The following is a 49,481-nucleotide window of genomic DNA, read 5'->3' on the forward strand; positions in this document are numbered from 1 at the left end:
AGATTTAAATCTTTGGTTTTGAGTTTATATTTTCTTAGTCATCTAATTTTAATACAGACATGAATGCCTTTTGAGGAACTTCAACAGATCCTACTTGTCTCATACGTTTCTTACCTTCTTTTTGCTTTTCAAGAAGTTTCTTCTTACGAGATATATCTCCACCGTAGCACTTAGCTAGTACATCTTTTCTAAGTGCACTTATAGTTTCTCTAGCCACTACCTTATTTCCAACAGCTGCTTGTATTGGTATCGGGAATTGATGTCTTGGTATTTCATTTTTTAATTTTTCACACATAGATTTACCTCTTGGATAAGCTCTAGTTTCATGTACTATAAAACTAAGTGCATCTACTTGTTCTTTATTTATTAATACATCAAGTTTAACAAGAGTAGAAGGAACATATCCTTTTATCTCGTAGTCTAGTGATCCATATCCTCTAGTTCTAGATTTTAAAGCATCAAAGAAATCATATACAACTTCGTTAAGAGGAAGGTCATAATGAAGCATAACTCTCTTTTCATCTATATACTCCATATTTATCATATTTCCACGTCTTTCCTGACAAAGTTCCATAACTATACCTACATAATCTTTAGGAACTATTATATCCCCTTTAACTATAGGTTCTTCTATCATTTTGATTTCAGATACCTCTGGTAGATTAGCAGGGTTTTGTATCATAACAACTTCCCCATCAGTTTTTGTAACTCTGTATATAACAGACGGTGCAGTTGTTATAATATCAAGATTAAATTCTCTTTCTAATCTTTCTTGAATTATTTCCATGTGTAAAAGACCTAAGAAACCACATCTAAATCCAAACCCTAATGCTGCTGAAGTTTCAGCTTCAAACTCAAGCGCTGCATCATTTACTTGTAGCTTTTCAAGTGCATCTCTTACATTTTCATACTTTTCACCTTCACCTGGGTATATACCACAGTAAACCATTGGTGTCGCCTTTTTATATCCTGGCATAGGAATATCAGTAGGGTATTCTGCATTAGTTATTGTATCCCCTACCTGACAACTTCTTATATCTTTAATACTTGCTGCGATATAACCAACATCTCCAGCACAAAGTTCATCAAGCTCTGTTTGACCCGGAGCCATAACTCCAACTTCAGTTACTTCGAACTTTTTATTAGTATTCATCATTTTTATTGTCATACCTTTTTTTACAGTTCCTTCGTATACTCTAACATAAGCTACTACACCTTTATACGCATCATAGTATGAATCAAATATTAAAGCTTTTAATGGAGCTTCTTTATCTCCTGTAGGAGCTGGTACATTTTTTACTATAGTTTCTAATACATCTTCTATATTTAGACCGCTTTTAGCTGATATAAGCGGTGCTTCACTTGCATCAAGCCCTATTATATCTTCTATTTCTTGCTTTATTTCATCTGGTCTAGCACTTGGTAAATCTATTTTATTTATAACTGGTAATATCTCTAAATCTTGGTCTAGAGCTAAATAAACGTTAGCTAATGTTTGAGCTTCAACTCCCTGTGCTGCATCTACTACTAATAAGGCCCCTTCACATGCTGCTAAACTTCTTGAAACTTCATAAGTAAAGTCTACATGTCCTGGCGTATCTATAAGATTTAAAAAATATTCATTTCCATCCTTAGCTTTATATACTAATCTTATATTTTGAAGCTTTATAGTGATTCCTCTTTCTCTTTCAAGATCCATGTTGTCTAATAATTGAGCTTTCATGTCTCTGTCACTAACAAGTCCAGTCTTTTGTATTAATCTATCCGCTAAGGTAGACTTACCGTGGTCTATATGAGCTATTATACTAAAATTCCTAGTTCTACTTTGTTTATTGTCCACCTTGTTTCCTCCTTTATTATTTATCATAACTTTTATTTTATAATATATCCTCTTTTATGTAAATAACAGTTATATAAAAATAAGACTTATTATGATATAAGTCTTATTTTTATTATTATTTATTAAAATTTTTAATTATATTATCCTTAATTTCTTCAATATTATTAAAATCTATGTTTTCTTTTATATTACTTATTATAGAACTCATTGTAAATGTTTTTTCTCCTAACATTTGTTTAGCACTATTATCTACTATAATTATACAAATCATTAGATTTATAGCCATACATAACATAAATACTATTTTACTTATAAATCTAATTTTTCTATTTTTATGTTTTTTCTGTATAGTCTTTTCTAATCTACTCATTTGATTCTCCTATTATAATAGACTAATTCTTTTGTTTAAAATATTCATCTAGTATTTGAGCTACATATTTAGCACTTGCTTTTGCCTCATCAGCGCTTGTACCATTACTTCCAACTTCTATTAACATATGGTTTTTAGCAACAAATTGATTATACTTTCCATATGGTTTCTCTACTACTGGAAGAATTAATTCTGGATATTTACTTTGTGCAAACTTTGTTATGTCTTGTGCTAATGATCTAACATGCTCTACATTTGGATTTTTTTCTCCTACTACAAAGAAGAATTTTGCTACTTTTTCTCCATTAATAGTTGTAGTCATTCTTTTTTCTTCTGCCTTTTTAAGTGCATCATTAGTTAAATCTCTTGCATCTCTATGTAAGTCTATAGCAATATCTATACTATTATATTTAGGTAAAATAGATTGTATTGTTTTTAAACTGTTTGCATAAGCATGATTGAATGAAGGATAATCATTGTATTTAGTTGTATGAACTACACCCCATCCTTTTTTATTTAACTCTTCTGTAACTAAGCTACCTACAGCCATTACTGAGTTTTCTTTATCCTTTGAATGGAAATTTCCTCCTGGTGAGTTTGAATATGTTTCTCCAGAGTGTGTATGGTATATTAATATTCTTGGACTTTCTTTAGTTACTCTAATGTCATTTTTATATTCTGATGTATTTACTGTAGTTTTTGTAACTTCGTTATTGCTATTATTTTCATTACTTTTTATTTTTGGTATATTTTCTTCCCCTACATGAAATTTAATATAATCTTTTCCTTGTTTATCCTCTGTGTTTTTATTTTCATTTTTAGTATTTTTACTTACTTCCTTATTATCATCTTTAGCCTCTGGGTATGATGAGTTTACTAAAAACTTTAAAAACTCATCTTTATCCATTGAATAAGATGCTATTGGTAAAATACAAACTAACACACAGGCTATAGAAAGTGCCTTTATGCGTTTTCTTAACATTTTTACTCCTCCTTAATTAATGATCCTACCTGGGTGAAGAGATCTATTTAATCCTTCGCTTATTATTACTGATAAATTTTCAATAGTTTCGTCTATATCCTTAGGTGTTACTATTAAGTTTTTATCATATGGATCTAGTGAATCTTTTATTAAATTATATTTTTCTTCTTCTTTAAGTTGCTTTAACATACTATAAAAATTTTCTATTCCTTCTGATTGATTCATTAAATTGTCAATTGCTAAATCTAATACATCACTTGTTAAAGTTGCAGCGTCTACAACAGTAGGAACACCTATTGCTATAACATCTACTCCTAAATAGTCTTTATTTAGGGCTTTTCTCTTGTTTCCTACCCCTCCTCCAGGTGCTATACCTGCGGTTGATATTTGTATTGTAGTGTTTACCCTTTCCATTTTTCTAGAGGCAAGCGCATCTATGGCTATAACTCTATCTGGTTTAATTTTATCTACAACTGATTTTACAATTTCACTTGTCTCTATCCCTGTAAGTCCCATAACCCCAGGACTTAACCCTGCTACTTCAGTAAAATCATCATCGTAATCTTTGTTATAATTTTTAAAAATATGCCTTGTTACTAGTGTTTTAGATACAGTCTTTGGTCCTAAGGCATCTGATGTTATATTCCAGTTTCCAAGTCCTATTACTAATGTTTTTTTAGTTTTATCTGTACCTAATATTTCTGCTAATTCATTTCTTAAGTAACCTATTACTTCTTCTCTAGATTCATCATCATCAAATTTCATAAGATTACTTTCTAAAGTTATATATTTTCCGATTCCTTTATTCATTATTTGAGAGCCTTGTTCATCTATAACTTCAACTTTTGTTACTATACAATTTTCTAATTCTTTTTTTTCAAGTTTAACCCCTGGTATCTCACTAGATGATTGTCCATCTTCACACATCTCTCTAGCTTCTAAGGCTAAGTCTGTTCTTATACTAATCATTTTAACCCTCCTAGTACAAATTAAATGCTAGTTATAAGTGTTAACAAATTTTAGTATTTTATAACAAAAATTATAATTTTATAAATCCATGAATATTTAATTTCTGTGTTGTAAATTATTTTTATATGGGTTATAATCTAAAAAGTCAAAAGAAAAAGATATTATATAAAACTAATAAATAATTATCCTTGATTTTTAGATTTATTTCTGTTAAAATCTAATATGTTGACGATGAATATAATAAAAAAAACACGAGGGGGTGAACACGGTGGCAAACATAAAATCAGCTAAAAAGAGAATAAAAGTTATCGAAAAGAAAACTGCTTTAAATAGAGCTAGAAAATCTCAAGTTAAAACTGCTATAAGAAGATTCGAAGAAGCTGTATTAGCAGGAAATAAAGATGAGGCTGTATCAAGATTTGAATACGCTCAAAAGAGAATAAGCCAAGTAGCTTCTAAAGGAACTATACACAAGAACGCTGCAGCTAGAAAGATATCTAAATTAGCTCAAAAATTAAACGGAATGAACGCTTAATTAACCGTTTATAATGTTAATAGATATTAGCCCTTGATTAAAATCAAGGGCTTTTTTATTATTAAAAATAAAATACAGAAAAATCTTAGTATTTATACTAAGATTTTTCTGTATTTTATTTAAATTATTTTAGAGTTGCAATACTTTCCTACTAGCATTTCTACAGCTAAATTTTCTCTTATTAACCCATTTTTTATCTTATAATCACTTTCTAATATATAATTTAACATATCTACAATTATATCATCAGAGAAGTTTTTAGTTTGTTTTAATGCTTTCCCCGCTACAAATGGATGAATCTTTAATTTCTCAGCTATTATTTTAGCACTATAACCATCTGTACTTAGTTGTCTAACTTGCATAACTATTTTAAATTGCTTTGCTATCATTGCAAATATACCTAAAACTGACTCCCCTTCTTGTAACATATCATTTAAAATTTTCATTGAGTCCGAAGATTTTTTTTCTCCTATGTAATCTATTAATTTAAATATATCATTTTCAACTTTTTTTGTGATAACTTATCTATTATATCATTTGTCACTTTATTTTCTTTTCCAACAAATGAGCTTATTTTATTAATTTCATTTTCTAAATCAGATAAAGTCTTTTCACTGCTTTTATCCCTATATCCTTCTTGATCTATAAAGTACATTATTTGAGGATTGTCTATTACTACACGATTTAGTTCAAACTTCTTTTTGACCCATTTAAATAAATCCATGTCAGATAATTTATCACAGTTAAATACTATACCTTTTTTATCAATTTTCTTAACTAAAGATTTTCTTTTATCAACATCTCCATATACAGCAAAAACTACTACTGTACTTTCCGGTATATTATCTAAATGTTCAATTAAATACTTTTCATCACTATCACTAAAATTCTTTTTCTTACCTTTTAGTAATTCAAAGTCCTTTATTATAACTATTTTTTTATCATCCATAAATGGTAGTGTCTCTATAGAGCTTATGATTTGATCTAACATAGTTTCTTTTCCATCAATAACATCTAGGTTAAAATCTACCATACTTTCATTTAACGTGTCTTTAAATGACTTTATTGCATTTTCAATCAAGTAGTATTCTCTACCATAAAATAGGTACATATTTTCAAAGTTTTTATTTTTAAGATTATTTATAATATCCTTGTAATTCATTCTTTTGCTCCTTCATAACCTTCTGTTCTTTATAAATCATATATGAAAACACTATTGTATAATAAATAATTACACAATATATGCTTGGATTATTTACTTCAATGTATGAAAAATATAAATTACTAAGTTTTTCTAGTAAAAAATATATTATATCTATTATAAATCCATTAAAGTTTGATATCAACTTTGCTAGTTGTATATTTATTTTAAATAAAGCTACACTCATAATGCTTAAATACATTATAAGACCTATAAACGGCACTATTACTATATTACTAATTACCGAAATTACAGGTATACCTTTAAAATTATAATATACTACTGGTAATGTTAATATATTGGCTGATAATGTTAATGATATTAAACTTATTTTTATAATATTATTTATATAGCCATAGAAATATATTATAGACAATGTAGCGAGAAAAGACAATTGAAAACTTACATTATATATAATATATGGGTTATTTATTATTAAAAATATGCCTATCATAGATAAAGTTGATATTTGATCTCTTTTTTTATCAATAAAAACTGCTAGATACAAAATTATAGTAAATATAACAGATCTTATTATAGACGGTGATGCCCCCACCATAATTGAATATAAAAATATAATAGATGAAAGTATTATTAATTTATAATATTTATTTATTCCACCTATTATAAAGCTTATTAACACACAAAATATACTAGTATGAAGTCCTGAAATGGCTATTATATGACTTGTACCTGTTTTACTAAACATCTCTTTATCTTCTTTAGTAAGATTTTCTTTTTCTCCTATTATTATTGAATTTATAAAATCAGATGTTTCTTTATATAGATACCTTGTTGTACTTCTTATGTATGTCTTTATATTTCCTATTGATAGATATAATTTATTATTCCCTGACACTTCATAACTACTAATATAAATCAATCCTTTATATCCATTACTCTTTAAATATTTACCATAATTAAAATCTTCATAATTTATTCTATCTAAACTTTTAAACTTTCCTTCTATCTTTATGATTTGTCCCATTTTTATATTTCTACTTTTTTTATAATCTCTTATTAAAAATTCATCTACTTTATACTCATTATATTTTTCCTTTTCTTTTTTGTCTTTTACTAAGCCTTCTATAATTATATTTTTATTATCATATAATATATTTTCTTTTTCATTTTTAGTATATATAGATGATATAAAAATAATAATAACAAATACTATTAGCAGTGGTCTTCTCATCCTACCTCCTAATACAACCTTTTTCTTTGATTATTTTCAAAGGCTTTAAATTTTAAACAATTATAATTACTAACAAATAAAAAAGAGATATCTAATTGATACCTCTTATATATATTCATTTATATAATTTTTTTTCTTTGTAAATATAGTGTTAAATAATTTAATTACATTTTCACTACATTCATTTTCTGACTTGTTATTTATCACTAATGCCTCTTCCATATCTATATATGAAAATGATAGTTGAGTCATAGTATTTATAGTAAAATATCCATCATAATCACTATCAACTTTTTTAACTTCTAGTTTATTGTTATTTAATTTTATATTAAATACTCCATTATTTTCACTTAAAAATTGATCTTCTACGAACACATTCGCTTCTAAATTTAAATTACTATCTATATCTAAACTTTCTAAGTATTTTTCTAAGTTTATAATTCTACCCATCATAAATGGCTTTATCTTTATTTGTGAGGTTTTAGGATTATCTAGTATAAATCTTATTTTATCATTTACAGGTGACGAAATTACAACTTCTCTACATTGAGTGTTATGATTATATATAAACTTTAGCATAGATTTTAGAGAATTAATATTTTTATAAAATAGTTCTCTAACAAACATCTTGTCTCCATTTAAGAAATAAATTATATACCCTTGATTGCCTTCATCTTCATGTATATACATATATCCATTTTCACTTTTCACTTCTTTGAATTGGTTTTTATAATATTCATCCGTCTTATAAACATTTCCATTAGTATCTTTTAAGAAAAACTTACTAATATCTATTAAATCATTTATATGAGATTCATTTATTTTATGTAATCTACCACCTATTCTAAATCTTTTTAAATCTTCAATATCTATAGTATATTCAAGTTGGTCGTAACAATGTTCATATCCATATTGTCTATACAGTCTATAATCTATTGGCATAAGAATTGATATTAACTGTCCTTTTGCATATAGTTCTCTAAGTGTAAATTTCATTATATTTCTCATATATCCTCTTCCTCTAACTTGAGGTAGTGTTGAAACTCCGACTACATATGAACTATCATATACTTTATCATTTAAAATAAGTTTATATTGATTTAATTGAAGGGAAGAAACTATTTCTTCCCCTTCATTTACTACAACAGTGTTAAATCTGCTGTACTTATCGTTAAAATAATAATTTACGAAACTATCACTATCATCAAAGCAATAATTCCATATATCTTTTATATCATCTATCTCATTAGACCTAGCATATCTTATTTGCATTTTATGCCTCCCTAACAGTATACTTTTCTACAAATCTACATGGATGGTAAGAAAGTTTAGCTTTTCTAAGTCCTTCTATTCCTAAATCTTCTTCTCTGTTTACAAATTCAACATCTTCAAATTCATTTACTATAAATTGTTGATTTATATATGGGTATAATCCTCTAATTTCCGGATTAGCTTTTTCTATATGAACTAAAGCCATATTTTTATTTAATAATTCACCAATTGTAAATGCTTCTAATTTTCCATCTACATATATTCCAGCTACCTTTAATTTATCTTTTAAAACATCATAGTTATCAAATATTTTCTTTATTCCTATAAGTTCATCATCCATACCTTCATCAAATTCATCATGTTCTTCTTTATTATTCGTCCATTCTTTCATTAAATCTAAACATTCTTTGAAGTTTTCTTTATCTAATAATTTATATTCAAATCTTCCTTCATATTCATTTAAGAAATAGTTTATATGATTTCTTTTCTTTTGATTTTTTCTTCCAGCTAAAGTTCTTAAGCTTTCTCCATCATATACATAGTCAAATAAATCTCTTTCTTCTATATATTCAAATTTATCTGGGTATCTTTCTTTTAAAAATTCTACGATATCTTTATTAACACCTCTTAAATATATCTTTTTATTTCCCTCTTCAAAGTGCCTTACTACAAAATCTATAACTTCAGGCAGCTTTTCTTTACGAGCTAATGGCTGTATTGAAAAGCTATCACCTTCATATTCTCCAACTATTACTGCAAAATCTTCTCCGATATAATATCCTGTGTTATAAGCATGTTGCCACATATATAAAGTACTAAAACAGTACTCACAAGCTTCATAATCGACTAATTCAAAATATGGATCTAATTCCTGTTTTGAATTTATATTAATTTCTTTAAAAATCATAAAATCCTCCTAGTTTTACTACTTTAACATTTAATTTATAAATATATACCACTTTAATTTTATTCATTATATAAAATACTCTTTATTAATTATTTTAGTGAATCATTATTTTATTGAATTATCTTATATTATATTGTTTAGAATATAAAATAAAATACTTTTACTAACTTATATTACCCATCTTATATTTTTTGTAAACATGTAATGAATGGAGGTATTATGCAATTTAGGAATTTATTTATAACATTGATATTTATTATAATATCACTTTTATGCGGTTGTGACAAAAATTCTCATTTAGCTGTACATATAATTGATGTTGGTCAAGGAGATAGTATTTTAATACAAACTCCTAATTCTAAAAATATTTTGGTAGATAGCGGAGATGAAAATAGTTCACATATAATTAAATCTTACTTAAAAAAATATAAAGTAAAGACTGTAGATATAATGATTGCTACCCATCCAGACTCAGACCACATCGGAGGACTTGATAATATAATTAATGATTTTAACGTTAAATCAATCTTTATGCCAGAACAAGAAACAAATACTAACGCTTATAAAAATTTAGTTAATGCTTGTTTAAATAAAAATTTATCTATTCAACACTTATATAAAGATGACACCATAAATATTGAAGATAATATAGATATACTAACTTTAAATCCTTCTTTTATCCAAGATGATAATAACTTAAATTCAATCGTATTCAAACTAAACTTTATGAATAAATCATTTTTATTTACAGGAGATGCTGAGTATCAAAATGAAATGGATATCATAAATTCCTTTAATTTAAATGATGTAGATTTTTTAAAAGTAGGACATCACGGCAGTAGCTCTTCAACTAATGAAAACTTTTTAAAAGAAGTATCTCCAGATATAGCTACAATATCATGTGGGTATAAAAATCAATACGGACATCCTCATAGATCAACTCTAGAAAATTTATCTACTGAAGGTATAAAAGTCTATAGAACTGATTTACTTGGAGATATTGTATTTTATAGCGATGGTAAAACTATTTATACTAAAAAGAATTATAAATATGAAAAATAAGGAACAATATTACTTGTTCCTTATTTATTATTTATTTAATAAGTCATTTATAACTACAGATGCTATTATTAAACCTCCAACAGATGGTACAAATGAAGTACTTCCTGGTGTTATTTTTTTGCCGTTCATTATTTTCTTTTTTAGTTCTTGAGGTTGTTCTGTTGAGTATACAACCTTTAATTTTTTTATCCTTCTATCCTTTAGTTCTTTTCTCATTACTTTAGCTAATGGGCACATACTTGTTTTATGTATATCTGTAACAACTATTTTTGTAGGATCTAATTTATTTCCCATACCCATAGAACTTACAATCTCTAATCCTTTAGACTTGCAAGTTTCTATTAAGTGTATTTTTGATGTAACCATATCTATAGCATCTATTACATAATCATAATCTTCCGTTAGTATCTCCTCACTCGTATCTTTGTTATATACTTTTCTAACAGCTTTAATATTTATATCGGGATTAATATCAAGTATTCTTTCTTTCATAACTTCTACCTTATACTTTCCTACTGTAGAGTGTAGCGCCGGAAGCTGTCTATTGATATTTGTTATATCTACATCATCAAAATCAACAATTGTAAGGTTTCCCACTCCTGCTCTAGCTATTGCTTCTGCAGCAAAACTTCCAACCCCTCCAACTCCAAATACTATCACATTAGAATTTTTTAATTTTTCTAGTCCTTCATCACCTATTATAAGGCCTGTTCTTGTTTTAAAGTTTTTTTCCATATTTACTATGCTCCTAAAGTTATTTATTTTAGTTTAACAGAATATATTTTAATATTAAATCCTAAAATTTTAAGGAGGTTTAATTTGAATAAAATTATAAATCTGCTATCTTTTTTACTTATTATAAACTTACTTATCTTAGGTAACTTACTGGTAAAAAAATATACCCATGAAACTATATTACCTATTTCTTATGCTAAAGATGTTATGCATAATAATGATAATTATAATTTAATTTTAAAAATTTTAAAAGACACTAATAATGATAATCTTATAAAATATGCTGATTATATAGAAATTTCCGTTACCGATGAAATACCTAATGATAATAAAAATAAAGTTGCTTTTACTTTATCTTTACCTGAACAAATTTCTTTTATAGCTATTTATAATAAAATTGATAATAATAATTTAAAATTTCAATGTAGTATTAATAACTTAGCTCTTGTTAGCAACTTTTATTTTTATAAGGATTTCTTAATAGTTGAGCAAAAAGACTCTAATTCTTCTAATAATATTAGCCAAAGAGAGTTTTTCGAAATATTTTATAAAAAAGATAATAAGTACATATCCGTTTTTAATAAAAGTATATATAGTGAAAAATTAAATAAAAAAGATAACAGCGATGATCTAATCAAAAATATAGAAACAAGTTCTATAGATTATTTAGAAGGATCTATACCTCGAATTTTATGTATAACAACTATAACGGAATATGAAGGTTCTCAGTCTAGCGAAGAATTCAATGAAATAAATAAAAATACCACAAAAGAAATATATAAGTGGGATGATAAAAATGAGAAGTTTATAAAATCAACAGCTGAAAATATAAATAAATAATTCTCTATCTTTAATATGCAAAAAGGAACTCAAAAGAGTTCCTTTTTATAATTGGCGGGAGTGCGTGGGAATCGAACCCACCCAAGAAGCTATTAACCCCTCATACTAGTTTTGAAGACTAGAGGACACACCAGCACCCATCCACCCCCATATAAAATAAATTTTTTATAGCTTAAGTCTTATAATAACATTTTTATTTATAATTTTCAACAGATTTATAATTTTTAATCATATTAAATAAAAAGAAGTAGCTAAATAGCTACTCCTTAATTTTATCCAACAATATATATATCTATAGTTTTTCTTCCCCAGTTTTTAACTGTAGACTCATCATTCATAAATATATCTATTTTATTTCCCTTTATAGCTCCTCCGCAGTCTTCTGCTATAAATGTCTGACCAAATTGAGGTATATACACCTTTGTTCCGTATGGTATTACACTTGGGTCTACTGCTATAGTTCCCCACTTAGGCTTTGTACCTGTAGATGTTACAGTATCTCCTGAATAAGCCGTTGCAACTACCTTCATATGTTTACCTTTACTACTTGATGAATTTGATTTAGCCGATACAGTTGATGTAGTTGCTACATTAGCTTTTCTTCCAGTATTAGAACCTCTTGATGATGCAACTTGAACCTCAACTTTAGTTCCTTTTTTAACTATCTTATTAACTGGCTCAACTGATACTAATTCTTCTACAAATTTCTTTTCCATTTGTTTCCCATTATGATAAGTTATTTTATAAACTAATTCATTCTTACCAGCTTGCCCTTCTGTTTTAATTTCCGTTTTACCTTTTAGTAAATTGTTATCTTCAACTACATTTACTTCAAAAGGTACCTCTTTGTTTTCTTTAATAACTTCTTCTTTAACGTCTATTATTTCTATTTTCGATCCATCTTTTAACTTACTATCTAAATCTACGCTTACAATATCATTTCCGTCATATTTAACATTTTGTTCTTCTAAAATTTCCTTCACTGTAGATTTAAACGTTGATACTGATGTTTCCTCTCCTTTTACTACTAAGGTTATATCTTTGTTTAATATAGAGTAGCCACCTGCTAAAATTCCAACTGATAATAAACCGGCCAAGACCGAGACTTTTAATGTTTTATTATTTTTTAAGTTCATAATATTCTCCTTCCTTATCTTCTAAGTTTTATATTTAAATTAAAGTTATTTGTCACTTTCTATGTATAAATTGTAACTTTTTTGATACCACTTGTCAACTTGACAAAAAATAAAAAATATGCTTACTTAGTTTTTCCAAAGTGTCCAGCATACTTTTTATTAGTTACATTTTTGTAACATTTAATTTGATTTTAGTTCATATTTATACCCTTTAATTCCATTTGAAAGACTATATATTTTTTCAAATCCATTTATAATTAATACCTTGCCTGCACTTATACTTTTACTTCCTATTCCACAATATAAAATAATAGATTTTTTCTTGTATAAATCTAAAAAATTTAATTTATCAGTTATTTCATTTATGGGAATATTTATAGCCCCTGGCAAATGCCCTTTATGGTAATTTTCATTATCTCTTAAATCTATAATTAAATCAAATTGATTATTTTCTATCATTTCTTTAACTTGAATCGGCTTTAACATAATTAAATCCATAAAATATCACCTAATTCCTTTTAATACATATTATTAAAATTATATTTAAAAGTTACAATTAAATACAAAAATAGCCAGATTTCTAATTAAATTAGAAGTCTGGCTATTTTTATATATTAGGTATTTGCCAATCAATAGGCTCTTTATTTATACTTTTAAGAATTTCATTTATTTTTGAAAAGTGTTTACATCCGAAAAATCCTCTATATGCCGATAGCGGGCTTGGATGAGGAGATTCTAGTATGTAATGTTTTTTATTATCTATTAATTTTTTCTTACTACGTGCGTTTGAACCCCATAAAACGAATATAATTGGTTCTTCACGCCCATTTAAAATCTTTATTATACTGTCAGTGAAAATTTCCCATCCTTTATCTTTATGAGAATTAGCTTCATGAGCTCTAACTGTTAATGCTGTATTTAATAAAAGAATTCCTTGATCAGCCCAAGGCATTAAATATCCATTATTAGGTATAAAACATCCTAAATCTGATTGTAATTCCTTATATATATTTAATAAAGATGGAGGAGTTTGTATTCCTTTTTGAACTGAAAATGCTAAACCATGAGCCTGACCTTCTCCATGATATGGATCTTGCCCTAATATTAAAACCTTAGTACCATTATATGATGTATGCTTTAAAGCTTCAAATATGTTGTTTGCATCAGGGTATATTATTTTTGAACTATATTCAGCCTTTAAAAATTCTCTTAAGTTTAGATAATATTCTTTTTTAAATTCATCTTCTAATAGAATATCCCAATCATTACCTAATTTAACCATAATATCACCTACTTTAATTTAATATAAATCTATTTATATCTATTTTTCTACTATTTTAGTAATATATATCCGAAAATTCTATTTTTATTTTTTCATCAATATTATATATCCTTCTATCTTCCTGATAATCGTCATTATGTACATTTGTTTTAGGTATAATTATTATAAACTCAGTACCTTTATTTTCCTCACTTTTAACATATATACTACCATTATGTAGTTCAACTAAGTTTTTTACTATAGAAAGACCTATTCCACTACCCTCTGCATTTCTAGATAATGTTTTATTTACCTGTCCAAATTCTTCAAATATTAATCCTATTTTATTCTTTGGTATACCAACTCCATTATCTAGTACACTTATTGCAACATTACTTCCTTTATCATATATATTTACATTTATACTTCCACCAATATCTGTGAATTTTATACAATTTGATAATAAATTTAATATTATTCTTTCCATTTCAGATTTATCTATATTAACATATACTTCTTCACTATCTGTATCAAATACAATGCTTATATCTTTTTTATTTGCATATTCTTCTATTTTCATAAATAAGTCTTCAACAACATTTACAATATTGTATTTATATAGCTTTAACCTATAGAATCCTGATTCCATCTTCGTTAGATCTATTATATTTCCAATTAATCTTTGTAATCTATATGAACTTTGTCTAACTAAATCTATATGAGATTTCACGCTATTATTATAATCTTCAATTTTTTCATTTTTATAAAGTGAATCTAATAATTGGTTAGAACTAGAAATAACATTTAATGGTGTTTTAAGTTCATGGGACATGTTCGCAAAGAATTCTGTTTTTATTTTATCAGTCTTAAATCTATCTAGTATTTCTTTTTCTGCCATCTCAGATGTTTTTTTATAGGTTAAATCTTTGATTATAAGCATTATATAATTATCTTCATTAAAAAATGGAGTTGCATTTACTTCTACTTGAACCTTATTTTTATTATGTGTTATTAACTCATACTCTAGTAAAAGCATGTATTTATTTTTGCTGATAACCTTTTTCATTTTTCTATCAAATAAATCTTCTTCTTCTTCAGTTAAATTTATTATACTTTTAATATTGTTATTATTAATTTGATTTAAGCTATTAATTTCTAACATATCTAAAAGAGATTTATTAGCATATGTAATTTGTAATTCTTCATTTAATAGACAAATACCATCAGGTAATATATCTATAAACTTGGAATATGCTTTTTGATTTTCTCTTAGCCTCATTTGAGCTCTTTTACGACTAGTTATATCCCTTACCACTACTATAGTGTTTAATTCTTTATTTTTTGTATAATCTGAAAATTCCATTTCTAGAAATACTTCTTTTCCATCAATTTTAAAGTAAGCTTCTTTATTTTTATTTTCCCTATAGAAATTAAAATCTATAGAATTTAATCTTTCTTTAAATATACTCTTACTTGCTTTATTAGTATATATTTTTTCTCCATTTTGAAAAACTATTATTCCATCTCCTATACTTTCTAAAAATCTTTCAGATTTCTTATTAGCATCGATTATTTTTTGTCCATACTCTATTTGTCTTGTTTTGTTTATTAATATACATAGAGCACCTTGTATATTACCCTTTATTATTAAGGGAGAAAATGCAGCATGATAAACTCTATTATTATTTACTTTAATAATTTGGTTTAAATTTTCTTTACCATCAAATACATAATCTACATTTTTTATAAAATCGTCAAAGTTACCTATTGTATATTTCATACTTTCTTCTATGCTATTAGTTATTTTATCGCCTTCATATGCAAATATTGATTCAAATTTTTTATTTGTATATGTCACTTTTTTATCTTTATTAAAAACTATTATGCAATTTACTGAAACATCTAATGTTGATTGCAATTTTGACTCTTTATCATTAAGAACTTCCTTAAGACCATACATATTATTTGTATGTTCTATAAGCTTAATATTATTATTTTTTAATATATTTGTTTTTTTTACTAGTTCATAGTTTATGGAATTTAATTTATTATAAGGTTTTTTAAAATTTGCATATACTATGTAGTTATATATATATATCATAGCTACATTAGTTATAATTTGGCTTAATATATCTGCAAATTTTAAATTATTTGAATACGGATTTATTAGTGTTGTTATTCTAGATAGAGATATAACTATAATCATCCTCTTAAAATAGTACTTTTCTTGATCATCTAGACATTCTCCAATGTTACCAACTTTTTTATATATAACCATACCCATTAAAAGTAAAAATCCATTTATAATCAATTCAATTAATAACTTATTTTCTTTTTCCATTAAGTTTATTTTTATTAAACTATTATCTGACAAAGCTTTCATTGCTATAAATATTGATATCGTTGTAACAACTGTCAATATAATTATATCCATAATCACATTTTTATCTCGTTTTATGTGATTAAAACTTAAATATATACCTATCATTGGTAGTATATCTACAAAAGCTATTAAGATAACTTTAAAATTGTTACTGTAATACATATTACTTCTATCTGTTACCATTGTAATTACATAAATACATTCTATTATCCCAGTAAGTGCAAATACTGCACCTAAAAATATACAAAATTTATCTATATTAAATTCTATACTTTTAAATACTATTATTCCCATAGCAATTAAAAATGTAGAATATATAGTGTGTACAAAAATTTCAAACTGAGCAACATCTTTCATAATATATGATAATAATATATATCCTATAAAAATAAATAAAATAGCTAAGTTTTCATTTATATAGTTTTTCTTTTCCCTTATCGATACAATATCCTCCAATACCCTCTCCTCCTATTTATTTATACTCTATTATTATACTATAAATGCTTTTTTATCTCATTATTTCTTTATTATTTGCATAATAAAATACCAAGATATGTATGTTTTTGTTATTATATCTTGGTATTTTATAAATAATATAATTTTTAGAATAAAACTCTTTTATTTTCTTCTCTTTTAGTTATTTTCTTTCTATCAAAATTTTCTAATAAAATCATACAATTTTTTCTATTAGAATTAATTAAATCTCTATATTCACCTAAAGTTATTTCTTTATTTTCCATTAAATAATTTATTAATTCTTCTTTAGCAGATTCATATATTTCTTTGTCCATAACATGATTATCATCTAATTTTTCAACATAATTACCTATCATAGATTCTAAAACTTCTATATAGTAGTGATTACTTTCACATATACTTTCTATACTTAATATAGGTAATACATCATCTTCTCTAAGTTTTTTTGTATATTTAATTTTATTTCTTTTTGTTTATCATTAAATACAACTTCAAAATTATATAAAGAAACTATATTATTATCTAATTTTACTATTTTTTCATTTTCCATATAATTTAATAATGTATCTATATCTTTCATTTTAAATTTAGACTCTAATTTTGATCTAAATTCTTCCTTTAGCATACCTTTTCTAAGCCTATATTTTTTATGATAAGATAATAATATTTTTACTGTATCTTCCTTAAATTTTTCATACTTGCTCATATGAATATAAATATTATTTATAATAAGTATTCTTTTTTCTTTCACTAATTTGTCTATAGCTTCCTTTATATTAAGTTCACTATCTCCGCTATAGCTCATAATATCTTTTATAGTTATGTACTTATTTAAATTTATTTTTAAGTACTCTTCTAAAATATCTTTTAGTTCACCTTTTTCTTTTAACTTAAGTGTCTGTATTAGCTCATCATCAAATCTTTTATGCTTTTTAGGCGATGCATCTATTATTATGCCTCCTCCAATTGTTTCCATAGGTGAATAGGTTCTTAATACAAATTTATCTCCTTTTTTAGCAACTATATTTTCTTCTAGTCTTAGTTGTACATATCCACTTTGTCCACTCTCTATAGTTTCTACATTTAGCGGAACTGCTCTACAAAATATTTCTCTACTTCCATGATATAATCTTAATCTATCCCAATGTTTTAATATTTTGTTAGAATGATTTACTAGTGAAAGTTTTGTATCTAACATCATAGATTCCTCCAAAGAATCTTTTGCTGCCAATACATCTCCCCTTTGTATTTCTTCTACTTTTGCATTTGATATATTTATAGCAGTTCTCTGTCCTGCATAGGCTTCATTAACACTTTCTCCATGCACCTGTATACTTCTTATCTTAGTTGGTAATTTTTTAGGATAAATAACTAAATCATCATCTATACTAATTTTTCCTTCTAATAATGTTCCTGTTATAACAGTTCCAAATCCATTTACAGAAAAAACTCGATCTATATTAAGCCTTGCTGGTAAGTCTCTATCATTATCTTCTATTTCTTCACTCATCTTATCTATTGCATTAACTAAATTATCTATTCCTCTTTTTGATATAGAGTCAACTTCTATAATATCTACATTTTCTAAAAACGTTCCTCTTACCTTTTGCTCAACATCTTCTTTTGCTAATTCTATAAATTCATCATCAACTGTATCGCACTTTGTAAGTACTATTATTCCTTTTTTTACATTTAAAAATGTTAATATATCTAAATGCTCAACAGTTTGGGGCATAACCCCTTCATCACATGCAACTACAAAAAGTACAATATCTATACCAGCCACTCCTGCTAGCATATTTTTTATAAATTTCTCATGTCCCGGAACATCTACTATTCCAACTCTTTTATTGCTTGGTAAATCAAAATATGTAAATCCTAAATTTATAGATATACCTCTTCTTTTTTCTTCTGCTAATGTATCTGTTTCCCTACCAGTTAGCGCTTTTATAAGAGTAGTTTTACCGTGATCTATATGTCCTGCTGTTCCTATTACTATGTTTTTCATCTATTCCTCCCAATAAAGCTTTTATGTTAAAGCATTTTCTAGTTCACTTGCAATAACATCAAACTCATCTTCAAATATTGTTCTTACATCTAATATATATTTGTTATCATATATTCTAGCTACTATATGAGATTCACTTAATCTAAGTCTTTTTTCTAAATTTGATACATTTATTTTATTTGGAGTTATAGCTATAACCTTTGTTTTTATAACTTCAATAGGCATAGACCCTCCCCCAACTTGTGAAAAACCATCTTCAATCGATATATGTATATCTAAATTTAGTTTATTAACTTTGTTAAATAACTTTAAAGCCTTTTCCTCTAACTCTGATTTATTTAATGTTAGCATTTTTAATGTAGGTATATTCTCTACTGCTTTTTTCTCATCTAAATACATTCTTAAAGTAGCCTCTAGAGCACATATTGTTAACTTATCAACTCTCAGGGCTCTTGTAAGTTGATTTTTTTTCATTTCATCTATATATTTTTTCTTCCCCACTATAATACCAGCTTGAGGGCCTCCGAGCATTTTATCTCCACTAAAAGTTACTATATCTGCCCCACTTTTTATAGAATCTAGTACTGTCGGTTCATAAGATAAACCATATTTAGATAAATCTATAAATACTCCACTTCCTAAATCTTCTATAACAGGAATATTATATTCTTTACCTAATTTAGACAGGTCTTCTATATCTACACTGTCTGTAAATCCTAGTATTTTATAATTACTTGTATGTACTTTCATTATAGCTTTTGTATCTTCATTTATAGCACTCTTATAGTCACTTAAATTAGTTTTATTAGTTGAACCAATTTCTACAAGTTTAGTTCCACTTAATTCCATTATATTAGGTATTCTAAATGATCCACCTACCTCAACTAATTCTCCACGCGAAACTATAGTTTCTTTATTCTTAGCCATTGTACTTAGTACAAGTAAAACTGCTGCTGCATTATTATTAACAACCAAAACATCTTCAGCATTTGTAAGCTTTTTTATCATCTGTGTCAAATGAGTATATCTAGAACCTCTTTCCCCTTTTTCTAAATCATATTCTAAATTTGAATATCTAGATGATAGGTTCCATAATTCTTCCTTTATGCTTTCACTAAGTAATGATCTTCCTAAATTAGTATGTATAACTGTTCCAGTGGCATTTATAACTTTCTTTAATGATAACGAATAATTTATTCTAATTCTTTGAAGTGAATCTTCTATAATATCTTCCAATTTTATATTAAAGTTATCTATACTATCTTCATTTATATTTATAATAAATTTTCTTTTTACATCTATTGATTCTCTTATTGAGTCTAACACCAAACTCCTTGGATATTCTTCTAATGCTTTTATTACATTTTTATCTCCTAACACCTCATCAACTGATGGTAACATAGAAAATAATTCTTTTTTTATCAACACAATCACCCTTTCCTTGTTAATATATAAAAATTACGGTTATTTATATAACCGTAATATATTTTTCAGATTTTTGTTTTACAGTACCTATAATTTTTGCCTCTATAGAACCATTCTTTTTCATATCTTTTACAAGTTCTTGTGCTAATTCTGGTTTTACTGATACTAATAATCCTCCAGAAGTCTGAGGATCATATAAAATATCTTCTATTTCTAGTTTTATATTTTTAATATCAACATCTTTTGATATATATTCTTTATTTCTATACATTCCTGCAGGTATAATTCCCATCCGTGCCATTTCAATTGCACCGTCTAATATAGGAACTTCTCTAGCCTCTATCTCAATACTTACATCTGATGCTTTAGCCATTTCAAGAGTATGTCCTAAAAGGCCAAATCCAGTTATATCTGTTGCTGAATTTACATTTATATCTTCAAAACTTTTAGCCGCATATTTATTTAAGTGTACCATTACCTCAATTACTTTATCAGATATATCTTTGTCCACTAAGTTTTCTTTCATAGCAGTATTTAATATTCCTACACCTATTGGTTTAGTAAGTATTAATTTATCTCCTACTTTAGCAGTTGCATTTGATAAAACCTTATTTGGATTTACTATACCAGATACAGAAAGTCCATACTTTGGCTCTTTATCATCCACAGTATGTCCGCCAACTAAAAGCGCTCCACTTTCTTTTACTTTATCAAATCCACCTTTTAATATTTCTGCCAACACATTCATATCATGGCAAGATGGAAAACAAACTATATTCATTGCAACTAAAGGAGTCCCTCCCATAGCATACACATCTGATAAAGAGTTTGAAGCTGCTATTTGACCAAATACATATGGATTATCTATCATTGGCGTGAAAAAGTCTAATGTTTGTATTAAAGCCATTTCATCATTTAATTGATAAACAGCTGCATCATCTGATGTTTCTAATCCTACTAATAATTTATCTGTACTTTCATTTTTAGGAAGCTGTGATAAAACTGAAGCCAGAACCTCTGGCCCTATTTTAGCCGCTCAGCCACCTGAAGTCGTCATTTCAGTAAGCCTTTTTAAAATTTGCATAACCCTACTCCTTTAGCTAATTATTATATTCCTATAATATCACACTTTAATATGTTTATTGAATAGATTTAAACTTGTATAGTTATATTAATTTATACAAATAGCATCTTTTAAATCTTCATATTTTTTCTCACCTATTCCATTTACATTTTTTATTTCTTCTATTGATTTAAATGTTCCATTTTCTTGTCTATAATTTAGTATCTTATTTGCTGTTGCTTCTCCGACACCAGGCAAAGAATCTAATTCTTGTACTGTAGCAGTATTAATATTTATTTTATTACTGTCTTTATTTTCAAAACTTTTCATAGTATTTGATTCTTCATTATTAAACTCTAGCTCTTCGCCTATTTTAGGTATTATATAATGTTTCTCATCTTCTATTTTCATAGCTAAATTTATTCTATTAAAATCAGCTTCCTTAGTCAGCCCACCTAATTTGTCTATTGCATCAGATAACCTTTTATCACTATCTATAGTTACTACACCAGGCGAATTAACTTCACCACTAATATATATAGTCGCAACTTTATTATTTACATCTTTATTACTTTTTGCAACCTTTATATCTTCTATTTTATCATTATTTTTTTTATTATTTTTTGAAATTGTTTGTTTATTATTCTCTTCACTCTCACTAACTACGTAAATATTATCTTCTAATTTTTTGCTATTTTTATATATAATTGTTCCTATACTTAAGATTATTATCAAAGAAAATATAATAATATTACCCAATTTTTTCAAATTTTAATCACTCCTTTATTTTAATTATTGACAAAAATATGTTATACTAAAATATAAGTTTTAAATTTGGAGGTTAATACATGAAAAGAATTTTATCTCTTTTAGTGTCATGTCTTATAGCCTTTACCTCATTTTTAAGTACTGCAAATATCTCATTTGCAAATAATGCTAAGCCCAATCTAACAGCTGAACATGCAGTTTTAATGGATTACGAAACTGGAAAAGTTTTATATGATAAAAACGGTTCTTCAAAACTTTACCCAGCTTCTACTACTAAAGCTTGGACAGCTTATGTTGTCTTAAAACATGTTCCTGATTTAAGTCAAGTTGTAGAAATTAAGGACTTGCCACCTGTGGATGGCTCAAGTATGTACTTAAAAAACGGTGAATCTTTCAATGTTAAACAATTATTAGACGCCCTACTAGTTCACTCTTCTAACGATGTAGCTGTTGTATTAGCTAGATATGTAGGTGGTGGATCAGTAGAAAAATTTGTTGAACTAATGAATAAAGAAGCTAAAGCAATCGGTGCTAAAAACACTCACTTTAACAATCCTCATGGATTGCCAGATACAAACCATTATACTACAGCTTACGATATGGCTCTTATGGCTAGAGAAGCTATGAATAATGAAATCTTTAGAAATATTGTTAAAACTAAGTCTATTAGTTATCAACCTAGTGAATCATATCCTCACGAAAGATACTTTGTAAATACTAACAAGTTTCTGACTTCAAATGAAAAGATTAATTATAAAGGAAATCAAATCGATATTAAGTATGATATAGTTGATGGTATAAAAACTGGATATACTGATGATGCCGGAAGATGCCTTTTATCTAGTGCTGTTAAAGATAATATGAGGCTTATCTCTGCTGTCTTCAAAACTACTGGGAATGATTTATATCTAGATTCTAGAACATTATTAGATTATGGATATGAAAATTTCTATTCTACTACTATTGTTACTAAAGAAAAACAGGCTGGTACTAAGAAGATCTTCCTTAGTAAACAAAAAGAGCTTTCTTATGAGCCAGAGTATAGTTATAAACGTGTCTTACCTAAAGGTCAAAAGGAAAGTAGCTATACTACAAAAGCTAATTTAGCAAGAACTAAGTTACCTATTAGAAAAGGTGATAAAGTCGGTACTTTAGATGTATATAATTCAGGTAAACTTGAACATTCAATAGATTTAATAGCTAAAAATAATGTCAACAGTGTATTTGCTTTTATAACTGAGAATAAAGCTGTTATGTCAATAATAAAATTAGCTACATTAATAGTTATATCATTAGTAATAATTGTTATAGCATTTGTTATAATGAGAAAAAGAAGAAAAAAAAGAAAACCATATAATAGAAATATATATTCAAAAAAAAGAGGTAAACATAGCAGAAGAAGAAGATAATAAAAAGGATAGCAACTATTAGTAGCTATCCTTTTTTTATGTTTTTAATTTTATTATATTTACATTCTTTACAATTTCCAATACATTCATCTATTCTATCTAAACATTCTTTAAATGCAATTTTACTGCTATTTCTATGTCTTACTATTAATATATCATTTTTTTTAGCTTGATTTTCCGCTATCGAAGTCATTTTGTGTGAAACAGCTGAAGTAAATATGACTATTGCATCAGGTTTTCCGATTGAGTTATTAAACTTTGATGACATAGTTGTAAATACCTTAGTTTTATATCCTTTTTGTTTTCCTATATTAATATAATCTTTTTCCATTCTTTCGTGTCCGCCAACTACTACTAAATTCATTAATATACGCCCCTTTCATATTAGTAATTAGTATCTTTATTATTAATGATAGTATTATAAAACCCCTTTGTCAATGCTTATTGATATTAATTATCATTTTTATTTAACTTTTTTATATTTAACAAAATAAATAATAGCCATACTAATTTAAATTAGTATGGCTATTATTTATTTTAAATGTTTTTTTATCCCTTTATTTAATATACTCTCATAATCTATAAAATCATATATATCATTTTTAAATACATCCGAAAATTTTAATAGCTCATCCATAGTAAGATCTTCTATTGCCTTTTTGTTATCTTCACAGTATATTACAATGCTTCCAACTATTTGATGAGCATCTCTAAATGCAATATTATTATTAACTAAGTAATCTGCAACTTCTGTAGCATTTAAAAATCCAGATTTAACAGCTTCTTTCATTTTATCTTTATTAACCTTAATAGTAGATATTATTTTTTCCATTATTGAAACACACATCTCAACTGTATTTACACTGTCGAAAAATCCTTCTTTATCTTCCTGCATATCTTTGTTATAAGCTAGCGGGAGTCCTTTCATAACCGTTAAAAGTCCAAAAAGGTTACCATATACTCTCCCTGTTTTACCTCTTATCAATTCTGCCCCATCAGGATTTTTCTTTTGAGGCATTATGCTACTTCCTGTAGTATATAAATCATCGATTTCTACAAATTGAAATTCTTGACTACTCCATAATATTAATTCTTCACTAAGTCTACTTAAATGCATCATAATTATTGAAAAATCACTCATTAATTCTAATAAATAATCTCTATCACTAACTCCATCTATATAATTTTCTACAATTCGCTTAAATCCTAATTTTTCTTTAGTTATATTTCTATCTATACTATGTGTAGTTCCAGCTAAAGCCCCACACCCTAAAGGAGATTCATCTAATATTTCTAAAGCATTTTTAAGTCTTTTTTCGTCTCTATCAAACATGCTGTAATAAGCCATTAAGTGGTGTTTAAAAGTAACTACCTGAGCTCTTTGAAGATGAGTATATCCAGGCATAATAACTGGATTTTCATATGCAACTTCTTTTATAGTATTTTTAAAATCAGATATTAAGCTTATTATATTAATTGTTTTTTCTTTAGCATATAATCTCATATCAGTAGCAACTTGGTCATTTCTACTTCTGCATGTGTGAAGTTTTTTTCCTATATCACCAATTCTATTTATTAAATTTATTTCTATAAAACTATGTATATCTTCATAGTTTCCTTCTAGTAATAATTTTCTATTTAAAATATCTTTATATATGCCAACTAATCCATCTGTTATAGCTATTCCCTCCTCTTCTGTTAATAATTTACAATGAACTTGCATATATACATGAGCAATACTTCCTTCTATATCTTTTTTATATAAAACATTGTCATAATCAAATGATTTATTAAACTCCTCCATAAGTTTATTTTCTTCTTTTCTAAAACGTCCACCCCATAGTTTCATATTATTCACCTCGTATTATATATTATTTTGTGTATTTTTTAGTATATACAGATATTGTTTCCAATATTGTAAGTGTTAAGTTTATATTACAAATTTATCCATAATTACTCCTCCAAATAAAATTTAAACAAAAAGCCTCTTGGTCTTTAGACCAAGAGGCGAATTTTCAATCCGTGTTACCACTCTTATTGATAATAATACTTATATAATAAGTAATTTAAAATATCAAAAAAGCCCCTTGGTTATAAAACCAAGAGACGAAATATTCCGCGTTACCACTCTAATTAATAAGTAAAACTTATCCACTCTAATCTCTTAAGGCGAGACAGACCGAATGCCATACTAAAATTTCAAGCATCCTCCTCTAAAGCTCTCTTCATTATAAAATTTACTATTAGGCTCACACCAACCCTAACTCGCTGTAGCTTATTTTATATTTACTTTCTTTTTCGCTGGATTTTTATTTTTGCATTTTTATATATTATAATTATAAAATTCAAAATAGTCAATATATTTTTTGTTTTTAATACTTTGATTTTTTAATATTAAAGTGTATCATTTGTTACAGACTTTTATCTAAAGGGTATGTATAATTTTATATATAAAATTATACATAAATTTTTTAGGAGGATTTATTATGAGTTGCGGATGTTCTAATACAGATAAAAATAATGGTAAAAATGTAGTTGATTTAGTGAGAAGTAAGGGTAAAGGTGAGTTTCCTTTAAGAACTCATCATGAAATAAAGTGTGTTAATTGTTCTAAATCATTTACTATGAAAACTCATGTAGATAAATGTCCACACTGCTTTATGGTTTATGGTGTTACTCCTTGCAGTTCTAGTGATAAAAACAATATAAAACCTGCAGATATAAACTACTAATATAAAAAAAGCTTCTTATAAATTATAAGAAGCTTTTTTATACCACATTATATATCATTACATAAGTCATCATATAATTTTATTCCATTTCCATGTACCATTATTAAATTTTTAGGTTTTATTGTATTTACAGTTTTTATTAAATCCTCATATTGAGCATGTGATGATAAGCTTATTTCAATTAAATTTACTTTAATGGTATCATACGGTTTTAGTCTCTTTTTTATTATCTCCCTATCCATACATCCACAATTTAAAATAGTTACTATATCATTATCTTCTAAAACTAAGTTATAGTAGCTTTCTGATATACTTTTATCTTTTAATATCCCTCCACTTACAATTATCACATCATTTTCATAGTACTTTTCATAAACAGACCTATGTTTTTTATAGTCAATTTCCTTATTTATATTAATTTTTTTATCTACTTTATTATAATACTTATTAACTTTAACAGCTAATCCATCTATTAAAATATTTGCTTTAGTTGTGCTATTTTTTATTAAATCATAGTACTCTTGAGTTATTCCAATAGTTGCAGATGGAATTAGTACTCTTTTTTTATTTTTTACAGATAAATTAGTAAAGTAATTAAATAGTTTTTTATTATATCTATAAGGTAAGGTAATTCTTTTATTTCCATAGGTTGTTTCCATAATAAGATAATCTGCATTTTTGAATTTAACAAAGTTTTTTTCATCAATATATCTAGTAGTAGATTGTCTGTTAAAAGAAAAATCTCCTGTATATATTATTTTTTTGCCTTCATACTCTATACAAACTCCAACTGAACCTTTTATATGATTAGAAGAGAAAAAAGTTACTCTTAATCCTTTAATCATAAACTGTTCATCATCTTTTTTTATTTCTAGCTTATTAAAATCTATATCATAACCAGTTGATACAACATTAATAATATTGTAAGTATCCTTAGTCATATAAATTTCATTTACATATGGTTGTAAAACATCTAAACTACCATAATGATCTAAATGGGCATGACTTATTATTAATGATTTTATCTTGTTCTTAGGAATATTGTTTTCACCTAAAAATTTTTCTATATTAATTTTTTTAATTTCTGAATTTATTATTTCTGCTCCACAATCTAATATTAAGTATTCATCTTTTATTTTCAAAATATGCATGCTAACTGAAGATTTTCCTTTATAACTATAAATTTCTAAAAAATTATCTTTAAATTCATATTTTTTTATTTTCTTAGGCATATGATTATAATTAATCTTTTTTAAATCTATTATACCTAATAATGATTTACAAATATACTTAGGTAGATTGTCACATGCCACTTCACTATATATTTCTTTATTATCAAAATTATCTATCTTTGATTCATAAAGTATGACTAATTCTTCTAATTTTAATTCTTTTAATATATTTATAGTTTCATATAAATACTCTTTATATAAAGCTATAAATTTTTCTAATTCTAGACCATTTGATTTTTCTATTTCTTTGTTTATATTATCTTTTATTTCTTCGATAAAATTAACTAGTATATATAAATATTTTTTTCTTTTATCTTTTATACTATCTATCTTATAGTTTAAATCATCTGATGGATTTAAAGATATTCTAAAATAAATTAATAAATCTATAAAATCATCTATATCACATTTATTGGAATTTATTATATCCATTATTCTTTCTTCATTTTCCTTAAACATATACTCTGCTTGTTCGTATAAATTTAAATGTAATAATGATAATATAGAATATATTATCCCCAAGCTATTTTTATTAAAAGAAGAACTTTCTAATCCATATTGAAAAGATAGTAAATACTCACCTAATTTATACTTTGTATAAGCTAATACTTCTAAAAAATCTTTCTTCCCTCTTTGAATATAAGATATATTTTCTATAAAGTAATCAACTTCTTTTATATTTTTTATATCATCATATTTAGAACTTCCCATTGTATAAATTATTTCTTTCTCTATATTTTCAACATATGTTTTTTTAACTATAGTATCTTTATATATATACATAATTATTTTGGTGGATCTACTTTCAATCTTTTTAGCATGGATATTGCTTTAAATTTTATCCTTGGGCTACATTTTTCATTTTCAATTATAAAAAATAATATATCTATAAATTCATCTTTATTTTTATCATTAAGTAATCTCTCTATCAAGCTTATTAAAGCCATATATATATTATCAGAATATTCTATACTAGAACTGCCATTTAAACCTATAGATTTTTTTATAGATGAAAGAGCAACTTCTTTAAAATTAAATTTCGGTTTATCACATAATTCATATGCGCCATTTATAGCCTTTATAATTTTCGTCTCATCATCACTGTTTAAATATTCATCATAAATAGTTTTTATTGCATATCTTAAAAGTTGATTACTCTTATATGCACAGTCTCTTATTATAGAAAATACCTGTCTACTTTCATAATAGTCTTCCTCTAAAAACTCTCTTATCAACTCTATCGCATTTTTTTCATCCCCTAAACTACACATAGCTGCACTGCAATATACTTTTTTAGTAATATCATTTTTATTTTTATTTATTAAATCTGAAAATCTAGGACTCAAACCTTTCCTAGAACCCCATTGGGCTAATGTCACCAAAGCTGTACCTATCTCTATAGAGTTACATGAATATCTATTAAGTATATCTATTACCATATCTTCAACTTTTGATGAATTAGAGTATCTTATTGCTAAAAATGCATTTTTTCTAGTGTTACTATTATTCATCCACTCTTCAAACGAGCTATAAAAGTCACTTTCTAAATCCCAATTTTTAGCTTTTTTTATCATAGCATCTAAAGTTACAGATTCATCTTTAGCTCCCGATGGTATAGTTCTACTTATTATTTTTCTAGCAGTTTTATTTATACTTGGTATTTCTAAATACTTCTCTGCTTTTTTTATAGCTTTATTTCCAAAGCTTTTTGTATAGTTATGTATAAAGTACTTAGCCATTTGAACTTCTGTATTATCTGATTCCTGTGTCAAGCTTATTAATTTTAAAGCATAATCTATACATATATCATCATTTTTATTCATAAAAGCTTTTAAGGCTTGTAATCTAGTATCTCCTTTAGTATGTCTATCAAAAATAATCTTTAAAAATTCTGTATCATTTATTTTTCCGCAAGCATTTATTAAAATCATAATCTGAGTTGACCATGACCATTCATATAATATAAATCTAATCGTATCTTTATATTCTTCTTTATTTTTGCTATAAATTTCTGCTATAACATTTCCGATTGTTTCTATTAGCAAGTTATTATTAATTAATATATTGTTAATAGTTTTTGATGCATATAATATAGCTTCTATAGGGCATGTATTTTCATCCATCATATCTTGTGAAATGAATCTTAAGTCCATTTCCAATTCATGTAATTTTCCTGAATTTATTCCTCCTAATGTAAGCTTCTCATAAGCTCTTAATAATTCTTCTATATAATATGGTTTAAAGTTCCAATAAAATAGTTTATTATTACAGTTATTAGTACTTTCGCCACCACCTTCACTTACCTCATTTATATCACTCAAACTAACTGAAGGCTTTGAGATACTCATATTATTTCTGTATTTTTCTAAATCTTCTAAGCTTTTTAATATCACAAAAATCCCCCCTTATATAATTTCTTTTTCTTTTAAGTCCACTTCTTGTTTTAATTCTATTTTTTCTCCATCTACATCTACTGATAATTTTAAATATTTATCTTTATCTATTGAAAAATTTATATCCATTGGTGTTCCTGGCTTTTTAGGAGTTTTAAAATAAGCCTTATATTTTCTTTGTATCCTCATTTTAGAGTCATATTGGTCTATTCCTGCATAAAGATTTATTTCTACCCCTGATGGACTCGTAGTTTTTAATGCCCCTTCTAATTTACCTTCGTATGGTACTTCTTGGTTTGAGTTAATTATAACTACTGGTAGACCTTGCTTCACATCTATCATTATTGCCTCTGCTAGTACCCTTGTTAACTCGAATTTTTTATCTTTCTTTATATCCGTAATTTTATCTGCCGATTTATTTATAGAATTAGGCCTGTTTATTATGGTTTCATAATAATCATATATAGCTGCTCCTTTTGCTACTGATATTAACGGATCTGCAGAGTTTATAACTTGTTCATCTTCAAGATTTAATATTTTTTTAATTTTATCTCTTACTAATTGATACTTTGTCATTCCTCCAGTTAAAAATAAATAATCTATACTACCTTTACTTATATCATAGTCTCTCAATGTATTTAATATAGGGTCAACTATATTCTTTTGAGCTTCTTCATCAAGTCTTTTATTAGTTGGCGTAGATTTTGTAAAGAAATCTTTTATTGCATCATCATACTCATCTTTATTTATACAAAACTGAACATGATCATTATTATAAAAATCCATTATATAATGGTCAAAGCTTTCTCCAAAATAACAGTTCATCTCTATATCCGACGATATTCTTTCCTTTGCCTTTTCTGCAAATATTCTTAAATGCCTTACCATATTTTCTCTATCTTCTTTATTTATATCACTATATTTTAAATTATATCTTTCTAAGAATTCATTTAACTTAACTAATGCAACTTTATTGTCAAAATCGATGCCTCCTAGCTCATCATATCTACCTATTGCAACTTCAGTAAATTCAACTTTTCTTCCATTTTGTATTACATCTACAACAGCTACGTCGCATGTACCTCCCCCTAAATCAAATACTAATATTCTCGTACTTTTACTTAAATCAACTTGTCTTTGACTCTCTATTAAATTTGTTTGTTCATTTATAAAATCGATAAGAGCTGATGTAGGCTCTGGTATAAGGTTTACATTTTTGAATCCGATTTCTAGTGCTGCATCTTTTGTATCCTTAATTTGATCTGTATTAAAAGATGCAGGTACTGTTATTGTTACACTATCGACATCGTTACCTTGATTATATCTTTTCATAGAGTCTCTACATGCTTTAAGGATTTGCTTTGCTACATCCTTAGCACTATATTCATAGTTTCCTAATAACCATTTTTTATTAGTTCCTATATATCTCTTTGTATTATATAAAACTTTTTTAGATGCTTTCGATTTTATTTCTTTAGCAATTTTCCCAACATACTCTTTTCCATTTTCATCAACATATAATACTGAAGGTAATATAAATTCCATTGTAGGAGATTTATTTTCGTCAACTTGCATAACTTGTATAATCTGAGATTGTATCAATCCATTAAATAATAAATTTCCCTTTGAAACTACAGTATTAGTTGTTCCTAAATCAATACCAAAGTAAATATCATTTCCTGATTCTCTATTCATAATTTACTCCCCCTTAATGTTTACATATGGCTTTAATATCTCTTTATTATTGTAAAACCATGCTGGATACAATACTTTACCTTCACATGAGTTAATGTCTGATATATCTTTATTTAGCCTATAGTTATAAAAAGAATACTCTTCTACTTTTACATTATCACCGACTCTTATGGTTTCTCTTGGAAAAATCCCCATTTCTCTTAGCACATTAAACAAATTTGTTGCAACAAACATTAGATTAGTCTCTTCTTTTCCTTTTGAATAACAATAAAGTCTATCTAATAAATTACCATTTGTTGAATCATTCATATTTTGTACCAAATCAATTAAAGCTTTTGAATATTGCTCTTTAGCGTACCCAATTAGCTCTATATTTTCTAACTGTAGTTTATTTAATTCATTCTTAAGGCTTACTTCTTTGTCAATGTATTCATTTATAATTAAATTATTTAATTCTATATCTTTTTTTAATTTTTCTATCTGCCATTTTAATTCATCAATTTGTTCTATTTTTTCGTCCTTTTTGAGGATTACGTTTTCCCCAAAGTCATTATTTTTATGTATTATATAATTTAGTTTTAACTTTATATTATTTCTATTCTCTATGGCTTTTACAGTTTCATCAAAAGCTAATTTTATTTCTTTTCGCTTATTAATTAAAGACTTTTTGCATATGAAAAATAGTTTTTTATCTTTAAATAAATGATCAAAATCTGATATAACTATATCTTTTTCATTTAAGTTAATTTTATTTTTATTAAGTTCGCTATGTATAAATGCTTTTAATTTTTCTTTTGATGGCTCATCGTTATTTACTACGATCATCATAAGATATAATTCTACAAATATAGATAATATAAATTTTTCACTTTTTATACCTTCAAATCCTTCATCTTTAACAATTTTATATGGTAATTTATGAGATTTTACATATTTAGCTATTATAGAAAAGCTTTTTTCTATATCTAGATTCCACTTATTCATATATTCATAAAACCTTAACCTCATTACATCATAATATTCTCCTGAGTTTTTATCAAATGCAATTAAGTTCAAAAATAAAGTTAATTCATTTATAAATTCATTTCTATTATTTTTTATACCTAATTCATTAACTACATCCTTTATTCCTATTTTTAAATTCCCCAATTTTACCTCCCACAACCTGCACTTTATTTTACTTAATTAAGTTTACCAACTAATAAACTTCGATATTTTTCCTTAAATACCTTCTTTTTTTCCTATAATAACTTTTTTATAGTAATAATAAAAGGAGTAGATTAACGTCTACTCCTTAATTATATTCAAGTGTTAATTTATTTTTTACTAATTATTTGTATTATCCAAATATTTTAGTAGTTAAAGAACATCCTGTACAAGTAGCAGCAACTCCACCTAATGCAGTTTCTCTTAACTCCATAGGAAGTTCTTTACCTACTTTGTACATTGCAGCAACTGTTTCATCAAATGGTATTATGTTTAATATTCCAGCTAGGCATAACTCTGCTGATATTAAAGCATTTGCTACACCTATTGCATTTCTTCCTTGACAAGGTGCTTCAACTAAACCTGCTATTGGGTCACATACAAGTCCCATAACATTTTGTAAACAATGAGATGCAGCATGTATAGCTTGCTCAGGTGAACCACCCATCATCTCTACTACACCAGCTGATGCCATTGCAGCAGCAGCTCCAGTTTCAGCTTGACATCCACCTTCTGCACCAGATACTGTAGCATTTCTAGTTATTATAACACCTATTGCAGATGCAGTGAATAACGCATCTATCATTTCTTCATCATTAAATCCGTATTCTTTACCTATAGTAACAACAGCTCCTGGAAGTATACCGCAAGACCCTGCTGTTGGTGCAGCAACTATTAATCCCATAGAAGCATTAACTTCCATAGTACCCATAGCAGCAGCCATAGCTTTATTCATTAATTCTCCACATACAGTTCTAGATGAACCTCTGTATTTAGTTAACTTTTTAGCTTCTCCACCTATAAGTCCACCCATAGACTTTATATCTTCCTCTATGGCTTTCTCTATAGCTGCTTTCATTATATTTAAACTAACTCTCATTTTTTCTCTTACTTCTTCAGTAGATAATCCTGCAAGTTCAGCTTCTCTCTCTAAACATATTTGGTGTATTGGCATTTTAAGCTCATTACATTTTTCTAATAATTCTGCTCCGCTTGTGAAGTTATATTTCATTTTTTTATCTCTCCTTACTCATTAGAATTTGTCTAAAACTACAACCTTAGCTACTACTTCAAATTTCTTTAATTGATCTATTAAATCTTTTTCTAATTGATCATCTGTCTCTAGTGTTAAGAATGTATATTCAGATTTAGCTGGTTTGTTTGTTGACATTGTTGCTATATTTTTATTGTTATGAGCAAGTAATCCTGTTACAAATGATATTGCACCAGGGATATCTTTTATTTCTAAAACTACAGCTGCTCTTGCTCCATTAAAGTCTAATGCTAATCCGTCCATTTCTGTAAGCTTTATGTTTCCTCCACCTATAGATGCACCTTTTACAGTTGATATTGTATCATCTTCTAATAACATTTCCATTTTAACAGTATTAGGATGTACATCATCACCTAAGTTAGCTTTTATAAACTCAAACTTAACTCCAGCTTGCTCAGCTAATTCAAAAGAGTTTTTTATTCTAGCATCATCTGGTTGAAATCCTAAGATTCCTCCAACTAATGCTTTATCTGTACCATGACCTTTATAAGTTTCAGCAAAAGATCCATGAAGATAGAATTTAACTTCTTTTATAGATTTTCCTGCTATTTTCGAAGCAGTTTTTCCAAGTCTTGCAGCTCCCGCAGTATGGGAACTTGATGGTCCTATCATATTAGGCCCTACGATATCAAATACACTATAATCTTTAGCCATTATATTACCTCTTTCTTTTGTCTTAAAAATGTCTTATTAATTTCAATATACCTTTTAGATTTAATCATTAGATAATTTTCTGATGTCTTATTGATATCTATATACCCAAAATTTAAATATAAAATAATTTATATTTCACTTTGCATAAATAGTATCTATCTAAAGATGTCATATAATTCATTGATTATTTTAGATAAATTGTAAACTATATATATATAAATAAGATTTTGTAAATACTTATTAAATCTTACTAATTAACTATTTAGATATATTTATAAATTTATTAATAAAATGATTGCATATACACTATTATGCACTGAAAATAATTATAAAATGACCAGTTTGTACTGGTCATTTTATAATTATTAAAAAGAATTATATTACAGCAATTACTTCTATTTCAACTTTAACGTCTTTTGGAAGTCTTGCAACTTCTACACAAGCTCTAGCTGGCTTGTTATCACCGAAGTATTCAGCATAAACTTCGTTTATTTGTGCGAATTCATTCATATCTTTTATGAATACTGTAGATTTTACTACATGTGAAAAATCTAATCCTGCTTCAGCTAATATAGCTTGAACATTCTTTAAAGATTGAGCTGCTTGAGCTTTAACATCTCCTTCAACTATTTCCATAGTTTCTGGTACAAATGGAACTTGTCCAGATACAAATAACATATTTCCAGCTTTAACAGCTTGAGAATATGGTCCTATAGCTTTAGGTGCATTATCTGTATGTATTACTTGATGTTTCATATTGTAGTCCTCCTAGTAAATATATATTTTAATATAAAGTACACGTTTTCATATACTATTATACTATTATATATGCATTAATGTATATATATTTTTTAAAATGTGGCATAAAAAGTATAATTATTTTTTATACCACATTTTATTTTCATTTTTTTAACATATTTTAATATTTTTTATTGTTTTTTGTATATTTATCTGTGTATTTGTACAAATATTACATTTCTATTATTTCAAATCCACCTTTAGTTATAGCTTCTTTTAGTTTAGATATATGTTCATTATTAAATGTTTCTAATGTTAATTCAGCTGTTTGTTCCCCTAAATTACCACCAACTGTTAATCTTGATAAATTTGCACTTAATATATTTCCATCATTTTCACTTATTATCTTAGTTAATTCAGCAAGTCCACCTGGCTTGTCTTGAATTACTGTGTTAAATGAATATCTTCTACCTTCTTTAGTTAAAGCAGCCCCTATTACTCTGTATAATGTGTTAACATCCACATTACCTCCAGATATTATACAAACTACATTTTCCCCTTCTTGTGGTACATATTTTTTATTTAATAAGGCCGCTGTAGTTACTGCTCCTGAACCTTCAGCTACAACTTTTTGATTTTCCATTAAGAATAACATACCTTGAGCTATTTCATTTTCTTCTACTACAACTACTTCATCAACTAATTCTTTTATTATTTCAAAGGTAAGATCCCCTGGTGTTTTAACAGCTATACCGTCTGCTATTGTAGTATCATTAAATGCTGTAGTTACTTTACCTTGTTTCATCGATTCATGCATTGAAGGTATATTTGCAGTTTGAACTCCTATTATTTTTACGTTAGGATTTAAAGCTTTAGCAGCAACAGCAACCCCTGCTATTATACCTCCTCCACCAATTGGACAAAGTATTGTGTCAACGTTTTCATTTAATTGTTCGAATATTTCAAGAGCCATAGTCCCTTGTCCTGCGATAACATGCTTATCATTGAATGGATGTAAGAATGTAGCTCCGGTTTCTTTTTGTATTTCAACCGCTTTTGCATAAGCATCATCATATACTAAGCCGTTTAATACTACTTCTGCTCCATATCCTTTAGTCGCTGTAACTTTTGCAAGTGGTGCAGTTGCTGGCATTACTATTGTTGCTTTTATTCCACTCATTTTAGCACCTAATGCAACACCTTGTGCATGGTTTCCTGCACTTGATGCTATAACACCGTTTGCCTTTTCTTGTTCTGTTAAATTTGCGATTTTATTACAAGCACCCCTTACCTTGAAAGAACCTGTTTTTTGAAGATTTTCACATTTATAGAAAACATTTGCCCCAGTCATCTGACTAAGCTTTACACTTTCTAATACATCTGTTTTTTTAACGATATCTTTAATTGTCTCTCTAGCTTCATTTATATCTTGTAAAGTAACTTTTGCCATAATTTTTTACTCTCCCTGTAAAACAAATTTTGTATTTTGTATTTCTCTTAACACCTATATTCTATAATCTTTTTTTACAAAAATCAACATGAAAACGCTATTTTTTAATTTTTAGATAAGTCTAAAAATATAAAAAAATTAAATAATTGAATATTAAAAATTAAATTATGTTTTATATTTTAATTTTATTTTTTAAGCATTATCATTCTAAACCATTGAAAAATCAAGTTTTTAAAAACTTCACCTAATTTTATTAATATTGTATTAATTATATATTTTTTTAATCAATTGTCTTTTTTAAAATATTAATTTCAATTTTAGTTTTAACTTTTTTTAATTCTTTTATAATATTTATTTTAAAAATTTATTTTTTGACATTAATTAATATAAAAAAGGAGTAGTTATTTAAACTACTCCTAAGAAAATTATTTAACTACTATATTAACTAGCTTTTTAGGTACTGCGACTACTTTAATTACAGTTTTGCCTTCAACTAGCACTTTTATCTTTTCATCTTCCATCGCTACTTTTTCCATATCTTCTCTAGATATATTAGAAGCAACACTTAATTTTCCTCTTACTTTACCATTTACCTGAACTACTATTTCAACTTCATCTTTAACTAATGCAGTTTCATCGTATTTAGGCCAGCTTATATCAAATATACTTCCTTCTTTGCCTATCATAGTCCATAATTCTTCACCCATATGCGGTGCAAATGGTGCAAGTATAGTTACAATTGTTTCTATACCTTCTTTTATAACTGCATCATTTCTATTATCTAATTCTTTGTATTTATACATTTCATTTATTAATTCCATTAATGCAGATATTGCAGTATTAAATCCAAACTTTTCATTTAAATCTTCAGTTACTTTCTTTAAAGTAGTGTTTATAGTATATCTCATAGCCTTATCTTCTTTGTTTAATTCTCCTAAAGATATATCTAACTTAGTAATGTCTTTTAATTCATCCACTAATCTATAAACTCTATTTAAGAATCTGAAACATCCTTCAACACCTTGATCTGACCATTCTAAGTCTCTTTCTGGAGGAGCTGCAAATAATACGAATAATCTAGCAGTATCAACTCCATACTCTTCTATTATTTCTGAAGGTGCTACAACATTACCTTTAGATTTACTCATCTTAGTTCCATCTTTTAAAACCATACCTTGAGTTAATAAGTTCTTGAAAGGTTCTTTAAAATCTAACATTCCCATTGAATTAAATGCTTTTACAAAGAATCTTGAATAAAGAAGATGAAGTATTGCATGTTCTACCCCACCTATATATTGATCTACTGGCATCCAGTTATTAACAGCTTCTTTGCTAAATGGTTCTTCAGTATTTTTAGGATCTATATATCTTAAGAAATACCAAGAAGAGTCAACGAAAGTATCCATTGTATCTGCTTCTCTTCTAGCTGACTTTCCACAATGAGGACAAGTAGCATTCATAAATGTTTTTGAAGTTGTAAGTGGAGATTCACCTTTACCTGTAAACTCAACATCTGTTGGTAATAATACTGGTAAATTTTCTTGTTTTTCAGGAACTATACCACATTCATCACAATATACTACAGGTATTGGGCATCCCCAGTATCTTTGTCTAGAAAGTAACCAGTCTCTTAGTCTATAGTTAACTGTTTTCTTTCCTCTTCCCATTTCTTCTATTTTTTCTATTATAGCATCAAAAGCTTTTGATGCATCCATTCCATCAAACTCACCAGAGTTTATCATCACGTTGTCTTCATTTATAACTTCAACAGCTTCTAAGTTATACTTAGCTGCAAACTCGCCATCTCTTTCATCATGCGCAGGAACTGCCATAACTGCACCTGTTCCATAATCAGCAAGTACATAATTAGCTATCCATAATTGAACTTTCTTTCCATTTACAGGATTTATTACATATTTTCCTATGAACATTCCTTCTTTTTCTACATCACTTGAAGTTCTTTCTATCTCAGTCATAGTATGCATTTTTTGAACGAAAGCTTCTACATCTGCTTCATATTCAGTTTTAGCAACTAATTCTTTCACTAACGCATGTTCTGGAGCTAAAACCATGTAAGAAACTCCATAAACTGTATCTGGTCTAGTAGTAAATACTGTTATCTTCCTATCGCTTCCATCTATATCAAAAGTTATTTCTGCTCCAGTACTCTTTCCTATCCAGTTCTTTTGCATTGTTTTAACTTTTTCTGGCCAACCATCTAAAGTATCTATATCTTGAAGTAATTCTTCTGCAAAGTGAGTTGTTTTAAAATACCATTGTTCTAAGTCTTTTTTTACAACAACAGAGTCACATCTTTCACATGCACCTTGTACAACTTGCTCATTAGCAAGAACTGTTTCACAAGATGGACACCAGTTAACAAAAGATTTCTTTTTATATGCTAGTCCATGCTCTAGCATCTTTAAGAATATTTGTTGAGTAAATTTGTAATACTCTGGTGTAGATGTTGCTATTTCTCTATCCCAGTCAAAGCTAAGGCCTAATGTCTTTAGTTGACTGCTCATCTCCGCTATGTTTTGCATAGTCCATTTATCTGGATGTACTCCATGCTTTATAGCTGCATTTTCTGCTGGAAGTCCAAATGAATCCCATCCCATTGGATGTAGAACATTATATCCTTGCATTTTCTTAAATCTTGCTACAACATCACCTATAGAGTAGTTTCTAACGTGTCCCATATGTAAGTTACCTGATGGATACGGGAACATTTCTAATGCATAATATTTTGGTTTTATTGTATCATTTGTATCAGTTTTGTATTGGTTGTTTTCTTCCCAAGTTTGTTGCCATTTAGCTTCAATTTCATTTGGTTTATAAACGTTCATTTAATTTCCTCCTATATTTTTATATTAAAAAATCCCCATCACTAAACTTACGTTTAGGGACGAGGATTATATTCGCGGTACCACCCTAATTAGCCTAAAAATTAGACTCTCTTAGATAGTTTTTATGCCAACTACGGCTAAATAGATTATATCTAGCAAGTTCAAAGGTATATTTTACTAGTTCACACCACCACTAGCTCTCTGAAAAAACATATTCTTTTACTACTCTAGTCTATTTAATTAATTTTAAGTTATAATATTTTATGTTATCACTTTTATGCTAAAGTGTCAACGTCAACAAATGGTGCATCTTTCCATAACTTCTCTAAGTTATAAAATGCTCTACTTTCTTCATTGAATACATGAACCATAACATCACCATAATCAAGAAGTACCCAAGTTTGAGATTCATATCCTTCTTTCCCTCTTGGTTCTATTTCAAGCTTAGTTAATTCGTCTTCTACATTATCAGCTATAGCTTTTACTTGTCTTTGAGAACCAGCTGTTGCTATAACAAAGTAATCACATAAACTTGATACTGCACCTATATTTATTATAGATATATCTTGACCTAATTTGTCATCTATTGCATCGTATATAACTTTTGTCATTTGTTCTACAGTCATATAATCTCCTACCTTTCCTAATTTTAAACACATTTAACTATTATACCATAAATAATAATCTCTATATATGAAATTTTTATTTTTGATAAATATTTTATATTAAGTTACTAAATCATTACAAATTTTCTTTTATAAGATAATTTCTAGCGTCTATAGTTCTTGGATGTATCATTTGGTTATTGTCTATAACAAACTTAATTGTATTATTAAAGGAAACTATTAAAGCCTCGTTAAGTTTTCCTGAATAAGTTAATTCTCTTAACTTGTCAACTCCTGGGAAATCTCTTCCTTCTTCTATTAAATCTGCAATATAAATTATTTTCTCTAACATATCCATATTCTCTTTACCTGTAGTATGATACTTTATTGCATTAATTATATCATCATTTTCTATATTTAATTCATATTTAGCTATATATGATCCTATAACACTATGAGATAGCGCTAAATTATCTTTTTCTAAAGAATCTAAATTAATATTATATTTATTTACATAGTATTTAACTTCTTCTTTATTTAAATATTTTGCACAATCATGTGCAATTCCAGCTAAATACGCTTTTTCTTTATCATAATTATATATTTCACTTAACTTAGCTGCACATGTTGCTACATTTAAAGAATGGTTAAATCTCTTTTCTGGTAGCATTTCTTTTAATTTACTATTAATATTTTCTAAAATCATTTATTCCTCTCCATGCTTATATAATTCATTGTCATATATATATTTTTCTACGTATTCAGGAACTAAGTATCTTATTGATTTATTTTCCTTTAATTGATCTCTTATATATGTGGAAGATATATCTAAAGAAGGAACATAAACACTTATTATATTAGCATTATATTTTTTTTCTAGACATTCTATCTTTTCCTGAGATCTTAATACACTTATACCTGGCCTAGTTGCAGCAATAAATGTGGCTAATTTAAAGTTTTCAGTTACATCTTTCCAACTTTCAATATCACAAATAGCATCTGCTCCTGTTATAAAATAAATATCTATGTTACTATGCTTTTTCTTAAGTTCTCTTAAAGTATCTACGGTATAAGTTCTTTCTTCTCTTTCTATTTCTATATCTGAAACGATAAAGTTATCATTATTATTAGTTGCTAAAAGTACCATATTATATCTATCATACTTATTTGTAATATCTAATTTTTTATGTGGAGGATTACCTGATGGTATAAAAAGTATTTTATCTATTTTATACTTGTCTCTAATAAATTCAGCCGTCGCTAAATGGGCATAATGAATTGGATCAAATGTTCCTCCCATTATTCCTATTTTCATTTTCTTATTCTTACTTTTAAATTTCTCTAGTTTACTATTATTTATTAGCTTTGCTTTGTTAACTAGATTATCAATACTCATACTTGCTCTCCTTTATAGAAATTATATTACTATTGTATCATTATTTTAAATTTATTAAAGGTTATAAATTGTTTTTTAGTATATACTTATATCTATAAATAATACAAAGGAGATTTTAAATGGCTATAATTACTAAAATAGAATCACAAAAAAAAATACTGATAGAGTTAATATATATGTAAACAATGAATTTTTCATGGCTATATTTACAGAGTTAGTTTACAGTTTTAATTTAAAAAAGGGAATGGAGATAGAAGAAGAAGTATTAAAACCTTTAATTAAAGATGAGATGTATATAAAAGCTAAAAATAAGTCTTTAAATATTTTATCTAAGGCTGATCAATCTGAAAAGAAAATAAGAGAAAAACTATCTAATGAATTTGAAGAAGATACAATCGATAAAGTTATTGATTTTTTAAAGAAGAATAATTTTATAAATGATGATATCTTAGCTCAAAAAATTGTTAATACTAATATTAACTTAAATAGATGTGGACGAAATAAAATTAAACAAAATCTATACAATAAAGGTATTGATAAACAGTCTATTAATGAAGCTATTAATGATATTGATGAAAATGCTGAATTTGAAAATGCTATATATTTAGCTCAAAAACGATATAATCGCATAAAAAATGAAGATAAAAGAAAAATATATCAAAAAATCTCTCAACATTTAGCTTATAAAGGCTTTAATTATGATATTATAAAAAGAGTTTTAAGCAAGCTTTTAAATACTGATGAATATGATTTTTAAATTCTTTATATACAAAGAAATGGACATAAAAGAAGCGAATTTTTTTACTAATTAGGAGGTAATACTTTTGAAATCATTAATAATAGGTGGCTTAAGTCTTGCACTTGGCATCTATAACGTTATACAACTATATAAAAAAGATAGCATTAGATAATTCTACTTACAACAAAACCCTCTTTAATTAATATATATTAATTAAAGGGGGTTTTAACTATGAACCAAAATAGAAAGAAAAGAGCCTCAGGATATTCTTTTGCCACAATGTTAATATTGGTTGGCGTTCTTGGATTAATTATTTTGTCAGAAGTTTCAAAATCTGAGATTACTGGATTAGTATTTTTCTTTATATGTTTAATACCTGCTATTGGAATTTATGTATATTTAGGATTCACTTCTGAAGAAAATCCTTATACCAAAATCTATAAGCCTTCTAAATCTAAAAAAAGCGAAATAATAGCTTCTACAATTTGGTTATTATCTATATCTTCGTTTTTTTTAATAGGTTTTATATTTGATGGATGGGATTATGCATGGGTAGTTTTTTTAATTGGAGCTGCAGCTCAAAATCTCACAGAGTTATTTAATTCAAATGATAAAGATGATCTAAATTAATATAAATCCCCTTATAAATAGACACTAAAGTGTACTATTATAAGGGGATTTATATTAACTATTTTGTAAATTTTATATTTTTTCTTATCTTTCTTAGAATAAATTTAATTAATTCATTTATTAACAGTACTGCAGATGAAGATAGTATTATTTTAATCCACATACTAGTATCTAACGAAACTGCATTGAAAAGTCCTGGGCATAATTGAATAACTAAAATTTGTAAAACTCCAGTTATAATTATTACTTGTATAGCTAATTTATTTTTGAAAAAATTAGTTGCTGCACTATTTAACCCAAACTCTCTACAGTTAAATGCATTAAATAATGCATTAAATGCAAATAATGAAAATATCACAGTCCCTTGTTCTTCTGCTGTAGCTCCTAAGAAATTATTTAGGTACTGAGAATATACAGCTATAATTATTAAAGATGCATTAATAATTATATTAACTACCATAGATCTAGTTATTATATTAGCTTTTCTATTTATTGGTTTTCTATTTAATACATAGTCTCTAACAGGTTCTAAGCCTAAAGCTAATGCTGGAGGTCCATCCATTATTATATTTACCCATAATAATTGTATTGTAGTAAATGGCATTTCTTTTCCCATTATTTGAGATAAAATTGCTATTAAAAAAGCAACGATATTAACTGTTAACTGAAACTGTATAAATCTTTGGAAGTTTTCATAAATACCTCTTCCCCACTTAATTCCATCAATAATAGTGGTAAAACTATCATCTGTTAATATTATATCTGCTGCATTTTTAGATACCTCTGTTCCTGATATTCCCATAGCTATACCTACGTCAGCTTTAGAAAGTGCCGGTGCATCATTTATTCCATCACCTGTGACTGCAACTACTTCATTATTATTTTGAAGTGCTGATACAATTCTCATTTTTGTATCTGGTTTACTTCTGGCAACTATTGATATATTTTTTATTTCTGATCTTAACTCTTTATCTGTAAGTGAATCTATATATGTTGCTTCAACTGCTTTTTTTCCATTTTCTAATAATCCTATTTCTTTACCTATTGCTTTTGCTGTGTTTATGTTATCACCCGTAAGCATTTTAACTTCTACACCTGCATCATTAGCTGTATTTATAGAATCCTTAACACCATCCCTTAATGGATCTACTATTCCTACAAATCCACTAAATACTAAGTCAGAAGAATTTTCATATTGTTCAACTTCTTCTGTAATAGCTAATTCATCTTCATAAGTTGCAGCTACTTGTGAATATGATTTATTTATTTTTTTATATGCGAATCCTAATGTTCTCATAGATTTTGATTGTAGTTTTTCTATTTCTCTCAATATGCGACTTCTTATATCATTTGTAATTTTTATTACATCTTTCCCCTTTTGAATATAAGAACAGTTTTTTAAAATAATTTCAGGAGCACCTTTACATAAATATATTTCTGATTTGTCTTTTTGAATAAGTGAAGACATTCTTTTTTTATCTGAGCTAAATGGTAATTGAGATATTAAGTTTGTACATTTTCGTACGTCTCTATAATCCTTTTTGTTATATAAAAGTAATGCACATTCTGTTGCGCTCCCTATATATTTATAAATTTTACCATCTTTTTCTATATCAGCAGTAGAATTAACCGTGCAATTTTCGTTAAAATAGCTATAGCTATTGTAGTCACTATTTAAGTTGTCTACATAATTACCATCTATATAAGCCACTTCTACCATCATTTTATTTTGAGTTAATGTTCCTGTTTTATCTGAGCAAATTACTGATACTGCACCTATTGTCTCACAAGCTTCTTTTTTAGTTACTAAAGCATTTATCTTAGCCATCTTTTGCATTGTTATAGCTAAAGTTATATTCACCATTGTAGGTAACCCTTCTGGCACAGTTGCTACAATTAAAGCTATACATACCATATATGCATCTTTTGCTGGTTCTAATGACTGTAAAAATGGTATAAAACCAGATTTATCTAGTATTAATTGCCCCTTTGTATGCAGATTAAACATAATATATATACAAAGTAAAGTTGCTATAGTTCCTGATATAGCTGCTATTTGAGCACCTAATTTACCTAATTTAATTTGAAGGGGAGTTGAAATAGCATCTTGATCTAAATTTTTTGATATTTTTCCCATTTCGCTACTATCACCAATTGATGTAACTACCATAGTTCCCCTACCATATGCAACTAATGTTCCTCCAAATACCATGTTTATCTGTTTAGATAGAATTGCATCTTGCTCCTTAGTATCATTTCTTGAGTATATAACTTCCGTATCAACTGTAACATCTGATCGTTTTACTACATCATCAGATTCACCAGTTAGCATATCCTCTCTAACTTTTAAGTTTATGGATTCAATAATCCTTCCATCAGCGGGTATCATGTCTCCTGTTTCTATATATACTATGTCTCCAGGAACTAAATCATTTTTAGAAAGCTTTGTTACTTTACCATCTCTAAGGGCTTTTACTTCTATATTTTCAGTTAGTTTAGAAAGTGATTGAGCTGCCTTTTTAGATTTTCCCTCTGTTACTATCCCTATAGATATTCCTAATATTATAGCGCCTATTATACCTATTGCATCATGTAATTCACCTACAAATGCGCTTATAATAGCTGCTCCTAATAATATTAATATCATTGGCTCAGTTATACTTTTCCCTAATTCATCAAAAAATGAACTTTCGTCTTTAACTGTAAATTCATTTTTCCCATATTTTTCATTCCTTAACTTTACCTCATTACTATTTAAGCCTTTTAAGGCGTCTACTTTAAGGTGTTTTAAAACTTCTTCCTTCGGTTTGTTGTAATATTTCATAGTTTTATCCCCCTAGTTAAACTTAATTTATACTTGTCCTATGAAATATTATATAAAGGGTAGTTAGAAAATATTACTAAATTTTTTTAAACATTATATAAAAAATACTACTATAGTTTATTATTTATATCTAAAGATAAACTATAGTAGTGTTTAAACTATCTTATATATTTTTTTATAACTTTAGCTATAGGCAATCCTATTATAAGTCCTATAACTACCTGGGTTATATTTCCTGGTATTGATGTTAAGGGAACAGTTAAATTTCCATATAATATTACTTCCGTTATATAATAACCAACTAACATCCATATACCAGATATTATTATAGCAAAAATATTAGTAACTGTATTATTTCCACATTTCCCACTTGACCATGATATACTACCTATTATATATCCCATAATTCCTCTTACTATAAATGTAAATGGAGCCCACATAGTCCATCCCGAAACCAAATCAAATAATGCCATTCCAAAAGCACCAGATATAGCACCTTTTTTCTTACCAAATACTATCGCTGATATAAACAACATTGTATTTCCTAAATGTATTAATCCACCATTTATAGATATAGGAAGTTTTATATTTATAAATTTAGTTGCTATAAATACCAATACTATAAGTAAAGAAGTTTCAACCAAATCTCTAGTTGTAAACTTTTCTTTTCTAATTGTAGTTTCCATAGTCTCCCCCCTAAATTTTCATATCTAATTATAATATTTATTAAATAGCTCAACTAAATTCTTATCACCTTTAAAACCTAAATCCTTTAAACTCTTATCTAATATATTTAATATATATATTATAGTTTCTAACCTAGCATTTTCTCCCATATGACCTATTCTTAATATTTTATCCATATATTCACCTAAAGACGTAGCTACAAGTGTGTTATATTTTTGTATCATATAATCAGATAAATTTAGAGCACCTATACCTTCTGGTATCTTTATTGCTGTAACGGTATTTGAATATCCCTTATCTAAAAATAATTCTAGCCCATATTCCTTTATAGCTTTTCTAGTAGCTAAGGCTATTTTTGCATGTCTATTAAGTATATTTTCTATTCCTTCATCCAATATATTATCTATTGCTTTATCTAGCCCCATTATATCGCTTATAGGCATTGTATATGGAAAACTTTTATTTTCATAGTAATTTTCCCATATACTTAAATTACAATAAAATCCACTTATCTTTATTTTTCTATTTTTAATAGATATCTTTGCATCATCACTAATACTTACTATTGTAAGGCCAGCTGGCGCAGATATTGCCTTTTGAGATCCACCTAAAGCTATATCAATTTGCCATTTATCTACATTTAATCTTTCTCCAACCATAGCTGCAACAGAATCTACAACTGTCAATATATTGTACTCTTTTAAAAGTGGGCAAATTTCACTTATATTATTTAATACACCTGTTGGAGTATCGCAATGAACTATCGTTGCATATTTAAAATTATTGTCTTTTTCTAAAAATGCTTTTAAATCTTCTACATCTAAATCTTTATTATAATCATTTGAGAAATACACTACTTCTCCGCCATACATAGTAATAAAATCCGCAAACCCTCTTCCAAATATTCCATTATCTATTACAAGCACTCTATCACCTTCTTCTGTTAAAGATGCACAAGCTGCCTCAAGACCTAATATTCCTTCTCCACTTAATATGTAAACATCATTTTTAGTATTTATTATTTTTCCAATCTTTTCACATGTATTTTTATAAAAATCAAAGAAATCTTTATCTATATCTGGATTGGTTGTTTTTTGCGCTCTAGCTAACAAAATATTCTCTCTTATAGATGTTGGTCCTGGCGTATAAACAAATTTATTATTCACTTAATCTCCCCCTTTTGCTATTATAAAAATATTATAGCTAAGTTTTATTCAAAGCGATACAATTTATGTTTTTTTAGTAATTGTATGAATACAGTTTAATGTATAAATTCAAACCAACTTTATAATATTAAAATATACTCTTACTATCTTTTAATTTAGACAAATTAAACTTTACAAAGTTATAAATTCTACTATATTAAATATAATTGTCATAAGAAATACAAAAATACTATTTCCTAGGAAATTTTTAATATAAAGTTGTCAAATTTAAAGTTTTAATACTATAACAAAGTATAAAAATAAATGTTAAAATAATTAAATAAATATGTTTTCAAATACAAATACTATACTAAATAATACCTATAAGGAGATAAATATGATTGATTTAGTTTTGCTCGGATGTGGTGGTAATATGCCAATGCCTAATAGATTTTTGTCTTCTCTATTTATAAACTATATGGGAAGAAAAATACTTATCGATTGCGGCGAAGGAACTCAGGTTTCTATGAGAATGAAAAATTGTGGATTTAAAAATATAGATTTAATATGTATCACTCATCTTCACGGAGATCATATAAATGGACTTATTGGACTTTTGTCAACTATAGGAAATAGTTCTAGGACTGAAGATTTAACGATTGTAGGTCCTAAAGGAATAATAGATGTTATGAATGCAATTAAAATTTTAATTGAATATTTACCTTATAAAATAAATATTATTGAAAACCCTAAAGGTTCATTTTCTTTAAGTAATGGACATTTGAAAGACGTTGAAATCTCTACATTGGAATTACAACATTCAACTGAGTGTTTAGGATATAGCTTATATTTTAAAAGAAAAGCTAAGTTTAATATAGAAAAAGCTACTTCTAATAATGTACCTAAGATACTTTGGAATAAACTTCAGTCTGGAGATAATGTTGTTTTAGATAATGTAGAGTATACTCCTAGTATGGTTTTAGGTGATGATAGAAAAGGAATTAAAGTTAGTTTTATAACTGATACAAGACCTATAGATACAATCCCAAATTTTATAAATAATAGCGATTTATTTATATGCGAATCTATGTATGGGGATGACTTAGAGATTTCAAAAGCTGTTAAAAATCAACATATGACCTTTAGAGAAGCTGCTAATTTAGCATCCCTGGGAAAAGTAAAAAAGCTTGTACTGACTCATTTTAGTCCTTCTCTTGAAGATCCTAATTTTTATTTAGATAACGCTACTAAAGTATTTAAAAATACAATTGCAGGTGAAGATAGACTAGAAATAAATTTAAATTTTAAAGAATAAAAAATTCGCTTTGTCTAAGTAACTGTATTGGTGAATTATAATTTCCTTTTATCAAAAAAGCATCTATAAATTTATAGATGCTTTTATTTTAACTATTTAGCTACATTTCCTGCTACGTTTAATACATCCCATGTTCTTGCAAATGGTGGTGCATAACATAAATCTAACATTCCTAATTGATTAGTTGTTAATTTTCCAAATATAGCTGCTGCTATTACATTTGTTCTTTGAACTGAATCTTTAAATCCAGCAACTTGCCCACCTAATATAACTTTAGTTTTTGCATCATATACAAGTTTTAC

Annotated in this window: 43 protein-coding genes, 1 tRNA gene, 1 pseudogene and 2 other annotated features; of the genes and pseudogenes, 8 read left to right on the forward strand and 37 right to left on the reverse strand. The window is 26.8% G+C overall.

The window, feature by feature from the left end; all coding sequences use genetic code 11:
* Window positions 1-34: 34 nt before the first annotated feature.
* From lepA to gpr, 4 genes are all read right to left on the reverse strand, one after another.
* Window positions 35-1,840, reverse strand: a complete 1,806-nt coding sequence (gene lepA / locus JWF52_RS01640) for a translation elongation factor 4 (protein ID WP_502711241.1) — start codon at window positions 1,838-1,840, stop codon at window positions 35-37.
* A gap of 115 nt (window positions 1,841-1,955) precedes the next feature.
* A complete protein-coding gene (locus JWF52_RS01645; protein WP_208331618.1) occupies window positions 1,956-2,210 on the reverse strand; it encodes a hypothetical protein in 255 nt (84 codons plus the stop codon).
* Window positions 2,211-2,232: 22 nt separating this feature from the next.
* Window positions 2,233-3,192 carry a stage II sporulation protein P gene (gene spoIIP / locus JWF52_RS01650; RefSeq protein ID WP_208331619.1) on the reverse strand — a complete coding sequence of 320 codons (960 nt, stop codon included), beginning with the start codon at window positions 3,190-3,192 and terminating at the stop codon, window positions 2,233-2,235.
* 12 nt (window positions 3,193-3,204) lie between these two features.
* The gene (gene gpr / locus JWF52_RS01655) at window positions 3,205-4,161 is read right to left on the reverse strand and encodes a GPR endopeptidase (protein ID WP_208331620.1); all 957 of its coding nucleotides are present in this window, start codon (window positions 4,159-4,161) and stop codon (window positions 3,205-3,207) included.
* Between the two features lie 268 nt (window positions 4,162-4,429).
* Between gpr and rpsT the strand changes: the two genes are divergently transcribed.
* Window positions 4,430-4,696 carry a 30S ribosomal protein S20 gene (gene rpsT, locus JWF52_RS01660; protein WP_208331621.1) on the forward strand — a complete coding sequence of 89 codons (267 nt, stop codon included), beginning with the start codon at window positions 4,430-4,432 and terminating at the stop codon, window positions 4,694-4,696.
* 119 nt (window positions 4,697-4,815) lie between these two features.
* Here rpsT and holA read toward each other — a convergent pair.
* The 4 genes and pseudogenes from holA to JWF52_RS01680 all read right to left on the reverse strand — a co-directional run bounded on the left by holA (window position 4,816) and on the right by JWF52_RS01680 (window position 9,271).
* A pseudogene (gene holA / locus JWF52_RS01665) lies at window positions 4,816-5,858 on the reverse strand (DNA polymerase III subunit delta).
* Window positions 5,833-7,092: a ComEC/Rec2 family competence protein gene (locus JWF52_RS01670; protein ID WP_208331622.1), complete on the reverse strand. Its 1,260-nt coding sequence runs from the start codon at window positions 7,090-7,092 to the stop codon at window positions 5,833-5,835. Before JWF52_RS01670 ends, holA begins: the two are co-directional and overlap by 26 nt.
* 105 nt (window positions 7,093-7,197) lie before the next feature.
* A complete protein-coding gene (locus JWF52_RS01675; RefSeq protein WP_208331623.1) occupies window positions 7,198-8,364 on the reverse strand; it encodes a GNAT family N-acetyltransferase in 1,167 nt (388 codons plus the stop codon).
* Window position 8,365: 1 nt separating this feature from the next.
* On the reverse strand, window positions 8,366-9,271 hold the full coding sequence (locus JWF52_RS01680) for a DUF2156 domain-containing protein (RefSeq protein WP_208331624.1): 906 nt from the start codon (window positions 9,269-9,271) through the stop codon (window positions 8,366-8,368).
* A 219-nt stretch (window positions 9,272-9,490) separates the two neighbouring features.
* Here JWF52_RS01680 and JWF52_RS01685 point away from each other — a divergent pair, with 219 nt between their 5' ends.
* The gene (locus JWF52_RS01685; protein WP_208331625.1) at window positions 9,491-10,333 is read left to right on the forward strand and encodes a ComEC/Rec2 family competence protein; all 843 of its coding nucleotides are present in this window, start codon (window positions 9,491-9,493) and stop codon (window positions 10,331-10,333) included.
* Between the two features lie 27 nt (window positions 10,334-10,360).
* On the opposite strand, the gene JWF52_RS01690 is transcribed toward JWF52_RS01685, so the two are convergent.
* Window positions 10,361-11,068, reverse strand: a complete 708-nt coding sequence (locus JWF52_RS01690) for a tRNA threonylcarbamoyladenosine dehydratase (protein ID WP_208331626.1) — start codon at window positions 11,066-11,068, stop codon at window positions 10,361-10,363.
* An 84-nt stretch (window positions 11,069-11,152) separates the two neighbouring features.
* Here JWF52_RS01690 and JWF52_RS01695 point away from each other — a divergent pair, with 84 nt between their 5' ends.
* The gene (locus tag JWF52_RS01695) at window positions 11,153-11,908 is read left to right on the forward strand and encodes a hypothetical protein (protein WP_208331627.1); all 756 of its coding nucleotides are present in this window, start codon (window positions 11,153-11,155) and stop codon (window positions 11,906-11,908) included.
* Window positions 11,909-11,960: 52 nt separating this feature from the next.
* Here JWF52_RS01695 and JWF52_RS01700 read toward each other — a convergent pair.
* The 10 genes from JWF52_RS01700 to JWF52_RS01740 form a co-directional block, all read right to left on the reverse strand.
* Window positions 11,961-12,057: transfer RNA gene (locus tag JWF52_RS01700), tRNA-Sec, on the reverse strand.
* A gap of 123 nt (window positions 12,058-12,180) precedes the next feature.
* Entirely contained in the window at window positions 12,181-13,044 is an 864-nt protein-coding gene (locus tag JWF52_RS01705; RefSeq protein WP_208331628.1) for a resuscitation-promoting factor, read from the reverse strand.
* Between the two features lie 180 nt (window positions 13,045-13,224).
* Entirely contained in the window at window positions 13,225-13,542 is a 318-nt protein-coding gene (locus JWF52_RS01710) for a rhodanese-like domain-containing protein (protein WP_208331629.1), read from the reverse strand.
* A 109-nt stretch (window positions 13,543-13,651) separates the two neighbouring features.
* Window positions 13,652-14,326, reverse strand: coding sequence for a uracil-DNA glycosylase (locus JWF52_RS01715; protein WP_208331630.1), 675 nt, complete (start codon window positions 14,324-14,326; stop codon window positions 13,652-13,654).
* Window positions 14,327-14,381: 55 nt separating this feature from the next.
* Window positions 14,382-17,144 (reverse strand): sensor histidine kinase, encoded by a 2,763-nt coding sequence (locus tag JWF52_RS01720; protein ID WP_286183950.1) that lies wholly within the window; start codon window positions 17,142-17,144, stop codon window positions 14,382-14,384.
* Between the two features lie 146 nt (window positions 17,145-17,290).
* Window positions 17,291-17,521 carry a SelB domain-containing protein gene (locus JWF52_RS19155; protein ID WP_286183951.1) on the reverse strand — a complete coding sequence of 77 codons (231 nt, stop codon included), beginning with the start codon at window positions 17,519-17,521 and terminating at the stop codon, window positions 17,291-17,293.
* A 53-nt stretch (window positions 17,522-17,574) separates the two neighbouring features.
* Window positions 17,575-19,173, reverse strand: a complete 1,599-nt coding sequence (selB, locus tag JWF52_RS01725) for a selenocysteine-specific translation elongation factor (RefSeq protein ID WP_286183952.1) — start codon at window positions 19,171-19,173, stop codon at window positions 17,575-17,577.
* A 21-nt stretch (window positions 19,174-19,194) separates the two neighbouring features.
* Complete coding sequence (gene selA, locus JWF52_RS01730; protein WP_353654853.1) at window positions 19,195-20,598, reverse strand: L-seryl-tRNA(Sec) selenium transferase; 1,404 nt, start codon at window positions 20,596-20,598, stop codon at window positions 19,195-19,197.
* Window positions 20,599-20,641: 43 nt separating this feature from the next.
* Entirely contained in the window at window positions 20,642-21,682 is a 1,041-nt protein-coding gene (gene selD, locus JWF52_RS01735; RefSeq protein WP_208331632.1) for a selenide, water dikinase SelD, read from the reverse strand.
* 87 nt (window positions 21,683-21,769) lie between these two features.
* Window positions 21,770-22,429: a helix-hairpin-helix domain-containing protein gene (locus tag JWF52_RS01740; protein WP_208331633.1), complete on the reverse strand. Its 660-nt coding sequence runs from the start codon at window positions 22,427-22,429 to the stop codon at window positions 21,770-21,772.
* A gap of 80 nt (window positions 22,430-22,509) precedes the next feature.
* Here JWF52_RS01740 and JWF52_RS01745 point away from each other — a divergent pair, with 80 nt between their 5' ends.
* Window positions 22,510-23,838 carry a D-alanyl-D-alanine carboxypeptidase family protein gene (locus JWF52_RS01745; RefSeq protein ID WP_208331634.1) on the forward strand — a complete coding sequence of 443 codons (1,329 nt, stop codon included), beginning with the start codon at window positions 22,510-22,512 and terminating at the stop codon, window positions 23,836-23,838.
* Window positions 23,839-23,863: 25 nt separating this feature from the next.
* Here JWF52_RS01745 and JWF52_RS01750 read toward each other — a convergent pair whose 3' ends face one another.
* Window positions 23,864-24,202, reverse strand: a complete 339-nt coding sequence (locus JWF52_RS01750; RefSeq protein ID WP_208331635.1) for a DUF2325 domain-containing protein — start codon at window positions 24,200-24,202, stop codon at window positions 23,864-23,866.
* Between the two features lie 168 nt (window positions 24,203-24,370).
* On the reverse strand, window positions 24,371-25,687 hold the full coding sequence (gene argH, locus JWF52_RS01755) for an argininosuccinate lyase (RefSeq protein WP_208331636.1): 1,317 nt from the start codon (window positions 25,685-25,687) through the stop codon (window positions 24,371-24,373).
* A 250-nt stretch (window positions 25,688-25,937) separates the two neighbouring features.
* Window positions 25,938-26,149 (reverse strand) — a binding site (T-box leader).
* 175 nt (window positions 26,150-26,324) lie between these two features.
* Between argH and JWF52_RS01760 the strand changes: the two genes are divergently transcribed.
* Window positions 26,325-26,570 carry a hypothetical protein gene (locus tag JWF52_RS01760; RefSeq protein ID WP_208331637.1) on the forward strand — a complete coding sequence of 82 codons (246 nt, stop codon included), beginning with the start codon at window positions 26,325-26,327 and terminating at the stop codon, window positions 26,568-26,570.
* Between the two features lie 47 nt (window positions 26,571-26,617).
* On the opposite strand, the gene JWF52_RS01765 is transcribed toward JWF52_RS01760, so the two are convergent.
* The 12 genes from JWF52_RS01765 to nadD all read right to left on the reverse strand — a co-directional run bounded on the left by JWF52_RS01765 (window position 26,618) and on the right by nadD (window position 41,839).
* A complete protein-coding gene (locus JWF52_RS01765) occupies window positions 26,618-28,585 on the reverse strand; it encodes an MBL fold metallo-hydrolase (protein ID WP_208331638.1) in 1,968 nt (655 codons plus the stop codon).
* A gap of 2 nt (window positions 28,586-28,587) precedes the next feature.
* Entirely contained in the window at window positions 28,588-30,195 is a 1,608-nt protein-coding gene (locus tag JWF52_RS01770) for a hypothetical protein (protein WP_208331639.1), read from the reverse strand.
* Window positions 30,196-30,207: 12 nt separating this feature from the next.
* On the reverse strand, window positions 30,208-31,890 hold the full coding sequence (locus JWF52_RS01775; RefSeq protein ID WP_208331640.1) for an Hsp70 family protein: 1,683 nt from the start codon (window positions 31,888-31,890) through the stop codon (window positions 30,208-30,210).
* Between the two features lie 3 nt (window positions 31,891-31,893).
* A complete protein-coding gene (locus tag JWF52_RS01780; RefSeq protein ID WP_208331641.1) occupies window positions 31,894-33,039 on the reverse strand; it encodes a hypothetical protein in 1,146 nt (381 codons plus the stop codon).
* Window positions 33,040-33,229: 190 nt separating this feature from the next.
* Window positions 33,230-34,108 carry an L-serine ammonia-lyase, iron-sulfur-dependent, subunit alpha gene (gene sdaAA / locus JWF52_RS01785; protein WP_042275679.1) on the reverse strand — a complete coding sequence of 293 codons (879 nt, stop codon included), beginning with the start codon at window positions 34,106-34,108 and terminating at the stop codon, window positions 33,230-33,232.
* A 21-nt stretch (window positions 34,109-34,129) separates the two neighbouring features.
* On the reverse strand, window positions 34,130-34,804 hold the full coding sequence (gene sdaAB / locus JWF52_RS01790) for an L-serine ammonia-lyase, iron-sulfur-dependent subunit beta (protein ID WP_208331642.1): 675 nt from the start codon (window positions 34,802-34,804) through the stop codon (window positions 34,130-34,132).
* A 375-nt stretch (window positions 34,805-35,179) separates the two neighbouring features.
* Complete coding sequence (locus JWF52_RS01795) at window positions 35,180-35,560, reverse strand: RidA family protein (protein ID WP_042275682.1); 381 nt, start codon at window positions 35,558-35,560, stop codon at window positions 35,180-35,182.
* A gap of 214 nt (window positions 35,561-35,774) precedes the next feature.
* Entirely contained in the window at window positions 35,775-36,992 is a 1,218-nt protein-coding gene (gene ilvA, locus JWF52_RS01800; protein ID WP_208331643.1) for a threonine ammonia-lyase, read from the reverse strand.
* A gap of 425 nt (window positions 36,993-37,417) precedes the next feature.
* Entirely contained in the window at window positions 37,418-39,838 is a 2,421-nt protein-coding gene (leuS, locus tag JWF52_RS01805; RefSeq protein WP_208331644.1) for a leucine--tRNA ligase, read from the reverse strand.
* A 52-nt stretch (window positions 39,839-39,890) separates the two neighbouring features.
* Window positions 39,891-40,083: a binding site (T-box leader), on the reverse strand.
* A 30-nt stretch (window positions 40,084-40,113) separates the two neighbouring features.
* A complete protein-coding gene (gene rsfS, locus JWF52_RS01810; protein WP_208331645.1) occupies window positions 40,114-40,464 on the reverse strand; it encodes a ribosome silencing factor in 351 nt (116 codons plus the stop codon).
* A 115-nt stretch (window positions 40,465-40,579) separates the two neighbouring features.
* Window positions 40,580-41,149: a bis(5'-nucleosyl)-tetraphosphatase (symmetrical) YqeK gene (yqeK, locus tag JWF52_RS01815; RefSeq protein WP_208331646.1), complete on the reverse strand. Its 570-nt coding sequence runs from the start codon at window positions 41,147-41,149 to the stop codon at window positions 40,580-40,582.
* Complete coding sequence (gene nadD, locus JWF52_RS01820) at window positions 41,150-41,839, reverse strand: nicotinate-nucleotide adenylyltransferase (protein WP_208331647.1); 690 nt, start codon at window positions 41,837-41,839, stop codon at window positions 41,150-41,152. It abuts the gene before it with no gap.
* Between the two features lie 142 nt (window positions 41,840-41,981).
* Between nadD and recX the strand changes: the two genes are divergently transcribed.
* The gene (gene recX, locus JWF52_RS01825; protein WP_353654855.1) at window positions 41,982-42,596 is read left to right on the forward strand and encodes a recombination regulator RecX; all 615 of its coding nucleotides are present in this window, start codon (window positions 41,982-41,984) and stop codon (window positions 42,594-42,596) included.
* A 213-nt stretch (window positions 42,597-42,809) separates the two neighbouring features.
* Window positions 42,810-43,208, forward strand: coding sequence for a hypothetical protein (locus JWF52_RS01830; protein ID WP_208331648.1), 399 nt, complete (start codon window positions 42,810-42,812; stop codon window positions 43,206-43,208).
* Between the two features lie 58 nt (window positions 43,209-43,266).
* Here the strand turns inward: JWF52_RS01830 and JWF52_RS01835 are convergent, their stop codons facing one another.
* From JWF52_RS01835 to JWF52_RS01845, 3 genes are all read right to left on the reverse strand, one after another.
* Window positions 43,267-46,032, reverse strand: a complete 2,766-nt coding sequence (locus JWF52_RS01835) for a calcium-translocating P-type ATPase, PMCA-type (RefSeq protein ID WP_208331649.1) — start codon at window positions 46,030-46,032, stop codon at window positions 43,267-43,269.
* A 158-nt stretch (window positions 46,033-46,190) separates the two neighbouring features.
* Window positions 46,191-46,718, reverse strand: coding sequence for an ECF transporter S component (locus JWF52_RS01840; protein ID WP_208331650.1), 528 nt, complete (start codon window positions 46,716-46,718; stop codon window positions 46,191-46,193).
* Window positions 46,719-46,742: 24 nt separating this feature from the next.
* Entirely contained in the window at window positions 46,743-47,885 is a 1,143-nt protein-coding gene (locus JWF52_RS01845; RefSeq protein WP_208331651.1) for a pyridoxal-phosphate-dependent aminotransferase family protein, read from the reverse strand.
* Window positions 47,886-48,261: 376 nt separating this feature from the next.
* Between JWF52_RS01845 and JWF52_RS01850 the strand changes: the two genes are divergently transcribed.
* On the forward strand, window positions 48,262-49,179 hold the full coding sequence (locus tag JWF52_RS01850) for a ribonuclease Z (protein WP_208331652.1): 918 nt from the start codon (window positions 48,262-48,264) through the stop codon (window positions 49,177-49,179).
* Window positions 49,180-49,271: 92 nt separating this feature from the next.
* On the opposite strand, the gene JWF52_RS01855 is transcribed toward JWF52_RS01850, so the two are convergent.
* Window positions 49,272-49,481: oxidoreductase dimerization domain-containing protein (locus tag JWF52_RS01855; protein ID WP_502711242.1), on the reverse strand; the 210-nt coding region annotated here is incomplete at its 5' end.

Origin of the sequence: Clostridium sp. CCUG 7971 (assembly GCF_017590215.1) — a bacterium.
Taxonomy (GTDB): Bacteria; Bacillota; Clostridia; order Peptostreptococcales; family Peptostreptococcaceae; genus Faecalimicrobium.

What these genes read in the sequence shown, in the direction of transcription:
- JWF52_RS19155 (WP_286183951.1), bottom strand. Translation starts at nt 17,521, where the DNA reads ATGATAGGTAATTATGTTGAAAAATTAGATGATAATCATGTTATGGAC.
- JWF52_RS01685 (WP_208331625.1), top strand. Translation starts at nt 9,491, where the DNA reads ATGCAATTTAGGAATTTATTTATAACATTGATATTTATTATAATATCA.
- JWF52_RS01680 (WP_208331624.1), bottom strand. Translation starts at nt 9,271, where the DNA reads ATGATTTTTAAAGAAATTAATATAAATTCAAAACAGGAATTAGATCCA.
- gpr (WP_208331620.1), bottom strand. Translation starts at nt 4,161, where the DNA reads ATGATTAGTATAAGAACAGACTTAGCCTTAGAAGCTAGAGAGATGTGT.
- JWF52_RS01835 (WP_208331649.1), bottom strand. Translation starts at nt 46,032, where the DNA reads ATGAAATATTACAACAAACCGAAGGAAGAAGTTTTAAAACACCTTAAA.
- JWF52_RS01675 (WP_208331623.1), bottom strand. Translation starts at nt 8,364, where the DNA reads ATGCAAATAAGATATGCTAGGTCTAATGAGATAGATGATATAAAAGAT.
- selB (WP_286183952.1), bottom strand. Translation starts at nt 19,173, where the DNA reads ATGAAAAACATAGTAATAGGAACAGCAGGACATATAGATCACGGTAAA.
- JWF52_RS01795 (WP_042275682.1), bottom strand. Translation starts at nt 35,560, where the DNA reads ATGAAACATCAAGTAATACATACAGATAATGCACCTAAAGCTATAGGA.
- JWF52_RS01690 (WP_208331626.1), bottom strand. Translation starts at nt 11,068, where the DNA reads ATGGAAAAAAACTTTAAAACAAGAACAGGCCTTATAATAGGTGATGAA.
- spoIIP (WP_208331619.1), bottom strand. Translation starts at nt 3,192, where the DNA reads ATGTTAAGAAAACGCATAAAGGCACTTTCTATAGCCTGTGTGTTAGTT.
- nadD (WP_208331647.1), bottom strand. Translation starts at nt 41,839, where the DNA reads ATGAGTATTGATAATCTAGTTAACAAAGCAAAGCTAATAAATAATAGT.
- JWF52_RS01775 (WP_208331640.1), bottom strand. Translation starts at nt 31,890, where the DNA reads ATGAATAGAGAATCAGGAAATGATATTTACTTTGGTATTGATTTAGGA.
- JWF52_RS01765 (WP_208331638.1), bottom strand. Translation starts at nt 28,585, where the DNA reads ATGTATATATATAAAGATACTATAGTTAAAAAAACATATGTTGAAAAT.
- JWF52_RS01645 (WP_208331618.1), bottom strand. Translation starts at nt 2,210, where the DNA reads ATGAGTAGATTAGAAAAGACTATACAGAAAAAACATAAAAATAGAAAA.
- JWF52_RS01840 (WP_208331650.1), bottom strand. Translation starts at nt 46,718, where the DNA reads ATGGAAACTACAATTAGAAAAGAAAAGTTTACAACTAGAGATTTGGTT.
- leuS (WP_208331644.1), bottom strand. Translation starts at nt 39,838, where the DNA reads ATGAACGTTTATAAACCAAATGAAATTGAAGCTAAATGGCAACAAACT.
- rsfS (WP_208331645.1), bottom strand. Translation starts at nt 40,464, where the DNA reads ATGACTGTAGAACAAATGACAAAAGTTATATACGATGCAATAGATGAC.
- JWF52_RS01750 (WP_208331635.1), bottom strand. Translation starts at nt 24,202, where the DNA reads ATGAATTTAGTAGTAGTTGGCGGACACGAAAGAATGGAAAAAGATTAT.
- JWF52_RS01830 (WP_208331648.1), top strand. Translation starts at nt 42,810, where the DNA reads ATGAACCAAAATAGAAAGAAAAGAGCCTCAGGATATTCTTTTGCCACA.
- sdaAA (WP_042275679.1), bottom strand. Translation starts at nt 34,108, where the DNA reads ATGAAATATAACTTCACAAGCGGAGCAGAATTATTAGAAAAATGTAAT.
- JWF52_RS01710 (WP_208331629.1), bottom strand. Translation starts at nt 13,542, where the DNA reads ATGGATTTAATTATGTTAAAGCCGATTCAAGTTAAAGAAATGATAGAA.
- JWF52_RS01670 (WP_208331622.1), bottom strand. Translation starts at nt 7,092, where the DNA reads ATGAGAAGACCACTGCTAATAGTATTTGTTATTATTATTTTTATATCA.
- argH (WP_208331636.1), bottom strand. Translation starts at nt 25,687, where the DNA reads ATGAAACTATGGGGTGGACGTTTTAGAAAAGAAGAAAATAAACTTATG.
- ilvA (WP_208331643.1), bottom strand. Translation starts at nt 36,992, where the DNA reads ATGGCAAAAGTTACTTTACAAGATATAAATGAAGCTAGAGAGACAATT.
- yqeK (WP_208331646.1), bottom strand. Translation starts at nt 41,149, where the DNA reads ATGATTTTAGAAAATATTAATAGTAAATTAAAAGAAATGCTACCAGAA.
- sdaAB (WP_208331642.1), bottom strand. Translation starts at nt 34,804, where the DNA reads ATGGCTAAAGATTATAGTGTATTTGATATCGTAGGGCCTAATATGATA.
- JWF52_RS01715 (WP_208331630.1), bottom strand. Translation starts at nt 14,326, where the DNA reads ATGGTTAAATTAGGTAATGATTGGGATATTCTATTAGAAGATGAATTT.
- JWF52_RS01760 (WP_208331637.1), top strand. Translation starts at nt 26,325, where the DNA reads ATGAGTTGCGGATGTTCTAATACAGATAAAAATAATGGTAAAAATGTA.
- JWF52_RS01705 (WP_208331628.1), bottom strand. Translation starts at nt 13,044, where the DNA reads ATGAACTTAAAAAATAATAAAACATTAAAAGTCTCGGTCTTGGCCGGT.
- JWF52_RS01745 (WP_208331634.1), top strand. Translation starts at nt 22,510, where the DNA reads ATGAAAAGAATTTTATCTCTTTTAGTGTCATGTCTTATAGCCTTTACC.
- JWF52_RS01850 (WP_208331652.1), top strand. Translation starts at nt 48,262, where the DNA reads ATGATTGATTTAGTTTTGCTCGGATGTGGTGGTAATATGCCAATGCCT.